This is a genomic window from Pseudomonas sp. W2I6 (assembly GCF_030815935.1).
GTDB lineage: Bacteria > Pseudomonadota > Gammaproteobacteria > Pseudomonadales > Pseudomonadaceae > Aquipseudomonas.
The window spans coordinates 5,438,535-5,494,640 of record NZ_JAUSXJ010000001.1 but is presented as its reverse complement, the minus strand read 5'-3'; the positions used below and the strand labels follow the sequence as shown (position 1 = coordinate 5,494,640).

At 61.9% G+C, this 56,106-nt stretch carries 56 protein-coding genes (2 of these 56 running past the window's edge); 27 read left to right on the top strand and 29 right to left on the bottom strand.

Annotation, left to right across the window (positions count from 1 at the left end; translation table 11 throughout):
• The 5 genes from QF039_RS25415 to QF039_RS25395 all read left to right on the top strand — a co-directional run.
• Positions 1-33, top strand: partial view of a D-alanyl-D-alanine carboxypeptidase family protein gene (locus QF039_RS25415; RefSeq protein ID WP_003215437.1) — the end only. 1,125 nt of this gene lie to the left of the window's left edge; 33 of the gene's 1,158 nt are visible here — the last part of the coding sequence; its start codon lies off the left edge, out of view; its stop codon occupies positions 31-33.
• An 84-nt stretch (positions 34-117) separates the two neighbouring features.
• A complete protein-coding gene (locus QF039_RS25410) occupies positions 118-393 on the top strand; it encodes a DUF493 domain-containing protein (protein ID WP_003215438.1) in 276 nt (91 codons plus the stop codon).
• Positions 393-1,040, top strand: a complete 648-nt coding sequence (gene lipB, locus QF039_RS25405; RefSeq protein WP_003215439.1) for a lipoyl(octanoyl) transferase LipB — start codon at positions 393-395, stop codon at positions 1,038-1,040. Before QF039_RS25410 ends, lipB begins: the two co-directional genes overlap by 1 nt.
• Before the next feature lie 2 nt (positions 1,041-1,042).
• Positions 1,043-2,062 (top strand): lipoyl synthase, encoded by a 1,020-nt coding sequence (lipA, locus tag QF039_RS25400; protein ID WP_003215441.1) that lies wholly within the window; start codon positions 1,043-1,045, stop codon positions 2,060-2,062.
• 233 nt (positions 2,063-2,295) lie between these two features.
• Positions 2,296-3,231: an LD-carboxypeptidase gene (locus tag QF039_RS25395; RefSeq protein ID WP_307521295.1), complete on the top strand. Its 936-nt coding sequence runs from the start codon at positions 2,296-2,298 to the stop codon at positions 3,229-3,231.
• Positions 3,232-3,364: 133 nt separating this feature from the next.
• Here the strand turns inward: QF039_RS25395 and QF039_RS25390 are convergent, their stop codons facing one another.
• From QF039_RS25390 to leuS, 5 genes are all read right to left on the bottom strand, one after another.
• Positions 3,365-4,690 (bottom strand): lytic murein transglycosylase, encoded by a 1,326-nt coding sequence (locus tag QF039_RS25390; RefSeq protein ID WP_003215443.1) that lies wholly within the window; start codon positions 4,688-4,690, stop codon positions 3,365-3,367.
• Between the two features lie 61 nt (positions 4,691-4,751).
• On the bottom strand, positions 4,752-4,916 hold the full coding sequence (gene arfA / locus QF039_RS25385; protein WP_003176285.1) for an alternative ribosome rescue factor ArfA: 165 nt from the start codon (positions 4,914-4,916) through the stop codon (positions 4,752-4,754).
• Between the two features lie 84 nt (positions 4,917-5,000).
• Positions 5,001-6,038 carry a DNA polymerase III subunit delta gene (holA, locus tag QF039_RS25380; RefSeq protein ID WP_008436560.1) on the bottom strand — a complete coding sequence of 346 codons (1,038 nt, stop codon included), beginning with the start codon at positions 6,036-6,038 and terminating at the stop codon, positions 5,001-5,003.
• Between the two features lie 39 nt (positions 6,039-6,077).
• Positions 6,078-6,683: an LPS assembly lipoprotein LptE gene (gene lptE / locus QF039_RS25375; RefSeq protein ID WP_008436571.1), complete on the bottom strand. Its 606-nt coding sequence runs from the start codon at positions 6,681-6,683 to the stop codon at positions 6,078-6,080.
• A 90-nt stretch (positions 6,684-6,773) separates the two neighbouring features.
• A complete protein-coding gene (gene leuS / locus QF039_RS25370) occupies positions 6,774-9,380 on the bottom strand; it encodes a leucine--tRNA ligase (RefSeq protein WP_307521292.1) in 2,607 nt (868 codons plus the stop codon).
• Between the two features lie 261 nt (positions 9,381-9,641).
• Between leuS and QF039_RS25365 the strand changes: the two genes are divergently transcribed.
• Entirely contained in the window at positions 9,642-9,959 is a 318-nt protein-coding gene (locus tag QF039_RS25365; protein ID WP_008436575.1) for a hypothetical protein, read from the top strand.
• Positions 9,960-10,062: 103 nt separating this feature from the next.
• Positions 10,063-10,824: a YdcF family protein gene (locus tag QF039_RS25360; RefSeq protein ID WP_008436576.1), complete on the top strand. Its 762-nt coding sequence runs from the start codon at positions 10,063-10,065 to the stop codon at positions 10,822-10,824.
• Positions 10,825-10,960: 136 nt separating this feature from the next.
• Here QF039_RS25360 and lnt read toward each other — a convergent pair whose 3' ends face one another.
• From lnt to miaB, 5 genes are all read right to left on the bottom strand, one after another.
• The gene (lnt, locus tag QF039_RS25355; protein ID WP_003215450.1) at positions 10,961-12,484 is read right to left on the bottom strand and encodes an apolipoprotein N-acyltransferase; all 1,524 of its coding nucleotides are present in this window, start codon (positions 12,482-12,484) and stop codon (positions 10,961-10,963) included.
• An 8-nt stretch (positions 12,485-12,492) separates the two neighbouring features.
• Positions 12,493-13,332 (bottom strand): HlyC/CorC family transporter, encoded by an 840-nt coding sequence (locus QF039_RS25350; RefSeq protein ID WP_003215451.1) that lies wholly within the window; start codon positions 13,330-13,332, stop codon positions 12,493-12,495.
• Between the two features lie 27 nt (positions 13,333-13,359).
• Positions 13,360-13,833 (bottom strand): rRNA maturation RNase YbeY, encoded by a 474-nt coding sequence (gene ybeY / locus QF039_RS25345; protein ID WP_307521287.1) that lies wholly within the window; start codon positions 13,831-13,833, stop codon positions 13,360-13,362.
• Entirely contained in the window at positions 13,826-14,827 is a 1,002-nt protein-coding gene (locus tag QF039_RS25340; protein WP_003215453.1) for a PhoH family protein, read from the bottom strand. The genes ybeY and QF039_RS25340 overlap by 8 nt, the downstream gene beginning before the upstream one ends.
• A gap of 218 nt (positions 14,828-15,045) precedes the next feature.
• Complete coding sequence (gene miaB, locus QF039_RS25335; protein ID WP_102369960.1) at positions 15,046-16,371, bottom strand: tRNA (N6-isopentenyl adenosine(37)-C2)-methylthiotransferase MiaB; 1,326 nt, start codon at positions 16,369-16,371, stop codon at positions 15,046-15,048.
• Positions 16,372-16,503: 132 nt separating this feature from the next.
• On the opposite strand from miaB, the gene QF039_RS25330 reads away from it, so the two are divergent.
• Entirely contained in the window at positions 16,504-16,830 is a 327-nt protein-coding gene (locus QF039_RS25330) for a DUF1820 family protein (protein WP_003215457.1), read from the top strand.
• Positions 16,831-16,959: 129 nt separating this feature from the next.
• Here QF039_RS25330 and QF039_RS25325 read toward each other — a convergent pair whose 3' ends face one another.
• The 4 genes from QF039_RS25325 to QF039_RS25310 form a co-directional block, all read right to left on the bottom strand.
• Entirely contained in the window at positions 16,960-17,514 is a 555-nt protein-coding gene (locus QF039_RS25325; RefSeq protein ID WP_307521283.1) for a tetratricopeptide repeat protein, read from the bottom strand.
• A gap of 225 nt (positions 17,515-17,739) precedes the next feature.
• Positions 17,740-19,023 carry a glutamate-1-semialdehyde 2,1-aminomutase gene (hemL, locus tag QF039_RS25320; protein WP_307521281.1) on the bottom strand — a complete coding sequence of 428 codons (1,284 nt, stop codon included), beginning with the start codon at positions 19,021-19,023 and terminating at the stop codon, positions 17,740-17,742.
• A 17-nt stretch (positions 19,024-19,040) separates the two neighbouring features.
• A complete protein-coding gene (thiE, locus tag QF039_RS25315) occupies positions 19,041-19,664 on the bottom strand; it encodes a thiamine phosphate synthase (RefSeq protein ID WP_177020941.1) in 624 nt (207 codons plus the stop codon).
• 18 nt (positions 19,665-19,682) lie between these two features.
• Positions 19,683-20,480, bottom strand: coding sequence for a hydroxymethylpyrimidine/phosphomethylpyrimidine kinase (locus QF039_RS25310; RefSeq protein WP_177008849.1), 798 nt, complete (start codon positions 20,478-20,480; stop codon positions 19,683-19,685).
• Positions 20,481-20,766: 286 nt separating this feature from the next.
• Between QF039_RS25310 and QF039_RS25305 the strand changes: the two genes are divergently transcribed.
• From QF039_RS25305 to QF039_RS25290, 4 genes are all read left to right on the top strand, one after another.
• Complete coding sequence (locus QF039_RS25305; protein WP_008436587.1) at positions 20,767-23,145, top strand: hybrid sensor histidine kinase/response regulator; 2,379 nt, start codon at positions 20,767-20,769, stop codon at positions 23,143-23,145.
• Positions 23,146-23,233: 88 nt separating this feature from the next.
• Positions 23,234-24,886 carry an acyl-CoA dehydrogenase family protein gene (locus QF039_RS25300; RefSeq protein ID WP_307521278.1) on the top strand — a complete coding sequence of 551 codons (1,653 nt, stop codon included), beginning with the start codon at positions 23,234-23,236 and terminating at the stop codon, positions 24,884-24,886.
• A gap of 174 nt (positions 24,887-25,060) precedes the next feature.
• Positions 25,061-26,560 (top strand): AMP nucleosidase, encoded by a 1,500-nt coding sequence (gene amn / locus QF039_RS25295; RefSeq protein ID WP_172834544.1) that lies wholly within the window; start codon positions 25,061-25,063, stop codon positions 26,558-26,560.
• 71 nt (positions 26,561-26,631) lie between these two features.
• A complete protein-coding gene (locus tag QF039_RS25290; protein ID WP_029616066.1) occupies positions 26,632-27,273 on the top strand; it encodes a pseudouridine synthase in 642 nt (213 codons plus the stop codon).
• On the opposite strand, the gene QF039_RS25285 is transcribed toward QF039_RS25290, so the two are convergent.
• Positions 27,268-27,477, bottom strand: a complete 210-nt coding sequence (locus QF039_RS25285; protein WP_026077819.1) for a DUF2788 domain-containing protein — start codon at positions 27,475-27,477, stop codon at positions 27,268-27,270. The two genes, QF039_RS25290 and QF039_RS25285, sit on opposite strands and share 6 nt — an antisense overlap.
• 228 nt (positions 27,478-27,705) lie before the next feature.
• The gene (locus QF039_RS25280; protein WP_003194418.1) at positions 27,706-28,185 is read right to left on the bottom strand and encodes an Lrp/AsnC family transcriptional regulator; all 480 of its coding nucleotides are present in this window, start codon (positions 28,183-28,185) and stop codon (positions 27,706-27,708) included.
• A gap of 414 nt (positions 28,186-28,599) precedes the next feature.
• On the opposite strand from QF039_RS25280, the gene QF039_RS25275 reads away from it, so the two are divergent.
• Entirely contained in the window at positions 28,600-29,727 is a 1,128-nt protein-coding gene (locus tag QF039_RS25275; RefSeq protein WP_177020943.1) for a DUF6515 family protein, read from the top strand.
• Here QF039_RS25275 and QF039_RS25270 read toward each other — a convergent pair.
• Positions 29,724-30,617 carry a cation diffusion facilitator family transporter gene (locus QF039_RS25270; protein ID WP_008436590.1) on the bottom strand — a complete coding sequence of 298 codons (894 nt, stop codon included), beginning with the start codon at positions 30,615-30,617 and terminating at the stop codon, positions 29,724-29,726. The genes QF039_RS25275 and QF039_RS25270 overlap by 4 nt on opposite strands.
• Before the next feature lie 15 nt (positions 30,618-30,632).
• Positions 30,633-31,052, bottom strand: coding sequence for a hypothetical protein (locus QF039_RS25265; protein ID WP_003215492.1), 420 nt, complete (start codon positions 31,050-31,052; stop codon positions 30,633-30,635).
• A 168-nt stretch (positions 31,053-31,220) separates the two neighbouring features.
• Here QF039_RS25265 and hrpB point away from each other — a divergent pair, with 168 nt between their 5' ends.
• Positions 31,221-33,728, top strand: a complete 2,508-nt coding sequence (gene hrpB, locus QF039_RS25260; protein ID WP_307521272.1) for an ATP-dependent helicase HrpB — start codon at positions 31,221-31,223, stop codon at positions 33,726-33,728.
• Between the two features lie 138 nt (positions 33,729-33,866).
• Here the strand turns inward: hrpB and QF039_RS25255 are convergent, their stop codons facing one another.
• Positions 33,867-34,955 (bottom strand): endonuclease/exonuclease/phosphatase family protein, encoded by a 1,089-nt coding sequence (locus QF039_RS25255; RefSeq protein ID WP_177020954.1) that lies wholly within the window; start codon positions 34,953-34,955, stop codon positions 33,867-33,869.
• 40 nt (positions 34,956-34,995) lie between these two features.
• Entirely contained in the window at positions 34,996-35,655 is a 660-nt protein-coding gene (locus tag QF039_RS25250) for a YciC family protein (protein WP_003215498.1), read from the bottom strand.
• Between the two features lie 179 nt (positions 35,656-35,834).
• On the opposite strand from QF039_RS25250, the gene QF039_RS25245 reads away from it, so the two are divergent.
• The 3 genes from QF039_RS25245 to QF039_RS25235 all read left to right on the top strand — a co-directional run bounded on the left by QF039_RS25245 (position 35,835) and on the right by QF039_RS25235 (position 37,847).
• Complete coding sequence (locus QF039_RS25245; protein ID WP_008436594.1) at positions 35,835-36,605, top strand: DUF2076 domain-containing protein; 771 nt, start codon at positions 35,835-35,837, stop codon at positions 36,603-36,605.
• Positions 36,606-36,734: 129 nt separating this feature from the next.
• The gene (locus tag QF039_RS25240) at positions 36,735-37,211 is read left to right on the top strand and encodes an NYN domain-containing protein (protein WP_003215502.1); all 477 of its coding nucleotides are present in this window, start codon (positions 36,735-36,737) and stop codon (positions 37,209-37,211) included.
• 24 nt (positions 37,212-37,235) lie between these two features.
• Positions 37,236-37,847: a PolC-type DNA polymerase III gene (locus QF039_RS25235; protein ID WP_003215504.1), complete on the top strand. Its 612-nt coding sequence runs from the start codon at positions 37,236-37,238 to the stop codon at positions 37,845-37,847.
• A gap of 409 nt (positions 37,848-38,256) precedes the next feature.
• Here the strand turns inward: QF039_RS25235 and QF039_RS25230 are convergent, their stop codons facing one another.
• A complete protein-coding gene (locus QF039_RS25230) occupies positions 38,257-38,718 on the bottom strand; it encodes an Lrp/AsnC family transcriptional regulator (RefSeq protein WP_003215506.1) in 462 nt (153 codons plus the stop codon).
• Positions 38,719-38,878: 160 nt separating this feature from the next.
• Here QF039_RS25230 and yedA point away from each other — a divergent pair, with 160 nt between their 5' ends.
• The 3 genes from yedA to QF039_RS25215 all read left to right on the top strand — a co-directional run bounded on the left by yedA (position 38,879) and on the right by QF039_RS25215 (position 41,884).
• Entirely contained in the window at positions 38,879-39,775 is an 897-nt protein-coding gene (gene yedA, locus QF039_RS25225) for a drug/metabolite exporter YedA (RefSeq protein WP_307521265.1), read from the top strand.
• A gap of 48 nt (positions 39,776-39,823) precedes the next feature.
• Positions 39,824-41,161 carry a DEAD/DEAH box helicase gene (locus QF039_RS25220; protein ID WP_003215511.1) on the top strand — a complete coding sequence of 446 codons (1,338 nt, stop codon included), beginning with the start codon at positions 39,824-39,826 and terminating at the stop codon, positions 41,159-41,161.
• A 195-nt stretch (positions 41,162-41,356) separates the two neighbouring features.
• Positions 41,357-41,884 (top strand): hypothetical protein, encoded by a 528-nt coding sequence (locus QF039_RS25215; protein ID WP_307521263.1) that lies wholly within the window; start codon positions 41,357-41,359, stop codon positions 41,882-41,884.
• A 43-nt stretch (positions 41,885-41,927) separates the two neighbouring features.
• Here the strand turns inward: QF039_RS25215 and QF039_RS25210 are convergent, their stop codons facing one another.
• Both QF039_RS25210 and QF039_RS25205 read right to left on the bottom strand, forming a co-directional pair.
• A complete protein-coding gene (locus QF039_RS25210; protein WP_307521261.1) occupies positions 41,928-43,172 on the bottom strand; it encodes a TIGR03862 family flavoprotein in 1,245 nt (414 codons plus the stop codon).
• A 172-nt stretch (positions 43,173-43,344) separates the two neighbouring features.
• Positions 43,345-44,265, bottom strand: a complete 921-nt coding sequence (locus QF039_RS25205; RefSeq protein WP_008436610.1) for a histone deacetylase — start codon at positions 44,263-44,265, stop codon at positions 43,345-43,347.
• A 76-nt stretch (positions 44,266-44,341) separates the two neighbouring features.
• On the opposite strand from QF039_RS25205, the gene QF039_RS25200 reads away from it, so the two are divergent.
• The 3 genes from QF039_RS25200 to QF039_RS25190 are packed head-to-tail and all read left to right on the top strand — an operon-like array spanning position 44,342 to position 46,406.
• The gene (locus tag QF039_RS25200) at positions 44,342-44,911 is read left to right on the top strand and encodes a GNAT family N-acetyltransferase (RefSeq protein ID WP_003215518.1); all 570 of its coding nucleotides are present in this window, start codon (positions 44,342-44,344) and stop codon (positions 44,909-44,911) included.
• Positions 44,912-44,952: 41 nt separating this feature from the next.
• Entirely contained in the window at positions 44,953-45,822 is an 870-nt protein-coding gene (tesB, locus tag QF039_RS25195) for an acyl-CoA thioesterase II (RefSeq protein ID WP_003215520.1), read from the top strand.
• On the top strand, positions 45,819-46,406 hold the full coding sequence (locus tag QF039_RS25190) for an HAD family hydrolase (protein ID WP_307521258.1): 588 nt from the start codon (positions 45,819-45,821) through the stop codon (positions 46,404-46,406). Before tesB ends, QF039_RS25190 begins: the two co-directional genes overlap by 4 nt.
• Before the next feature lie 132 nt (positions 46,407-46,538).
• Here QF039_RS25190 and QF039_RS25185 read toward each other — a convergent pair whose 3' ends face one another.
• From QF039_RS25185 to QF039_RS25175, 3 genes are all read right to left on the bottom strand, one after another.
• Positions 46,539-47,516 carry a hypothetical protein gene (locus tag QF039_RS25185; protein ID WP_003215523.1) on the bottom strand — a complete coding sequence of 326 codons (978 nt, stop codon included), beginning with the start codon at positions 47,514-47,516 and terminating at the stop codon, positions 46,539-46,541.
• Positions 47,517-48,407 (bottom strand): neutral zinc metallopeptidase, encoded by an 891-nt coding sequence (locus tag QF039_RS25180; RefSeq protein WP_003215526.1) that lies wholly within the window; start codon positions 48,405-48,407, stop codon positions 47,517-47,519. It abuts the gene before it with no gap.
• 115 nt (positions 48,408-48,522) lie between these two features.
• Positions 48,523-48,939: a hypothetical protein gene (locus tag QF039_RS25175; RefSeq protein WP_301050055.1), complete on the bottom strand. Its 417-nt coding sequence runs from the start codon at positions 48,937-48,939 to the stop codon at positions 48,523-48,525.
• A gap of 186 nt (positions 48,940-49,125) precedes the next feature.
• On the opposite strand from QF039_RS25175, the gene QF039_RS25170 reads away from it, so the two are divergent.
• The gene (locus tag QF039_RS25170) at positions 49,126-50,004 is read left to right on the top strand and encodes a DMT family transporter (protein WP_003215531.1); all 879 of its coding nucleotides are present in this window, start codon (positions 49,126-49,128) and stop codon (positions 50,002-50,004) included.
• 5 nt (positions 50,005-50,009) lie between these two features.
• Here QF039_RS25170 and QF039_RS25165 read toward each other — a convergent pair whose 3' ends face one another.
• Positions 50,010-51,344, bottom strand: coding sequence for an MFS transporter (locus tag QF039_RS25165; protein ID WP_003215533.1), 1,335 nt, complete (start codon positions 51,342-51,344; stop codon positions 50,010-50,012).
• Between the two features lie 254 nt (positions 51,345-51,598).
• Here QF039_RS25165 and quiC point away from each other — a divergent pair, with 254 nt between their 5' ends.
• Both quiC and QF039_RS25155 read left to right on the top strand, forming a co-directional pair.
• Positions 51,599-53,497, top strand: coding sequence for a 3-dehydroshikimate dehydratase QuiC (gene quiC / locus QF039_RS25160; RefSeq protein ID WP_214499388.1), 1,899 nt, complete (start codon positions 51,599-51,601; stop codon positions 53,495-53,497).
• Between the two features lie 71 nt (positions 53,498-53,568).
• Positions 53,569-54,234 carry a TetR/AcrR family transcriptional regulator gene (locus QF039_RS25155; protein WP_003215538.1) on the top strand — a complete coding sequence of 222 codons (666 nt, stop codon included), beginning with the start codon at positions 53,569-53,571 and terminating at the stop codon, positions 54,232-54,234.
• 122 nt (positions 54,235-54,356) lie between these two features.
• Here the strand turns inward: QF039_RS25155 and QF039_RS25150 are convergent, their stop codons facing one another.
• Both QF039_RS25150 and aroQ read right to left on the bottom strand, forming a co-directional pair.
• Positions 54,357-55,223 carry a shikimate dehydrogenase gene (locus tag QF039_RS25150; protein WP_307521251.1) on the bottom strand — a complete coding sequence of 289 codons (867 nt, stop codon included), beginning with the start codon at positions 55,221-55,223 and terminating at the stop codon, positions 54,357-54,359.
• Complete coding sequence (gene aroQ, locus QF039_RS25145) at positions 55,220-55,660, bottom strand: type II 3-dehydroquinate dehydratase (protein ID WP_087693554.1); 441 nt, start codon at positions 55,658-55,660, stop codon at positions 55,220-55,222. The genes QF039_RS25150 and aroQ overlap by 4 nt, the downstream gene beginning before the upstream one ends.
• Positions 55,661-55,865: 205 nt before the next feature.
• Between aroQ and QF039_RS25140 the strand changes: the two genes are divergently transcribed.
• Positions 55,866-56,106, top strand: partial view of an RNA polymerase sigma factor gene (locus tag QF039_RS25140; RefSeq protein WP_177029001.1) — the 5' end (the start) only. 281 nt of this gene lie beyond the right edge of the window; only the first 241 of its 522 coding nucleotides appear in the window; its start codon is at positions 55,866-55,868; its stop codon lies beyond the right edge, outside the window.

Genomic DNA, 56,106 nt, shown 5'->3' with positions numbered 1-56,106 from the left:
ATCCGTCTATTCTTCTACAGCTTGTTCAACTGATAGTGTGCACCTGCATGACCCCGCGCTGATCCGGCGCGGGGTTATGCCCGTCGCCACGGCTTACGCTTACGAGGCCGTTACGCCATGACCGATACCGAAGTAAAGGCGCCAAAGATCGAATTCCCAAACGTGGACTATCCCGTCAAGGTGATCAGCGATACGGGCGTGGGCAACAAGGACAAGATCATCGAGATCGTCAAGAAACACGCAACGATCAACCATGACCGTGTGGATGAGCGTCAAAGCACCAACGGCAAGTACACCACTATTCAGTTGCACATCGTGGCGACTGACCAGGACCAGCTCTACAACATCAACAGCGAACTGCGGGCTACCGGCTTCGTGCACATGGTGTTGTGATGTCACAGACCCTGGGCTTTCGCGAGCTCGGCCAAATGGCTTACGAACCGGTGTGGCACGCCATGCAGCGGTTCACCAACGAGCGCGGCACCGAAGCCCCGGATGAAATCTGGCTGGTGGAGCACCCGCCGGTTTTCACCCAGGGCCAGGCCGGCAAGGCCGAGCATTTGCTGCTGCCGGGAGAAATCCCGGTGGTGCAGGTCGACCGCGGCGGGCAGGTGACTTACCATGGCCCAGGTCAATTGGTGGCTTATCTGTTGCTGGACGTGCGCAGGCTGGGTTTTGGCGTACGTGAGCTGGTCAGTCGCATGGAGTCATGCCTGATCGAGCTGCTGGCCAGCTACGGTGTGACCGCGGCGGCCAAGCCGGATGCTCCGGGGGTTTATGTTGATGGCGCGAAAATCGCCTCCCTGGGCTTGCGGATTCGCCACGGTTGTTCCTTTCATGGCCTGGCCTTGAATGTGGACATGGACCTGGCGCCGTTTCGACGGATCAATCCCTGCGGCTACGCCGGTTTGGCGATGACCCAGTTGAGCGATCACGCAACACCACTAGAATTTGCCGAGGTAAGTGCCCGGCTGCGCGCGCAGCTCGTCAAACACCTCGACTATGCTGAGCAGACGACCCTAACGGGCGGAATCGACTGATTATGACTACTGATGCAGTGCAAACCATGATCCCGACGCTGGATGTTACCGAGCGTCCGGCCCCGCGTGCCAAGGTAGAAGCCGGCGTCAAGCTGCGCGGCGCCGAGAAGGTTGCACGCATCCCGGTGAAGATCATTCCGACCACCGAACTGCCGAAAAAGCCTGACTGGATTCGCGTGCGTATCCCGGTTTCGCCGGAAGTCGACCGCATCAAGGCCCTGCTGCGCAAACACAAGCTGCACAGCGTGTGCGAAGAAGCGTCCTGCCCGAACCTGGGCGAGTGCTTCTCCGGTGGCACCGCGACCTTCATGATCATGGGTGACATCTGCACCCGTCGTTGCCCGTTCTGCGACGTTGGTCACGGCCGGCCGAAGCCACTGGACGTCAACGAGCCGGAAAGCCTGGCCATCGCCATCGCCGACCTGAAACTCAAGTATGTCGTGATTACCTCGGTAGACCGCGACGACCTGCGTGACGGCGGTGCCCAGCACTTTGCCGACTGTATCCGCGAGATCCGCAAGCTGTCGCCGAACGTGATGCTCGAGACCCTGGTGCCGGACTACCGTGGCCGTATGGACGTGGCGCTGGAAATCACCGCCGCCGAGCCGCCTGACGTGTTCAACCACAACCTGGAAACCGTGCCGCGCCTGTACAAGGCTGCGCGTCCGGGTTCGGACTACCAGTGGTCGCTGACCCTGCTGCAGAAATTCAAGCAGATGATGCCGCACATTCCGACCAAATCCGGCCTGATGCTGGGCCTGGGCGAAACCGACGAAGAAGTCATCGAAGTCATGAAGCGCATGCGCGAACACGACATCGACATGCTGACCCTCGGCCAGTACCTGCAGCCGTCCCGCAGCCACTTGCCGGTACAGCGCTTCGTGCACCCGGATGTGTTCGCCTGGTTTGCCGAAGAAGGCTACAAGATGGGCTTCAAGAACGTCGCTTCCGGCCCGCTGGTACGTTCCTCGTACCACGCCGACGAGCAGGCGAAACTGGTCAAGGCCAGCCTGGTGTCCTGATACGCGGAACGCCGGACACTGCAGGACCCATGTGGGAGCCGGCTTGAGTGGGAGCGGGCTTGTTCGCGAATGCGTTGGATCAGTTGACCTGTCCGGTGACTGACTGACCGTCTTCGCGAGCAAGCCCGCTCCCACCCAGGCCCGCTCCCACATTTGCTACTGACTCTTCCTCTTCTGTTTGCAACCATTGCTGTTTAGAGTGCCTTGGGCAATCCACACGAGGAGAACCATGGATGACGACTCAATTGACCACTTGTGCGGTACCTGCGCTGCGCGCCGAAGGCGTGATCGGGCTGATTGCCCCTGCCGGGCCGGCCGAGCTGGATATCGACACGGCCACGCAATGGATGCGCGCCCGGGGCTACACACTGCGGATCTTTCCGGGCGTGAGCCAGCGTGATGGCTATCTGGCCGGCAGTGATGAGGTACGCCTTGATGACCTGCACGCGGCGTTCGCCGATTCGACCATCGACGCAATTTTCTGCCTGCGCGGCGGCTACGGCACGCCACGCCTGCTGGACCGCCTGGACTTTGACCTGCTCCGGGCCAACCCCAAGCCATTCGTAGGCTACAGCGATATCACCGCCCTGCACCTGGCGATCAACCGGTATGCCGGTTTCGTCACCTTCCATGGTCCGATGTTCAACGCTGACCTGTTAGGTGAAAAGCAACAGCCTACCGAGTCGTCGCTGTTCAGCATGCTGCGTGGGCAAGTGAAGGCCGGCAGCCAGCTGGTTCACCCTGTGGCCTACCCGCTGACCACCGTCGAGCCAGGCATCGCCTGTGGGCGGCTGCTGGGCGGCAATCTATCGATGATCGCAGCAGTGATGGGCACGGATTACGAGATTGATGCCGAGGGCATCATTCTGTTTATCGAAGATGTGAACGAGCCGTTGTACCGCATTGACCGGTTGCTCACCCATTTGCGCCTGGCGGGCAAGCTGGCCCAGGTGGCGGGCGTGGTGGTGGGGGATGTGGCTGGGGTTGATAGCCTTGCGCTTGAGCGCTTGCTGAAGCAGACCTTCGGGCCGTTGTGCATTCCTGTGCTATCCGGCTGGCGCAGCGGGCACTGCAACCCGAACCTGACCTTGCCGTTGGGCGCCAGGGTGCGGCTGGATGCGGGGGAGAAGCGGTTGGTGTTGGAACAGGATGTGGTGTTTAAGGCCTGAACTTTGTAGCGCCGATAAAGGCCTCTTCGCGAGCAAGCCCGCTCCCACATTTCGATCGCGTACCTTCAGGAAGTGCACGGTCAAAATGTGGGAGCGGGCTTGCTCGCGAATGCGGTAGCAGCCATACGCCGATCTATCGGCTTTGCAGCGACTCCAGCAACTTCACCGTCGGATACCCATCCGCCGGCCAGCCCAGGGACTGCTGCGCGGCACGAATCGCCTTGCGGGTATTCGCACCGATGATCCCGTCCGGGTTGCCTGCGTCGTAACCATTGGCACTGAGCACCGTCTGCAAGTCAATTCGCTGCGAGCGAGTCAACGGCAGCTCATCTTTCGGCCAGCTCCCACGAATCAAGCCACCGCCCCCGAAGCGTTCCGACAACAACCCAACTGCCAACGCGTAGGACGACGAGTTGTTGTACTTGAGGATCGCGCGGAAGTTATCCAGCACCAGGAACGCCGGGCCACGATAGCCGGCCGGCAGCAACAGGGCGGCGGAAAGCTGGTCGACGTTGGCCGGCACGCTGGCGCCCGGCGGCACCTGGATTCCCAGTTTCAGCCACTCGCCAACGGTCTTGCGTACGCTGCCATCGGCCAGGGCGTAATCAAAATTCAACGGCAGTTGCTGCACCTCGAAGCCCCAGGGCTGGCCTTTCTGCCAGCCGGAGCTTTGCAGGTAGTGCGCGGTGGAGGCGAGGGCGTCGGCCGGGCTGTTCCAGATATCGCGGCGGCCGTCACCGTCGAAGTCTACGGCGTGGGTGTTATAGGTGGTCGGGATGAACTGGGTCTGGCCCATGGCCCCGGCCCAGGAGCCTTTCATCTGGTCGGCGGCGATATCGCCATGCTGGATGATTTGCAGCGCCGCCAACAGTTGCGCCTGGGCGAAGGCCGGGCGACGGCCTTCATAGGCCAGGGTCGCCAGTGAGCGGATCACCGAGTTGTTGCCCTGGAACTGGCCGAAGTTACTCTCCATGCCCCACACCGAGACCAGCGCCTGGCGGTCGACGCCGTAACGGTCCTCAATGCGTTGCAGAATGTCGGCGTACTTCACCAGCAGCGACTGGCCATTGCGCACCCGCAGCGGCGACAGCGCGCCATCGAGGTATTCCCATACCGGCCGGGAGAACTCCGGCTGGCTGCGGTCGGCGCGGATCACCGCCATGTCGGGTACGACATTGGCAAAGGCCGTGTCGAAAACTTGCGGCGTGATACCGGCCTTCAAGGCTTCCACGCGAAACCCCGCCTGCCATTCGGCAAAGGTCTGGGTCGGCTGGATATCAAGATTGTCTGCCACCAGTGGCGCAACGACGGCAGGCGCAGCTACCGGTGCAGTCTGGAGCGGGGGCAGGGGTTGGGCATCGGCAGCGGTGGGTTTTTCCGCGCAGGCGACTAACAGAATGAGGCTGGAGGCAGCGATCAGTTGGCGAAGGTGCCAACGACGGGAAAGACTAGAGGGCATGCACAGGTCCAGGGAATACGAATCAGGTACAGACCTTATCATGCCGGAGGGGCGCTTGCCTTCAGGCAGCCAGAAAGTAAGAAGCCTCCCAGCTATTAGACTGGAAGGCTTCGCGGCGGTAGCTGCCTTTGCCTTTGCCGGCTCGTTCCTGGCGACTGCGGAACAACGGCTGGGCGATGATGGATTTGGCCTTGTTGGGGCCATGCTTTGATGGCTTTTTGCTCATGATGGGTACTCTCTGGCGGGTTGATGATGCAGTGCGAATCATCTGCCGAAGTTTGGATTCTGTCCAGCCCAGCGATACGTAGGACTATTCAGCAGGCAACGCCAAGCGCTGTCCTGACATCAAAAGTGACAAACGACTCAGGCTCATCCACGGCGATCCAGCCGCCTGCCCCTTGATCTGCGCGTCAATGCGCTGGGCCTCCAGCAGCAATTGCGCCCAGCGTTGCGCCGAGTGCCGTTGCAGGGCTTTGCTGATCAGTGGTTTGCGCTTGTCCCATACCGGTGGCCGCGCCTGGCTGAAGGCCTTGTCCAGTGGGATGCCCTGGCTGTACTGCAGGGCAATATTGGCCAGCAGCCGTAATTCTCGCGCCAGGGCCCAGAGAATCACCGGCGGCTCGACGCCTTCGCCGCGCAGCCCTTCGAGCATGCGCAGGGCGTGGGCGGGTTCGCCGTTGAGGATCGCATCCACCAGGCCAAATACGTCAAAGCGCGCGCTGTCCGCCACGGCGCCTTGTACGGTTTCGACGGTGATCTGGCCGCCTTCGGCCATCAGCTTGAGCTTTTCGATTTCCTGGGCGGCGGCCAGCAGGTTGCCTTCCACCCGCGCCGCGATCAGCTCCACCGCATCCTGGCTGGCACTCAGCCCGGATTGCGACAGGCGCTGACGAATCCACTGCGGCAGTTGGCTGCTGTCCACCGGCCAGATCTGTATGAACTGAGTCTGACCACCTTCCACCAGCGCCTTGCCCCACTTGGTTTTCTGCGCACTGCCATCGAGCTTGGGCAGGCTGATCAGCAGCAGCGTGTCTTCGGCAGGGCGTGCGCAGTATTCCATCAACGCCGCCGCGCCTTTGTCGCCGGGCTTGCCCGAAGGCAGGCGCAGTTCCAGCAGGCGTTTTTCGGCGAACAGCGACATGCTCGCCCCGGCTTGCAGCAGCGTACCCCAGTCGAAACTGGCGTCGGCGCTGAATACCTGGCGTTCATCGAAGCCCTGTTGGCGGGCGGCGGTGCGAATTGCGTCCGCAGCCTCCTGGCACAGCAGCGGGTCATCACCGCTGACGATGTAGACGGGCGCAAGGCTGCCTTGCAGGTGCTTGGCGAGTTGGGCGGGGGCGAGTTTCATAGGCAGGGCGAACGGGGCGCCTGGGGCGCCCCGTCTGGCTTACTCGACAGGAACTTCGACAGGCGACTGTTTAGGTTGGCTGTCTTCATACTCTTGCGCAGCTTTCAGCGCATCGGCATCTGCCTTGGCCTTGGCATCCGCGGTTTGCTGCAGCTTATCCAGTTGCTCCGGCGTGATCAGTTGCAGGCGCAGGACCATGCGCTGCACCAGTTCGCGACGCATTTCCTTGCGCACCTGGATGGTTTCGGAGTCCGAACCCACCAGGTTGTTGCCGTCGTGGCTCACGACTTTCTGTATCTGGATCTTGTCGCCCATCAGCGGCAGGTGGTCATGGCCCTGGATTTCGAAGAAGAGCGTGGTGCTCAGCTCAATGTCCGAAGCACGCCCGGCGCTGGCGTAGCTGAGGCTGCGCTGCTCTTCTTTTTCATCCACCAGGTTCAGTTTGTAAGCCGCGCCTGAATAGACTTTGACGCCACTGTTTTCCAGGACCTGGCGCAGCTGTTGCACGGTCTCGCCGTAGGAGTTGCGGGCGGTGACGTCCAGTTCCTTGATCGCCAGTTCGGTGGTGCCGGTGCCGCGCAGCTGGAAGCCGCAAGCGCTCAGCAGCACGGCAAGGCCCATAACCAGCAGATTGCGTTTGATCATTTTGATGCTCCCCTTGAAACCATGTGGGCCTTATCGAGGCCCTGGAGGTTTTGTTCGGCGCCAGGGTTATTCCCTCGGCGCCCGATCCGATTAGCTAGCGACGATATTGACCAGTTTGCCGGGCACCACGATCACTTTGCGGATCGTCAGGCCTTCGGTGAAGCGCAGCACGTTCTCATTGATACGGGCGGCGGCTTCGACGTCTCCACGGCTGGCGCTGGCCGGCATGTCGATCTGGCCACGCAGCTTGCCGTTGACCTGAATCACCAGTTGCAGCGTGTCCTGTACCAGGGCGCTGTCATCCTGTACCGGCCAGCCGGCATCGATGACGGCACCGCTTTGGCCCAACTGGTTCCACAGTTCGTGGCTGATGTGTGGCGTGATCGGCGCCAGCAGCAGGGTGACCGTTTCCAGGCCTTCCTGTACCAGTGCGCGGTCCTGTTCGGTGGCCTGCGGCGCTTTCTCCAGCACGTTCATCAGCGTCATCACCTGGGCGATGGCGGTGTTGAATTTGTGGTGCTGGCCCACGTCCTGGCTGGCGTGCTTGATGGCCAGGTGGGTGCTGCGGCGAATGACTTTTTGCTCATCGCTCAGGGCCGCCACGTCCAGCTTGCCCGGCAAGCCTTGGCTGACATGGGCGTGCGCCAGGCGCCAGACGCGCTTGAGGAAGCGATGCGAACCTTCGACGCCGGAGTCCGACCATTCCGCGCTCATGTCAGGCGGCGAGGCGAACATCATGAACAGGCGGCAGGTGTCCGCGCCGAACTGGTCGATCATCGACTGTGGGTCGACGCCGTTGTTTTTCGACTTGGCCATCTTCTCGGTGCCGCCGATTTCCACCGGCAGGCCGTCGGATTTCAGCTTGGCGCTGATCACCTTGGCCTTGCTGTCACGCTCCAGCTCGACATCTGCCGGGTTGAACCAGGTGTAGGCGCCATTGGCTTCGCGGCGGTAATAAGTCTCGGCAATCACCATGCCCTGGGTCAGCAGGTTCTTGAACGGCTCGTCGGAACTCACCAGGCCTTCGTCACGCATCAGCTTGTGGAAGAAGCGCGCGTACAGCAGGTGAAGGATGGCGTGTTCGATACCGCCGATGTACTGGTCTACCGGCAGCCAGTGGTCGGCCGCGGATTTTTCCACCAGGCCGCCTTCATAGTGCGGCGAGGCGTAGCGGGCGTAGTACCACGAAGACTCCACGAAGGTGTCCATGGTGTCGGTTTCGCGTTTGGCCGGGGCACCGCAGCTCGGGCAGGTGCACTCGTAGAATTCGGGCATGCGCGCCAATGGCGAGCCAGCACCGTCCGGCACCACGTCTTCGGGCAATACGACCGGCAGTTGGTCTTCCGGTACCGGCACGTCACCGCAGGTTTCGCAGTGGATGATCGGGATCGGGCAGCCCCAGTAGCGCTGGCGGCTGATGCCCCAGTCACGCAGGCGGAACTGGGTGCGCGAGGCACCGAGGTTTTTCTTGATCAGCGCGACTTCGATGGCGTCGAAGGCGCCTTCGAAATCCAGGCCGTCGAACTCGCCGGAATTGATCAGGGTGCCGTGTTCGTTGTACGCGTCCTGCCACGGAGCCGGGTTGGTGTCGCCCGAACTGGTGCGCACCACGGACTTGATCGGCAGGTTGTACTTGACGGCAAATTCGAAATCGCGCTCGTCGTGGGCCGGCACAGCCATTACTGCGCCATCACCGTAGTGCATCAGCACGTAGTTGGCGACCCACACCGGCAGCTTCTCGCCGGTCAATGGGTGCTCGACGAACAACGAGGTCGGCAGGCCTTTTTTCTCCTGGGTGGCGACGTCGGCTTCGGCGACGCTGCCGCCCTTGCATTCGGCGATGAACGCCTGCAGCTCAGGGTTGTTCTGTGCAGCCTGGGTGGCCAGCGGGTGTTCGGCGGCCACGGCGACGTAGGTCGCGCCCATCAGGGTGTCCGGACGGGTGGTGAAGACTTTCAATACACCTTCTGCGCCGATGGAGTCGACGTTGTAGGGGAACTGCACTTCCATGCCACGGGACTTGCCGATCCAGTTGCGTTGCATGGTCTTGACCTGCTCGGGCCAGCCCGGCAAATCGTCGAGGCTCGACAGGAGTTCATCCGCGTAGGCAGTGATCTTGAAGTAGTACATCGGGATTTCGCGCTTTTCGATCAGCGCGCCGGAACGCCAGCCGCGGCCGTCGATCACTTGTTCGTTGGCCAGTACGGTCTGGTCCACCGGGTCCCAGTTCACGGTGCCGCTCTTCTTGTAGATCACGCCTTTTTCGAACAGGCGAGTGAACAGCCATTGTTCCCAGCGGTAGTAATCAGGCTTGCAGGTGGTCACCTCGCGGGACCAGTCCACCGCCAGGCCCAGGCTGCGCAGCTGGGTCTTCATGTAGGCGATGTTTTCGTAGGTCCACTTGGCGGGCGCTACGTTGTTCTTCATCGCGGCGTTTTCCGCCGGCATGCCGAAGGCGTCCCAACCCATGGGTTGCAGGACGTTCTTGCCCAGCATGCGCTGGTAGCGGGAGATGACGTCGCCGATGGTGTAGTTGCGCACATGCCCCATGTGTAGCTTGCCGCTGGGGTAAGGGAACATCGATAGGCAATAGAAAGTCTCCTTGCCTGGCTGTTCACTGACTTCAAAGGACTTTTGCTCATCCCAGAACGACTGGGCGGCATTTTCTATTTCACGGGGCTGATATTGTTCGTGCATGGCTACTTTTGAACTGAATAGGGGTGGCCTAATCCTCTTCGGTGCAACGTTCAGGTTGATCGACACCAAAAAGCGGCGCGTCCGTGCCCAAACCCTGCGGGAAGTGGAGTTACAGGAAGCGCCGTAGCATACATGACCCCACTCTATCGAGGGAAACCCTGATTGCGCCGCCGAGGCCGTTGGTCGCGGCGCCAGGCAGGCAGGGCAAGCAGGACTACGCTGTTTAGTGGGGAGTGAGTCTTATCTTCAATGAGGTGAGGGATGGTTGATTCGCAGCGAACTTTAACGAAACCGCAGGTGTACGAAGGACTGATCGACCGTTTGGGTCGAGCACTGGATGCAGCAAAAACCGCAGGCCGATTGTGTGATGAACGGCCTCTGGAGTTGGAACTGCGTGGCTTGAGCCAGGCAGAGCTGGACGTGATCAGGGTGTATCTGGAATTGAATGAGCATCGCGCGTCCCATGGCATGGCCTCCCCGCCAGCCCAGGAGTTTTCGCGATCGGCCAAGGTGGTATGGCTCAAGGATTTTTCGGCCGGTCGCAGCCCGGAAAAACTCCGGTCCGTGCGTTTCAAGTGAAGTACCGCGTTAGTGATCTGTAGCCTTCTCAGCGTCTGTTCCTGTAAAGATTGTCGCTTAACCCCGTTACACCTTAGGCTTCGGGCATCTTTGGAGATGCCCGATGCCTATTCGCTATTTCATTAAACAATTGTTGTTGCCGCCCGGCATCCTGTTGCTGTTGCTGGCCCTTGCCTGGTGGTTTCGTCGCAGCCGACCGCGGCTGGCGGCCGTGTGCTTTGCCCTGGGGTTTGGCGGGATGTGGCTGATGAGCCTGCCGGTGGCGGTTCAATGGGGCGCAAAGGCCCTGGAGACCGAGCCGCCTCTGGCCCGTGATGAATGGGCGACCCTGGCGCAGCGGGCTGATGCCATCGTGGTGTTGGGCTCGGGGCGTGAGCGCGGGGATCCGGCGTGGGGCTCCGATCAGCCGACGGGTATCGGCCTTGAGCGCCAGCGCTATGCAGCCCGCCTGGCCAAGGCTTCGGGCTTGCCGGTGCTGACCACCGGCGGCTTGCACTACGGCACACCGCCCAGCGAGGCGGAGTTGATGGCGGTATCGATGCAGGATGACTTTGGCGTGAGCGTGCGCTGGAAGGAAGAGCGCAGCCGTACCACGTGGGAAAACGCGCAGATGAGTGCCGAGATTCTGCTGCCGCAGGGGATCAAGCGTGTGGTGGTCGTGACTCAGGCCTGGCATATGCCGCGCTCGCGCTGGAGCTTCGAAAAGGCCGGGTTCACGGTTGTTCCGGCGCCAGTGGGGTTTCTTGGTTTGGACAATGCCCGGCCATTGGGGGGCTGGATGCCGGAGTTCAAGTCGGTATGGCAGAGCGGGCAGTTGCTGAATGAGGCGGTGGGGCAGGTGGGTTACCGGATGTTTTACAGGTAATACCGCCGGGCAAATGTGGCAGCGGGCTTCTGTGGGAGCCGGGCTTGCCCGCGATGCAGGCACCTCGGTGTGTCAGTTGCACCGAGGTGATGCTATCGCAGGCAAGCCAGCTCCCACATTTATCCGAGTATTTCTTTTAAACCGTTTTGGACATCCGGCCCGCCAACAGCGCCCAGCCAAACAGGCCAAGGCACAGGATGATCAACGGCCACGAACGCCATTCCAAGTACGGGGTGAGGTTGTGCATCGGCACGACCTCGCCGTAGAGAATCCCACGTTCAAACTGCGGGATCTGCACGGTGATCTGCCCGTACGGGTTGATCAGGCCCGTGACGCCGTTGTTGGTGGCGCGGATCATCCAGCGCCCGGCTTCCAGGGCGCGCATCTGGGCCATCTGCAAATGTTGCAGCGGGCCGATGGAGCGGCCGAACCAGGTGTCGTTGCTGATGGTCAGCAACAAATCGCTGCGGGCCGACAGGCCGGCGGCGAACTCCGGGTACACCACTTCATAGCAAATGAACGGCGCAATCTGATAGCCCTTGGCTTGCAGCAAAGCCTGGTCGGACGGCCCGCGGGCGAAGTCCGACATCGGCAGGTCAAAGAACGCGATCAAGCCGCGCAACATGTCCTGCAGCGGCACGTACTCGCCAAACGGCACCAGCTTCTGCTTCAGGTAGGTGCCGTCGCCTTCGCCCACCACCGTGATGCCGTTGAAGAAGCGCTTGTGGTGATGCACTTCCTGGCGGATCGGTACACCGGTGATCAGCGCAGTGTGCCGGTCAGCGGCGAACTTGCCCATCATGCCCAGGTAACCCTCCACGGATTCCTTGAGCACCGGCACGGCGGTTTCCGGCCATACCAGCAGGTCGACAGGCTTGGAGCTGAAGCTCATGTCGCGGTACAGCGCGAGCTGCGCATTGAGCTGCTCCGGGTCCCACTTCATGCTTTGTTCGACGTTGCCCTGGACGGCTGCCACGGTCAGCGGCGCGCCGGCGGGGGTGGTCCATGCATGATGCTTGAGTGCCAGGCCGATGGCCCATGGCGCCACCAACAACAGCAAGCCGGCACCGATGAACAGGTTGCGCTTAGCCGCCAGCAGACGCGGCAGGTTGCAGATCAGTGCGGCGGTCAGCGCCAGGGCAAAGGATATCAGCCACATCCCGCCCAGCGGCGCGAGGCCGGTGAGAGGGCCGTCGAGCTGGCTGTAACCGGAATAGAGCCATGGAAAACCGGTGAGGAACCAGCCGCGAAACGCTTCCTGGCCAACCCACAAGGCCGCGAAGGCCAGGGCATCGGCCAGTGGCGCTTCGTTGCGGCGCAGCCAGCGCGCCCACAGCCAGGCGGGCAGGGCAAAGAACCAGGCAATGGCCGCCGTAAACGCCAGCATCAGCATGCCCGCCAGCAACACCGAAGCGCCGCCGAAGTGGTGAATGCTGTAGTAGATCCAGCTGGTACCGGCACCAAACAGGCCGAAACCGAAACACCAGCCACGCCACAGGGCCTGGCGCGGCGTCAGTTCACGCAATCCCGCATAAAAGAACCCGGCCGCCACCAGCGCAAACGGCCAGAGGTCGAACGGCGCCAGCGCCAGGGTGGTGATGGCGCCGGCCACCACGGCCAGCAGGTTACCGGGCCAGCCGGGTGCAATCATACGGCGCATGTCAGTCCTTAGCGGGCAATAGGTGTCAAACGGATCAAGTGAATACGGCGGCTGTCGGCATTCAGGATGCGGAAGCGATAGGCACCGATTTCCGTGGTCTCGTTACGCTTGGGCAGGTGCCCGAACGCACTCATCACCAGGCCGCCAACCGTGTCGAATTCATCGTCGGAGAATTCGCTGTCGAAGAACTCGTTGAAGTTCTCGATCGGCGTCAGGGCCTTGACCAGGAAATCACCGCTGGGCAGCGGCTTGATGTAGCTGTCTTCTTCGACGTCGTGCTCGTCTTCGATGTCGCCGACGATCTGTTCCAGCACGTCTTCGATGGTCACCAAACCCGCTACACCGCCGTATTCGTCAATCACGATGGCCATGTGATTGTGGTTCGCACGAAATTCGCGCAACAGCACATTCAGGCGCTTGGATTCAGGGACGAAGGTGGCAGGACGCAGCAGGTCCTTGATGTTGAAGCTGTCGCCGTTCTCCTTGAGGATCAGCGGCAGCAGGTCCTTGGCCAGCAGGACGCCCATGACGTCGTCATGGCTTTCGCCGATCACCGGGTAGCGCGAGTGCGCCGAGTCGATCACGGCCGGGAGGAATTCCCGAGGGGTCTGGGTCGCCTTGATGCTGACCATCTGCGAGCGCGGAACCATGATGTCCCGTACTTGCAGGTCAGCTACCTGGATGGCGCCTTCGACGATGGCCAGCGCTTCGCTGTCCAGCAACTTGTTCTGATGCGCCTCGCGCAGCAGCTCCAGCAGCTCCTGGCGGTTTTTCGGCTCGTGGGCAAAGGCCTGGGTGAGTTTCCCCAGCCATGACTTTTGCCCGTTGCTCGATCGGTCTTCGCTCATAGCGATTACTCTAAATCCTTTATTGTTTCAGTTAGGTGTAGTTGCAATTTCGTCGTCTGCATACGGGTCACGATGACCCAGTTCTGCAAGCAACGTTCGTTCCAGTGCTTCCATTTCTTCGGCTTCGTCATCGTCTATATGGTCGTAACCCAAGAGATGCAAGCAGCCGTGGATGACTAGATGGGCCCAATGGGCCTCAAGTTCCTTGCCCTGTTCCGTTGCTTCACGCTCGACCACTTCGACGCAGATCACCAGGTCGCCCAGCAACGGGATATCCAGTAGCTCATCGGGTACGTCGGCGGGAAACGACAGCACGTTGGTCGCGTAGTCTTTTTGTCGCCAGGTGTGATTCAGTTCACGGCCTTCGGGCTCGTCCACCAGGCGAATGGTCAGCTCCGAGTCGGCGGTGCGCTGGCGCAGGGCCAGGGTGCACCACTGGCGGAACTGTTCTTCGCTGGGGGCGGGCGCTTCGGTGGCCAGCTGCAGGTCAAGCTCAAGCATCGCGGCGAGTGTCCTTGGCCGGTTGGTCGTCGCGGTGTTCGAAGCGCTCGTAGGCTTCGACAATGCGCTGCACCAACGGGTGACGTACCACGTCTTTGGGCATGAAGTGCGTGAAGCTGATCCCCGGCACGTCCTTGAGTACGTCGATCACCTGGGCCAGGCCCGACTTGGTGCCTTTGGGCAGGTCGACCTGGGTGACGTCGCCGGTGATCACGGCGGTGGAGCCGAAACCGATCCGGGTCAGGAACATCTTCATCTGCTCAACGGTGGTGTTCTGGCTTTCGTCGAGAATGATGAAGCTGTTGTTCAGCGTACGGCCACGCATGTAGGCCAGCGGGGCGATCTCGATCACCTGGCGCTCGATCAGCTTGGCCACGTATTCGAAGCCGAGCATCTCGTAGAGCGCGTCGTAGAGCGGGCGCAGGTACGGGTCGATCTTCTGGGCCAGGTCGCCGGGCAAAAAGCCCAGCTTCTCGCCGGCTTCCACCGCCGGACGCACCAGCAGGATGCGTCGCACCTGCTCGCGCTCCAGGGCGTCGACCGCGCAGGCCACGGCCAGGTAGGTCTTGCCGGTACCGGCAGGGCCGATGCCGAAGTTGATGTCGTTGCCCAGGATCTCTTTGACGTAGCGCTGCTGGTTCAAGCCGCGAGGGCGAATCATGCCTTTCTTGGTGCGCAACGCGACGCTGGCTTCGGCTACCGGGTTATTGGCCAGGTCCTCCACGGCGGATTCCTGCAGGTACAGGTGCACCGTTTCCGGCGACAGCTCGCTACCTTTGGTTTCCCGGTAGAGGCGGCGCAGAAGGTTTTCTGCCGAGGTGGTGTGCTGGGGTTCACCAATCAGCTCGAATTGATTGCCGCGGTTGCGGATCTCGATGCTCAGGCGTTGTTCGATCAGGCGCAGGTGCTCGTCGAACTGTCCGCACAGATTGGCGAAACGGCGAGCCTCAAAGGGCTCGAGGAGGAAACGATGTGGTTCTATGGGTGCGTTCAAGGTCGTTTTTAGCCGCCCTGGGGCAATTAAGATGAAATCAAGGATAACGCCAGCAGGCTGCGTGCGAAAGCACTTATATAGCCCGAAGCTGGCACCGTTCTAATGTGGGAGCGGGCTTGCTCGCGAATGCGATGGGGCAGTCAGCCTGTTCGTTGCCTGATACACCGCCTTCGCGAGCAAGCCCGCTCCCACATTGGGTCCCGGTGGCCGAATTATTGTTACACCAGCGAACCGCGCAGCGAGTGCGGTTGTGCCGCGTCGATGTGCACGTCGGCGAACTGCCCGATCAGCGTCGGATTATCACAGCGGAAGTTGACGATCCGGTTGTTCTCGGTCCGGCCCTGCAATTCGCCAGGGTCTTTTTTCGAGTAGTCGGTCACCAGGATGCGCTGGGTCGAGCCCACCATCTGTCGGCTGATCTCGAAACCCTGTTGGTTGAGGCGATGTTGCAGGGCGTTCAAACGCTCCTTCTTCAACGCTTCCGGGGTTTCGTCGAGCAGGTCTGCCGCGGGGGTGCCCGGGCGCTGGCTGTAGACGAAGGAGTAGGAGAAGTCGAAGCCGACGTCTTCAATCAACTTCATGGTCTGCTGGAAGTCTTTCTCGGTCTCGCCCGGGAAGCCGACGATAAAGTCCGAGCTGATGCAGATCCCCGGCACCGCCGCACGCAATTTGCGCAATTTGGATTTGTATTCCAGGGCGGTGTGGTTGCGCTTCATCGCCGAGAGAATGCGGTCCGAGCCCGATTGCACCGGCAAGTGCAGGTGCTTGACCAGCTCCGGCACTTCGGCGTGGGCCTGGATCAGGCTGTCGGAGAACTCCAGCGGGTGCGAGGTGGTGTAGCGAATCCGCTCGATCCCGTCGACGGCAGCCACTACCCGGATCAACTCCGCGAGGTCCGCCAGGCGCCCGTCGTGGGTCTGGCCACGGTAGCCGTTGACGTTTTGTCCCAGCAGGGTCACTTCACGCACGCCGTTCTCGGCCAGGTGAATGATCTCTGCCAGCACGTCGTCGAACGGGCGGCTGACTTCTTCGCCGCGGGTGTATGGCACCACGCAGAAGGTGCAGTACTTGCTGCAGCCTTCCATTACCGACACATAAGCGCTTGGGCCGTCGATGCGCGGCTCGGGCAAATGGTCGAATTTTTCGATTTCCGGGAACGAGACGTCGACCTGCGGCAGCTTGGTGATGCGCGCGGCGTCGATCATTTCTGGCAGGCGGTGCAGGGTCTGCGGGCCGAAGACCACGTCGACGTACGGTGCGCGGTCGCGAATGGCGGCGCCTTCCTGGCTGGCCACGCAACCGCCGACGGCGATCACCATGTCCGGGTTGGCCAGTTTCAGTTCACGCCAGCGGCCCAGCTGCGAGTAGACCCGGTCCTGGGCCCGCTCGCGGATCGAGCAGGTATTGAGCAGGATCACGTCGGCGTCTTCAGCGCGAGCGGTGACTTCCAGGGCCTGATGTTCACCCAGCAGATCGACCATGCGCGAGCTGTCGTACTCGTTCATCTGGCAACCGTGGGTTTCGATGTAAAGCTTCTTGGCCATGGGGATCGTCAACTGGTGGTAAAGAACCGCGCATTATAGGGGGCATGCCGATAGGTTCCTAGCACTGTGCATCGGACGCCATGCTATAGTTCGCGCCCTCTTTTAAATCCCCCGATGTGTTACCCGCCCACCATGACCAAACGTGAAGCTCCAATCTACAAGGTGATTTTCCTTAACCAGGGCCAGGTGTTCGAAATGTACGCCAAGCAGATCTATCAAAGTGATCTGTGGGGCTTCCTGGAAGTGGAAGAGTTCGTCTTTGGCGAGCGCACGCAGCTGGTCGTCGACCCGGGCGAGGAAAAACTCAAGGCTCAGTTCGAAGGCGTGGTGCGCAGTTTTGTGCCGATGCATTCGATCGTGCGCATCGATGAAGTCGAGCGCCTGGGCACGCCGAAAATCAGCGAGGCCCGGGGCATGAGCAATGTCATGCCGTTTCCGATGCCGATGCCTGAGAAGTAAGGCTTAAGACCGCGCCGACCCCTTCGCGAGCAAGCCCGCTCCCACACTCGACCGAGTTCCACCTTTGGAATACAGTCGAATGTGAGAGCGGGCTTGCTCGCGAAGGCGGTAGTAAAGTCGCTACAAAACTCAGGGCAGCGGCGAAAACGGCGAGCTGCCATCTGCGCTCTGCAGTTCCTGCAGGTAGTTGCGGAAAATCTGTCCCAGCACTTGGGTAGCCACTTCCAGTTCGTCGCGCTGCATGTGTTCGGCCACTTCGTCGGCCGTGTCCAGTGCATCTTCGGCGCCGTTCACCGCCGCCATTTTCAGCACGATGTACGCCTGGATGTTATTGGCCGGTACGCCTTCGCCGTGGAAAAACATGGTGCCCAGCTGGAATTGCGCCTGCGCGTGGCCCTGCAACGAGGCTTTCTCGAAGTAGCTCAAGGCTTTGTTGAGGTCGCGTGCGGGGTTTTTACTGTCGTAGAAGTACTCGCCCAACTCGTATTGCGCCTGCGCATCCCCGCCATCGGCCTGTTTCTGGCACGCGCTCAGGGCTTCGGCCTGGCTTTCCGGCTGGGTATTGAGGGTGCAACGACCCATCGCTGGGATTAACAACGAGTTGCCGCCTGCCTGGGCATACGCCAGCAGCGGCTGAAGGAGCAACAGGCAGCCCAGAACCAGGGTGCGGCCGGTGCGTTTCATGGGAATCGACTTACCTCTGACGGGGCGCGGGACCCACGGGGGGATCCAATAAGCGCGCATTATGAAATAAGCAGGCACCTGCTTACAAAGTCTTTACTCGTTTTTCTGCTGCGTGGGCAAGTTATCTGCCGGATTGCAGGTGAATTCTCGAAAAAAGACGGAAATGTCTGTAAGCAAAGTAGCAAATCTGACGCCGCCAGGGGCGGCGCCTGATTTTTGATCCGCTTATTTCAAGGCGGCGAAGGCGTGTTCGGCAGCATCGAGGGTCAGTTTCAGCTCGGCGTCGCCATGGGCGATCGAGGTGAAGCCGGCCTCAAAGGCGCTCGGTGCCAGGTACACGCCCCCTTCCAGCATCAGGTGGAAGAAGCGCTTGAACAGGTCGGCATCGCTGCCCATCACATCGTCGAAGGTGACGATGTCGTCGGCGCCGCTGAAGTACAGGCCGAACATGCCGCCCGCCTGGGTGGTCACGAACGGAATGCCGGCGGCATCGGCGCGCTGTTGCAGGCCGTCCAGCAGGCGAGTGGTGTAGTCGGTCAGCTCGGCGTGGAAGCCCGGGCGGCTGATCAGGCGCAGGGTGGTCAGGCCGGCGGCCATGGCCAGCGGGTTACCCGACAGGGTGCCTGCCTGGTACACCGGGCCCAGCGGCGCGATGTGTTGCATGATTTCGCGCTTGCCGCCGAAGCAGCCCACCGGCATGCCGCCGCCGATGATCTTGCCGAAGGTGCTCAGGTCCGGCGTGACGCCGTAGTAAGCCTGAGCGCCGCCGAGGGCAACGCGGAAGCCGGTCATCACTTCATCAAAAATCAGCACTACGCCGTGCTTGTCGCACTGTTCCCGCAGGCCTTCCAGGAAGCCCGGCGCCGGCGGCACGCAGTTCATGTTGCCGGCCACCGGCTCGACGATGATGCACGCCACTTCCTGGCCGACTTCGCTGAGCATCTGCTCGACGGCAGCGATGTCGTTGAACGGCAGGGTCAGGGTGTGTTTGGCGAACGCGGCCGGCACCCCGGCGGAGCTCGGTACGCCCTGGGTCAGTGCACCGGAACCGGCCTTGACCAGCAGGCTGTCGGAGTGGCCGTGGTAGCAGCCTTCGAACTTGATGATGCTGTCGCGGCCGGTAAACCCACGGGCCAGGCGAATCGCGCTCATGGTGGCTTCGGTGCCGGAGCTGACCATCCGCACCATCTCCATGGAGGGCACGATGGAGCACACCAGGTCAGCCATCTCGGTTTCCATGGCGGTCGGTGCGCCATAGGAAAGGCCGTGTTGCAGCTGCTGGCGCACCGCGTCCAGTACTTCCGGATGGCTGTGGCCGAGGATCATCGGGCCCCACGAACCCACGTAGTCGACGTAGCGCTTGTCATCTTCGTCGGTGACGTAGGCGCCTTCGGCATGCTTGAAGAACAGTGGGGTGCCGCCAACGCTCTTGAACGCTCGCACGGGAGAGTTCACACCGCCGGGGATGTGTTTCTGGGCATTGGCAAACAGGGTTTCGGAACGGGACATGATCGTGTTCTCTGAATTCAAGATTTTAGAAGATCGTTGAAAGCGCGGGCGCGGCGCGTGACTTCCTGGGTGCTGTCGGCACCAAACAGGCCGTGGACCACTGCCAGCAAGTCGGCACCGTGGGCCACCAGCGGCTCGGCGTTTTCCAGGGTGATGCCGCCGATCACGCAGATCGGCAGGTGCAACCGCGCGCGGGCCTGGGCCAGCAGTTCAACGGTGGCTGCCGGCGCGCCGGGCTTGGTGTTGGAATTGAAGAAGCGGCCGAAGGCGACATAACTGGCACCTTCGCGGGCAGCCTGCTCGGCCAGTTCGATCTGGCTGTGGCAGGTGGAGCCGATGATCGCCTTGGAACCGAGCAGCGCACGGGCCGGGGTCAGCGGGCCGTCGGTCTGGCCCAGATGCACGCCGACGCCGAGGCGTGCGGCCAGTTCGGCGTCATCGTTGATGATCAGTTGGGTCTTGTAGCGCGAGCACAGCTCTCGCAGTTTTTCGGCTTCCCGCAGGCGGCGCGCTTCGTCGCTGCTTTTATCGCGGTATTGCAGCAGGGTCACGCCACCGTCCAACGCCGCTTCGACGTAGGCCAGGAACTTGCCGGCCAACAGTTGGCTGTCGGTAATGGCATAAAGGCCACGTAGTTTCATCGGGCAGGCCTCTTGGTGTTACGAGCAGAAATCCAACGGCAGACGACGAGGCACGAATTGCCCCTGGCCGAGTTGTTCAGCGTCACGCAGGGTGCGCCAAGTGTAGTTGAGGGCCGATTGCACCGCGCTGACCAACCCTTCGCCTTGTGCCAACCGACCGGCCAGCGCGCTGGCCAGGGTGCAGCCCGAACCGTGGTAACTGCCGGGCAGTCGCTGGCAGGTAAAGGTCTGGTGCGTGCCGTCGCGGCTGTAGAGGCGGTTGTGCACTTCGTGCTCGTCGCCATGGCCGCCGGTGATCAGCAGGTGCTTGATGAACGGCAGCAGTTTCGCTGCGCATTCGTCCGCCGTGCCCTCGGGCAATTCGGCGAGGATGCGTGCTTCAGGCAGGTTGGGGGTGGCGATCATCGACAGCGGCAACAGCCGCTCGCGCATGGCGTAGCCGACCTCGTCCTTGCCCAGGCTGCCGCCGCCGCCGGCACGCAGCACCGGGTCGCAGACCACCGGCAAATGCGGGTGCGCCTTGAGCAGTTCGACCACGGTGTCGACCATCTCCAGGGAACCGAGCATGCCCAGTTTCACCGCGGCCACTTCGGAGTCACCGAGCACGGCGTTGGCCTGGGCCAGCACCCACTCGCGATCCAGCACGCGGAAATCGCTGACGTTGACGGTGTTCTGCACAGTCAGCGCGGTGACGGCCGGGGCCGCATGACAGCCCTGGGCGAGCAGGGCTTCGATATCTGCCTGCAAGCCGGCGCCACCACTGGGATCATGGCCGGAGAGACAGAGGACAACGGGGCGAGAGCTGTAGATATTCATGGTGCGCGAGCTTACCACCAAACGCTTTTTGGGTGGCTGTCGGGCGATGGTTGAATTTTTAGCGGAGGGGAAGGTGGAAATGGCTGTTTGCTATCATCTTGAAATACAGGTCAAATGCCCTGTAATGCCCGCTCTAGAGCCTTTCAAAAAATTATTTCAATGGTGTCTTTTGGCCTGTAATGGCTATGCTAGAGTGGATTCAAACCAATAACTGTATCGCCGGTTTACGTCTGCTCAAAAGGAATGGAGGCTTTTGACATAACCGGACAGGTCACGCTGGGGCTCTATGCGCTATTTGCTGATGTTACTGTTGACCGGGCTGCCGATGCTGGCCGGCGCAGTCGAGTTCAACGAGACCACCACGCGGTTGCCCCTGGGCCAAGTGATGCAAGTCCTTGAGGACCCCAGTGGCGCCCTGACCATTGGCGATATCAGCTCGCCGGTCCTCGCCAGTCGTTTCAAGACCCACGACAAAGCCACATTGAATGCCGGCTATTCGCGCTCGGTGTTCTGGCTCAAGGTCGATTTGCATTACCGCGCACAGCGCCCGGATGCCCCGCGCCGCTGGCTGCTGGAACTGGCTTACCCGCCGCTGAACCAACTGGAGCTGTACGAGCCTGACAGTGTCGGCAACTATCGACTGGTGTCGCGCACCGGCAGCATCCTGCCGTTTTCCAGCCGCGAAATCCGCCAGAGCAACTACCTGTTCAAGCTCGACTTCGTCCCTGGCCAGCAGGAAACCCTGTACCTGCGCCTGCAAAGCCAGGGCTCGATCCAGGCACCGCTGACCCTCTGGTCCACCACCGCGTACCTCGAAGAACAGCCATTGCGCCTGTACGTGCTGGGTGTGATCTACGGCGTGTTGCTCGGCATGCTGATCTACAACCTGTTCATCTACCTGAGCGTGCGCGACACCAGCTACCTCTATTACATCCTCTATATCGCCTCGTTCGGCCTGTATCAGCTGTCGGTGAACGGCGTGGCCGTGCAGTATTTCTGGCCGAATAACCCGTGGTGGGCGAACGCGGCGGTGCCCTTCCTGATCGGTTCGGCGGCGCTGTTCGGCAGCCTCTTTGCCCGCAGTTTCCTGCACACCGCGCTTTACAGTCGCTGGATCAACCGGCTGTTGCTGGCCCTGGCGGTCAGCGGCGGGGTGGTGATGGTGCTGGCATTGTTCACCAGTTATGCGCTGGCGCTACGCCTGGCCACCGCCCTGGCGCTGGTCTTTACCGTGACCATCTTCGTCGCGGCCATCAAGGCCTGGTATTGCGGCCAGCGCATGGCGCGATACTTCATCATCGCCTGGACCGCGTTCCTGCTGGGCGGTGTAGTCAATACGATGATGGTGCTGGGCTACCTGCCCAATGTGTTCCTCACGATGTACGCCAGCCAGATCGGCTCGGCACTGGAAGTGGCCTTGCTGTCCCTGGCGCTGGCCGACCGGATCAATTCGATGCGCGAGCAACAGGCGCAAATCCTGTTCGACGCCAGCCAGAAACTCGAAGTGCTCAACACGCAACTGGCCCACAGCAACCAGCTCAAGGATGAATTCCTCGCCACCTTGACCCACGAGCTGCGCACGCCGATGAACGGTGTGATCGGCTCCCTGGAATTGATGCAGACCGAGCCGCTGCCAGGCGACCTCGCGCAGTACCATCAAACCGCCTCCGGTGCGGCCCGCGAGATGATGCGCATGGTCAACGGCATCCTCACCCTCACCGAATTGCAGGCCGGGCGCCTCAGCCCGCAACCCCAAGTGTTCAGCCTGCGTGGGCTGCTCGACACCTTGCGCCAGCAGTTCGCGGCCAGCGCCCAGAACAAGGGGTTGGCGTTCTCCATTGATCTGGCAGAAGACCTGCCGGACCGCATCAACGGTGATCCCGGCAAGCTGGCGCAATGCCTGGATTGCCTGTTGGACAATGCCTTCAAGTTCACCCACGAGGGTTCGGTGCGTGTGCGGGTGGTCGGTGTGCCCCAGGCGGACGGAACGCTGCGCCTGACCTTCATTGTCACTGACACCGGCATCGGCTTCGCCTACCTCGATGAGGCGACCCTGTATCAGCGCTTCTTCCAGCTCGATGGCTCGACCACTCGCCAATACGGCGGCATGGGCATCGGCCTGGCGATCTGCCGGCAATTGATCGAGTTGCTCGGTGGGCGCCTCACCCACAATTCCGAGCCGCGGCGCGGCAGTCGCTTCCAGCTGGAGCTTGCGGTCAGCCCCGTCCAGCCAGAACCGGCTGCCGTGCGGCGAGTACCGCAAGCGCAACGCACGCCGCAGGAGTGCACGGTGCTGCTGGTGGACGACAACAGCGTGGCGCAACTGGTGGTGCGCGGCATGTTGCTCAAGCTCGGTTATCGGGTGAAAACCGTCGACAATGGGCCGGCCGCCCTGGCGTTGCTGCAGAGTCAAACCTTCGACGCAGTGTTGCTGGATGTGCCCGAGGGCGGCTTTTCGCTGTGCTGCCAGATCCGTGCGTTGCCCGGCTGTGGTGAGCTGCCGGTGATCGCCTTGAGCACCTCGTTACAAGCCCCGGAACGCGAGCGCTGCCACGGCGTGGGTATCACCGACCGAGTGGCCAAGCCGGTACGTTTCGAGGCCCTGCAACGGGTGCTGCAACTGCGGTTGTTGCATATGGTTGAGGGTGAAAGCGCCGCCAATTAGGCGTTTATGCCACTTTTTTAACCCGGGTGACGGTGCTTAACTGAAATTCAGGCCTCAATGAACGTGGCCTTTTTTCAGGAGGCCCGTCATGCACCTGCACCAGTTCGCCGAAACCCACGACGTCACCAACCAGCCACCGTCCCTGGACGGCACCAATCTGTACCGTATCGACTTGCCTCTGCAAGACTGGTCCCGGCGCTTCGGCGCCGGCTGGGCCGAGCAGCGCATCGACACCTATGGTGCGCTGGCGGGCGGGCCGCTGATGGAAGCCGGGTTCCTGGCCAATCAGAACAAACCGGTGTTCAACAGCCATGACCGGTTTGGCCATCGCATTGACCTGGTGGAGTTTCATCCGGCCTACCACGAGCTGATGCGCACCGCCGTCGAACACGGCCTGCCGTCGTTGCCGTGGGCCCATCCGCAATCCGGCGCCCATGTGGCCCGCGCGGCGATGACCTACCTGCACAGCCAGGCCGAAGCCGGTACCGGCTGCCCGCTGACCATGACGTTCGCCTGCGTCCCGGCCCTGCGCCTGCAGCCAGACCTGGCTGAAACCTGGCTGCCGAAAATCCTCGCCACCGAATACGACCCGCGCAACGTCGGCATCGCCCACAAGGCCGGCGCCACCATCGGCATGGCCATGACCGAGAAACAGGGTGGCACCGACGTGCGCGCCAACACCACCCGCGCTTACCCGGTGGGCGCCGGCGGCCCGGGCCAGGCGTATGAGCTGGTGGGGCACAAGTGGTTCTGCTCCGCGCCGATGTGCGATGGCTTCCTCACCCTGGCCCAGACCGACAAGGGCCTGACCTGTTTCCTGCTGCCCCGGCACCGCCCGGATGACACCCGCAACGAGTTCTACATCCAGCGCCTGAAAAACAAGCTCGGCAACTGCTCCAACGCTTCCAGCGAAGTGGAGTTTCGTGGCGCGCTGGCCTGGATGATCGGCGAAGAAGGGCGCGGCGTACCGACCATCATCGAGATGGTGGCGATGACCCGCTTCGATTGCATGGTCGGCTCCAGCGCCCTGATGCGCCAGGCGCTGACCCAGGCCAGCCATCATTGCGCTCACCGCCTGGTAGGTGGCCGGGTGCTCAGCGAGCAACCGTTGATGCAGAACGTACTGGCCGACCTGGCCCTGGAAAGCGAGGCGTCCCTGGCCTTGAGCATGCGTATGGGGCGCGCGCTGGACCATCTGGATAACGAACAGGAAGCCAAATTCGCCCGGCTGGTGACGGCGGTGGGCAAGTACTGGATCTGCAAGCGCGCGCCCGCGATGATCAACGAAGCCGCCGAGTGCATGGGCGGTGCGGGGTATGTCGAGGACAGTATCCTGCCGCGCTTGTACCGTGAGGCGCCGGTCAACTCGACGTGGGAAGGTTCCGGCAATGTGCAGTGCCTGGATGTGCTGCGGGCCTTGTCGAAAGAACCGGGCGTGCTGGAAGCGCTGTTTGTCGAGCTGGGGGATGGCCACGGTCACAAGCACCTGGCGCGGCACATCGAGCAGTTGAAGTCGGCCTTTATGGACACCCAGGACATCCAGTACCGTGCCCGACAACTGACCGAGGACATCGCGGTGACGTTGCAGGCCAAGCTGCTGCTGGAGGCGGGCAATGCCAGTGTGAGTGATGGCTTTATCGCCAGCCGACTGGGTGAGTCGTCGGGCCGGGTCTATGGCACCTTGCCGCGGGGTGTGAATGTGGAAGCGATTGTCGCGCGCTCGACACCTCCTTTTTCCTGAACAAACACGGTCAAAATGTGGGAGCGGGCTTGCTCGCGAAGGCGGTGGATCAGCCAATACATGTGCTGACTGACCTACCGCTTTCGCGAGCAAGTCGAATCGTCGCACCGCCGCTCCCACATTATTGATCGCATTCCAATTCCGGTGTTCCAGTGCGCCAGGGATACAGGCAAGATGAAGGCCTGCAAGTCAGAACACAGGATGCTTACCGTGACCGAAGCTTTTGTTGTCGTTCAAACCGCCGAAGAAGCCGTGGATCGGCTGGCGGCTCTCCATGAGCGTGCCACTGGCGCGCTCAATCAAGCCCTCAAGCGCTACCTCAAAGACCGCGTCGAACCCGACGCCGAACAACGTGCGATGTTTCGCTACCCGGAACTGCGCCTGACCTACCTGGTGCAGGGCGAAGTCCCACAGACCACCCGGGCGTATGCCAAGGTTCAGTTGCCGGGGACCTACAGCGTCACCGTCACCCATCCGTCGGCCTTCCGCAAATACCTGCTGGAGCAACTGGTGCCGTTGATGCACGACTTCACCGTGACGGTGGAAGTGGGCGTCAGCCAGCAGAACATTCCCTACCCGTACGTGGTGGAGCAGGGTGACGAACTGGCCGGCTCCGGTGTAACTGCCGCCACGCTGGCGCGGGTGTTCCCGAGTACCGACCTGTCTGCCGCCACCGATGGCATCGCCGACGGCCTGTACGACTGGGAAAACACCGACCCGCTGCCATTGGCATTGTTCGATGCCGCCCGCGTCGACTTCTCCCTGCGCCGCCTGGTGCACTACACCGGCAGCGACTGGCGCCATGTGCAGCCGTGGATTTTGCTGACCAACTACCACCGCTACGTTGACCAGTTCATCGTGCATGGCCTGGAACAGTTGCGCAGCGACCCGCGCTTTATCCGCATGGTGCTGCCGGGCAATGTGATCATCGACAAGAGCATGGACCACGGCGAAGCGTCTGCCATTGCTGCCGGCGTGGTCTGGCACCGTTATCAGATGCCGGCCTACCACTTGCAGGCGAGCGACGGCCATGGTGTGACCCTGGTGAACATCGGCGTCGGCCCGTCCAATGCCAAGAACATCACCGACCACCTCGCCGTATTGCGTCCGCATTGCTGGCTGATGATTGGTCACTGCGGCGGGCTGCGCCAATCCCAGACCATCGGTGACTACGTGCTGGCTCACGCCTACATGCGTCGCGACGGGATTCTCGACCGGGTAGTGCCGCCGAACATTCCGATCCCGGCCCTGGCCGAAGTGCAGATGGCCCTGCAGCAAGCCGCGGCCAACGTCACCGGCGAGAAAGGCGAAGAGCTGAAAAAGCGCCTGCGCACCGGCACCGTGCTGACCTACGACGACCGCAACTGGGAGCTGCGCTGGGCCCAGGAACGGCCGCTGATCAACCTGTCCCGCGCCGTGGCCGTGGACATGGAAAGCGGCACCATCGCCGCCCAGGGCTACCGCCTGCGGGTGCCGTACGGCACGTTGTTATGTGTGTCGGATAAACCGCTGCACAGTGAGATCAAGCTGCCGGGATCGGCCAACGCGTTCTACGAGCGTGCGGTCAGCCAGCACTTGAAGATCGGCATCGAGGCGGTGGATCTGTTGCGCACCGAACTCAACTCGTTGCACTCGCGCAAACTGCGCAGCTTCGACGAGCCGCCGTTCCGCTAAACGGTTGGGATGGTTATTTAACGGTCAGGCCACTAGCATTGTCGGTCCTGACCGTTAGATGTTTCTTTGCCATGTCCCGTCCTGCCCGTCCTGTTTCCCGCCGCCCTGGTGTGAAAAGTCCGCAAACTTCGTCAGCCCCGCGTCGTGTCGCCAAGGCGCCACCGGCCGAGCCCAAGTTGATCCTGTTCAATAAACCCTTCGATGTGCTGACCCAGTTCAGCGATGAAGGCGGGCGGGCGACCCTCAAGGATTTCATCGACATCCCCGGCATTTACCCGGCCGGGCGCCTGGACCGTGACAGTGAAGGCCTGTTGCTGCTGACCAACGACGGCCAATTGCAGGCGCGCATCGCGGACCCCAAGCACAAATTAGCCAAAACCTATTGGGTGCAGGTGGAAGGCGAGCCGACCGAGGAACAGCTGCAACGCCTGCGCGACGGCGTGGAACTCAACGACGGCATGACCCTGCCCGCCGAAGCCCGGCAACTGGACGAGCCGCAGTTGTGGCCGCGCAATCCGCCGGTGCGGTTTCGCAAAAGCGTGCCGACCCATTGGCTGGAGTTGGTGATTCGTGAAGGGCGTAACCGCCAGGTGCGGCGCATGACGGCCGCCGTAGGCTTGCCGACGTTGCGTCTGGTGCGGGTGCGGATTGGTGACTGGTCGATCGACGGCCTGGACCAAGGCCAATGGAAAGAAGTGCCGGCGCGCTTATAAGGCGCCGGACTCGATCAGGCCGATCACCACGCTTTTGATGATGAACGCGGCAACGCCCAGGCCCAGCACGAAGAACAGGATCATCGAGCCAAAGCGCCCGGCCTTGGATTTCTTCGCCAGGTCCCAGACGATAAAGCCCATGAAAATGATCAGGATGCTGACCAGGCCGGTCATCATCCATTCTTCAAACACGGCGGGATCAATCGAGTTCATCGGGTCGTTTCCGGCTGGGGCAGGGCGCCGATTATACGCCAGGGCAATCGGCGCGACATTGACCTGCGTCGGTCTGCCGCAGACTTACCACCCTGCGGGAACACAGTCAAAATGTGGGAGCGGGCTTGCTCGCGAATGCGGTGGATCAGTCAGCATATTCGGTGCCTGACACACCGCCTTCGCGAGCAAGCCCGCTCCCACATTTGTTGCGCGCTGGTCTTAAGTGCGCAGGTGGGTCAGCGGCAGCTCGGTGCTGTTGAGCACCTGGTTCAGCACAAAGCTTGAACGCACGCTGGTGACGCCTTCGATGCGGGTCAGGTGGCCCAGCAGCAGCTTCTGGTAGTGATCCATGTCTGGCACCACCACTTTCAGCTGATAGTCGGCGTCCATCCCGGTCACCAGGCTGCACTCGAGTACTTGCGGCAAGGTGCGGATGGCCGCTTCGAAGTTCTCGAAACGTTCGGGGGTGTGTCGGTCCATGCCGATCAGCACGTAGGCCGTGAGACTCAGGCCGAGCATCTTGCGGTCGAGCAAGGCGACCTGGCGGGCGATGTAGCCGTCGTCTTCGAGTTGCTTGACCCGGCGTGAGCACGGCGAAGGCGACAGGCCGATGCGCTCGGCCAACTCCTGGTTGGAGATCCTCGCGTCGCGCTGCAATTCCGCCAAAATACTCAGGTCGTATCGGTCAAGTTTGCTCATGGGGCTGGCCTTTGTCGTAACTATTGCGGTGAATTATCTATCCAGGGTTAAAAATTGCGCAAGCACTGATTATTGACGCAATCTTCGCAATCATCTGCCCGAGGCCGAGGCGTAGAGTTATCAACAGAATCACTGCCCGGACATACAGTCCACTGCAGCCCGCCAATAAGGCCGGCTGCGGCCGCCAACCCCACAGGGTTGCCCCGGCCCCCGGGCTGCACACTGTCCACAAGACGGCGTGAGGTGAGCCAACGTCAAAAGCGTTGAGCCAGGACGAAGTTCTCAAGGGGCGACCGACGGGTCGCCCCTTTTTATTGCCTGCGAAAATACTTCTCGTGACTGATAACCTCTCGCAGAACCGGGCCCCGGTTTTCCAGTCTTACGTGTAGGCCCTAATCCGCAGTGAGGAATAGCATGAAGCGCATCTGGCGTTTGGCAGGTGTTGGTTTGCTGATGATGAGCGTTGGTGCGCAAGTGATGGCCGACGACCCGCCACGCCAGGAAGGCGGTGGTCAGCATGAAAGAGGCCCGGAAGGGCATCCAGGCAATAATCAGCCTCGGCCGCAGAACAACCAACCGCGACCACAAAATAGTCAACCGCGCCCTGTAGCCCCTCGGCCCGAGAACAATCAGCCGCGTCCGCAGAATCAGCATTTCGAAAACAATCAGCCACGGCCGCAGAACCAGAACATTGAGCGCCCGAACGGAGGTGGCCAGTGGCAAGGTCGCCCGCAAGGCAACCAGCAGCAACCTCCGCACCCGGCGCCGCAGCCGGCCAATAACCTGCCGATCCAGGGTCGCCCGGATACCGTGCGCCAGACCCAGGAACCGCGTCAGGGCAATTACCAGGACATCCCGCGTCGCAACGACGGCAACCAGCATTGGCAGGCCGGCAATGGCGGCCAGGGTGGCCCGGGCCGGCCCGGCTTCAACGGGGGTAACGGCGGTGGCAATAACCACCCCAACGATCACCGCTGGCCAGGCCGCCCCGACGGGCACGGCAATGGCTGGGGCCCAGGCCCGCAATACCGTCCGGGTTACATCGTCGACCGCTTCCCCGACCGCAATTACCGCGTGCCGTATCGCGGGCAGGACTACTTCTTCTCGGGTGGCTACTGGTATCGCCCACAAGGCCCGCGCTATGTCGTCGTGACGCCGCCTTACGGGATTCGCGTGCAATACCTGCCCGACTACGCGCGGGAAGTGTGGGTGGGCAGTGCGCTGTTCTTCCTCGCCGCCGGTGCCTATTACACCTACGAAGAAAGCAGCCAGCAGTACGTTGTGGTGCAGCCGCCACCCGCCGCGCCAGCGCCGCAACCCGTGCCCCAGGGCAATGGTTATGACGTGGTGGCTTACCCGGCCAACGGCCAGTCACCGGCGCAGGTCCAGCAGGATGGTTACGACTGCTATCGCTGGGCGGTGCAACAAAGTGGCTTTGACCCAAGGACCGTCACCTACGCCCCCGACCCGGCCGTGGTGCAAACCTACCGCCAGGCCCAGGGCAACTGCCTGAGCAGTCGCGGGTATCAGGTGCAGTACTAGGCCTTCGCGCCCTTGACCACTTCCTGCGGGTCGGCGTGCACCAGCACTTCGGCTCGCGGGTAGGCTTTGTGGATGGCATCGGCGGCCTGGTCGCTGATGCCGTGGGCCACGGACAAACTCAATTCCCCCGGTAACTCCAGGTGCAACTGCACGAACCAGTGGCTGCCGGAAATCCGCGTGCGCAGGTCATGGGCACCCAATACACCGGGCACGCTGCACGCCAGTTCCAGCATGTGCTGGCTGACATCCGGCGGCAGTTCCTCGTCCATCAGCACCGAAAAACTTTCCCGGGCGATCTGGATGGCGCTCCACAAAATGTAGGCCGCGATGCCCAGCCCGAACCAGGCGTCCACCTGATGAAAACCAAACGCCGCCAGCACCAGCGCCACCAGGATGCTGCCGTTGAGCATCATGTCTGAGCGATAGTGCAGCGAGTCGGCGCGGATGGCGTTGGAGCCGGTTTCGCGGATCACCCGGTATTGCAGGATCAGCAGCGCCGCCGTCAACGCCAGGGACAGAACGATCACGCCAATACTCAGCCATGGCGCGCCCACAGGTTCCGGATGCTGCAAACGCTGGAACGCCTGGAAGGCGATCAACACCGCACTGCCGGCGATGAACAACGCCTGGGCCATGCCCGACAGGGATTCCGCCTTGCCATGGCCATAACGATGATCGTCATCCGCCGGGCGCAACGCATAGTGCACGGCCAGCAAGTTGAGCAGCGAGGTGACGCCGTCGAGCAGCGAGTCGGTCAACCCGGCGAGCATGCTCACCGAGCCGCTGAGCCACCAGGCGATGGCCTTGGTCACAATCAGCACACAGGCCACGCCGACGGAAGCGCGGGTGGCCAGGCGCAACAGCCGGGCGTGTTCGGGACTGGTGGTCATGGGGCGGGTCAGTCCTTAAGCGGCGGGTTGCAGGCCCAGGGTGGCGAGTTGTTGCACGCTGCCCTTGAACTGGATCATGCGCGGGTCGTCCAGCGGCAGATTGCGCCCGGTTTCTTTCTGGATGATGGTTTGCAGCTTGGCGTTATCGACCTTGCCGTCGGCGCCGATGGCTTGCTGGAGTTTTTCCGGGGCTACCTGGGCGGTTTTGCCCGGCTCGAAGTAGATCGCGCCGGTGGCGAAGTCGACACCAAAGGCGATCAGGCCCGGGATCACGTAGAACAGCAGGCCGACCGCATCGAGCACGGCAATCGCCGGGTCGATCTTGCCGTCGATCTGGCCCCGGCGGTCGGGGTAGAAAATCGAGCCGCAGGCCGTCAACTGGCTCAGCAGGGTGACGGCCAGAACACCGCCGATGACACGGGAAGCAACACGCATGGGACTCTCCTTGAACATAATGAAAGTGACTATAAGCCAGTCTACAAGGCGACGATGATCAAGTGTGGGAGCTGGCCGCATTCCAGTCAGTACGGGGCCGTGTCGTTGAGACCACCACCGACACCCGGCAGTTCGCCGTTATACTCGCCGCTCTGCTTTGGAGCCAGTATGAATTCGTTGCCAATCGATGATGTTTTACCCGCCCTGCGTGACGCCCTGGCGACGCGCCATGAAGCCGTGCTCGAAGCACCGCCCGGCGCCGGTAAAACCACACGGGTGCCATTGGCGCTGTTGAATGAACCCTGGCTGGCCGGGCAAACCATCTTGATGCTCGAACCCCGGCGCCTCGCCGCCCGCGCCGCGGCAGAAAGGCTGGCCAGCGAACTGGGGGAAAAGGTCGGCGAAACCGTCGGCTACCGCATTCGCCTCGACAGTAAGGTCGGCCCCAACACCCGCATCGAAGTGGTCACCGAAGGCATCCTCACTCGGCGCCTGCAGGATGACCCGGCACTCGACGGCGTGGGTTTGTTGATCTTCGACGAGTTCCACGAACGCAGCCTGGACGCCGATCTGGCGCTGGCCCTTAGTCTTAATGGTCGAGACCTGTTTCGCGACGAGCAGCCACTGAAGATCCTGCTGATGTCCGCCACCCTGGAAGGCGAACGCCTGGCCGGCTTGCTGGACGACGCGCCGATCCTGCGCAGCGAAGGGCGCATGTACCCGGTGCAGATGCGCTGGGGCCGGCCATTCCAGCCCGGCGAATTTATCGAGCCACGGTTGGTGCAGACCATCCTTGAAGCCCTGCATGATGAAACCGGCAGCGTGCTGGTGTTCCTGCCGGGGCAGGCCGAGATTCGTCGGGTTAATCAGCAATTGGCTGACGCGCTGGGCGATAACCCCGAGGTGCTGCTATGCCCGCTGCACGGCGAACTGGACCTGGCCGCCCAGCGCGCCGCCATCGACCCGGCGCCCGCCGGCAAGCGCAAAGTGGTGCTGGCCACCAACATTGCCGAGACCAGCCTGACCATCAACGGCGTGCGCGTGGTGATCGACGCCGGGCTGGCGCGGGTCCCGCGTTTCGACCCGGGCAGCGGCATGACCCGTCTCGACACCCAGCGCATCTCCCGCGCCAGCGCCACCCAGCGTGCCGGCCGGGCAGGGCGCCTGGAGCCGGGGGTGTGTTATCGGTTGTGGTCCGAAGACCAACATGAAGGGCTGGCGGCGTATTCCAGTGCGGAAATTCTCTCGGCGGATCTTTCCGGTTTGGCCCTGCAATTGGGCCGCTGGGGCGTGGCGCCTACTCAGTTGGTATGGCTCGACGTTCCGCCCACCGCGGCTTATGCACAGGCCCAGGATTTGCTCGAGCGCCTCGGAGCGTTGAGCGATACCAAGCTGACCGCCCACGGCCAGACAATGGCCGGGTTGCCGGCGCACCCGCGAATCGCTCATTTGCTGCTGCGTGGTCAGGATCTGGGCCTGGCGAGCATGGCCTGTGACGTGGCGGCACTGTTGGGTGAGCGCGATATCCTGCGTGGTGCCGGTGCGGATTTGCACAGCCGCCTGGCCCTGTTATCCGGTGAAGAAAAGGCCCGTGGCACCCAGGGCGGTGTGCAGCGTGCCCGCCAACTGGCGCGGCAATACCGTGGCTATTTAAGAGGCAAGGCAGAGCAGCCGGTGGCTGATCCCGATCATCCGCGCTGGCTCGGCGCGTTGCTGGCGCTGGCCTACCCGGACCGCGTCGCCCAGCAACGGCGGGCGGGCGGTGCCGAATACCGCCTCGCCAACGGCCGTGCCGCGTTGTTCGCCGAAGCCGACAGCCTGATGAAGCAACCCTGGCTGGTGATCGCCGATCTGGGCAGCCGCCAGGGCCAGCGTGAAGAACGGATTTACCTCGCGGCGGATTTTGATCCGGCGCTGTTCGACTCGGTGTTGGCCGAGCAGGTGCGTAATGTCGACCAGCTTGACTGGGATGAGCGCGAGGGCGTGCTGCGGGCCGAACGCCAGCGCAAGGTCGGCGAACTGGTGCTCAGCCGCGAACCGCTGACCGGCCTCGACGAGTCCGCCCGCAGCCAGGCGCTGGTCAACCTGGTGCGGCGCAAAGGCCTCGAACTGTTGCCCTGGACCCCGGAGCTGCGCCAATGGCAGGCGCGGGTGATGCTGCTGCGTGGTCTGGATAGCGGCAAGGCCAGTGAATGGCCGGATGTCAGCGACAGCGCTTTGCTTGCCAGCCTGGAACACTGGTTGATGCCGTACCTGGGCAAGGTGTCGCGCCTGAGCCATTTCGCCAGTCTGGATATTTCCAGCTTCCTGCATAACCTGCTGCCGTGGCCGTTGCCTGCGCGGTTGGACGAGCTGGCGCCGCACCATCTGAAGGTGCCGTCGGGCTCGTCGGTGCGGCTGGACTACAGCGAGCAGCCGCCGATTCTGGCGGTGCGCTTGCAGGAATTGTTCGGGCTGGCGGATACGCCGCGGATCGCCGGCGGGCGGCAGGTGGTCAAGCTGCACCTGTTGTCGCCGGCCAGACGGCCCGTGCAGGTGACGCAGGACCTGGCGAACTTCTGGCGCAGTACTTACGCCGAGGTGAAGAAGGATTTGAAGGGGCGGTATCCGAAGCATTACTGGCCGGATGATCCGTTGATTGCTGAACCGACTGCCCGGATCAAGCCGAGAAAGTAAGTACATCGCAGATCTAATGTGGGAGCTGGCTTGCCTGCGATGGCATCACCTCGGTCTGTCGGATAGACCGAGGTGCCTGCATCGCGGGCAAGCCCGGCTCCCACACAAGCCAGCTCCCACACTGTTTCGCCGCGTGGCTTACTGCGCGGCGGGCAACAGGAACCGCGCAATCACCGGCAAATGATTGGAGATACGCACCGTATCGCTCTGGCGCACCTTGCTCTCAACCTTCTTGATGCGCGAGCTGTGGAACAGGTAATCCAGCGTACGATCCGGCCCCTCTACGGTTGGGTCATTCGGGAAATATGTCAGCCACTGGTCCCGGTCAATCCCGCTGGATTGGCTGTTGCTCGGGATCATCGGGTACTTTTCCCACAGCAGGTGCAGCTCACTGTCCGGCGAGTATTGCCCGCGCTTGCCGGGGTCCAGGCGCAGGAACTGTCCCAGCGGCATCAGGTTGAAATCCCCACCCATCAGCCATGGCGTGCCGCGGCTCTCGAATTTATCCACCAGCTTGACGGTCGCCTGCACCTGTTCCAGCACGGCGTTGTGCCCGGGGGCCGCGCCGTCCAGGCGAGTATTGAGCACGGCCAACTGGCCGCCATCGCTCAACGGCAGGTAGGTCAGCAATAACGCAGGTTTGGGCTGGAACTGACGGCTGATCAGGTTGGCGCGTGCTACCGGCAATTGCAGGCGCTCGGCGTGTTCGATCTGGTAGCGGCTCATGGTCACCAGCTTGCGACCGACGCTGCCGAAGATATGCAGGTCGGGCACGAAGTCGGCTTTCCAGTCGAAGGCCTGGGCGCTGCACGGGTAGAGGTCGGCCAGGCGCTCCTGGAGCAAGGCCAGTTGGTCCTGGTAGCTGGAAGGCTTGGCGCCTTCGTCGACTTCCTGCAACAGCAGGATGTCGGGCTGCTCGTCGCGGATCACCCGCGCCACTTCGTCGAGGCTTGAAGCCATGTCTTCAACGGTCGGGCGGTCGTCCGGGCCGCTGCCGTCCGGGGTGTCGTACCAGAACACGTAGTTCTTGCCCGCCAGGTACTGCACGTTCCAGGTCATGACCTTTAGCGCCTGCCCAGGCAGCAGGGTCGGCGCACGGGGCGCGACGCAGCGGATGGGCAGGGTTTCCTTGTCGGCAGGGCGCCAGGTCAGGCTGTAGATCAAGCCGGTCAGCAGGGCCGCGAGGATCAGCAGGCCCAGCAAGGTAATGCGCAGTAGTCGGGTCATCGGCTCGGCTTATGGCGTTGCAGGACAGGCCCGGAGCATATCACCGCGCGTCGGCGTCGCCACCAATCAACATGAACAGGCGGAACAACACCACGCTGGTGAACAGTTGCAGGAAGCTTTGTGCGCTGTCGATCAGCAGGCCCAGCAGCGGGTTCGGGTCCGGATAGACCGCCACGCTGGCGCCCTTGAGCAACCACAGCGGGGTCATCACGCACAGCAGGCACACCAGGATCCGCCAGAAATGCCCACGGGTCAGGCGCAGGCTTTCCTTCATGGCCGACAGCGCCGACATGCCCCGCAGCACCAGCAGGTATTCGGCGAAAGCCAGCACCACCATCAGCCACAGGCCGGGCAGGAAATACAGCGACAGGCCCAGCAGGATCAGCAGCGTGCTGATTGCCGTCAGCAGGGCAAAGCGCGGCCACAGGGTCAGGGCCATGGCCAGCACATCCAGGGTGCGCGGCGATTCACCCCGGGTGCGGGCGTCGAGGAACAGGATCAGTGCGCCGGTGTACAGCGGGTACACCAGCAGCCCGATCACCACGCTGTAACCGGGAAACGCGTCTGGGCCGAGCGTGTGGTCGAGCACCTGTTGCAGCAGGGCTTCGAGGATCACCAGTGGCAGGCACAACTGCACGATGGCGCCCAGGTTGCGCTTGAAAAAGAAGAAGGAGTCGCGCAATACGTCTAACGGATTCATCAGGGTCTTCACAGGCCGAAAAGCAAGGGCGTTACTTTAACCGATCAAGAGCAGATGCAAGCAAACGTAAACCTTGCGTAAAGACCATTGAAACAATCAGCAACAGCCCCATAACTGGGTTGTACCTTGCACATCGTGCGCAAGGCGAAGATTTCTACCGGCAATCTAACGAGGTCGCCATGAACAGCGAAGAACAAACCCTGATCGACGGACTGTTTTCACGGTTGCAGCAAGCCGAAACGGACTCAGCCCCCCGCGACGCCCAGGCTGAAGCGCGGATCAAGGAACACGTCACTCGCCAACCGGCCGCTGCGTACTACATGACCCAGTCGATTCTGGTGCAAGAGCACGCGATCAAGAGCCTCGATGCGCAGAACAAGCAGCAGGCCCAGCAGATCCAGGAGTTGCAGGACCAACTGCAACAGGCCAGGTCCCAGGCGGCGCAGCCTGCACCGAGCAGTGGCGGTTTCCTGTCGAGCATTTTCGGCGGCGGTTCCCGTGACCCGCAGCCGACCCAGAGCGCACCGGCGTCGTCGGGCGGTGGCTGGCGTGAACCGGCGCGTCCGTCGTTTGGCGGGCAACCTGCGCCGCAGCAGAACTACGGTGCTCCCCAGCAGAACTATCAGCAGCCACAACAGGCACCCGCAGCGCCGATTGGCAGCGGTTTCCTCGGCGGCGCCCTGAAAACCGCAGCTGGCGTGGCCGGTGGTGTGATGCTGGCAGAAGGCATCAGCAGCCTGTTCAGCCACAACTCGCAACAACCGCAAGTGGTTGAAGAGATCATCCGCGAAGAGCCGGCTCCGGCCAGCGACAACGGCAACTGGGGCAACGACGACCAGAAATATGCCGGCAACGACAGCTGGGGCAGCGACAACGCCTCCGACAGCTTCGCCGACAACGACTATTCCGACGACTCCTCCTCCTTTGGCGACGACGATTCCTTCGTCTGACCCACACTCAACCGGGGCGCTTCGTCGCCCCGGGCTGATTTTTCTCGGAAACTCCCGTGTGGCTGGCATACTGGCAACCTTTCCGGGCCTTTGAGTCCGGGGTCCATGCGCGTGTCATGAGGATTTGCGGTGAAAAAGATAGCCGTGTTCGCCGATGTACAAAACCTCTACTACACCGTGCGCCAGGCGTACGGCTGTCACTTCAACTACGCGGCCCTGTGGGCTGACATCAGCCAGCGCGGGCAGATTGTCGAGGCGTATGCCTATGCCATCGACCGTGGCGACAGCAAACAGCAGCAGTTCCAGCAGATCCTGCGTAACCTGGGTTTTACCGTGAAGCTCAAGCCCTACATCCAGCGCAGCGACGGCTCGGCCAAGGGCGACTGGGACGTGGGCATCACCATCGACATCATGGACGCCGCCGCCCATGTCGACGAAGTGGTGCTGGCCTCCGGCGACGGTGATTTCGACATGCTGCTGGACCGCATCATCAGCAAGCACGGCGTCGAAGCCGTGGCCTACGGCGTGCCGGGGCTGACGGCCAACTCATTGATACGCGCCGCCAGCCGCTACGTGCCGATTGAAGGCGCGTTGCTGCTTAAATAGATTTTTGACGGAGTTGGAACAGGTTTGGAACGTATAGCGGTCATCGACTTTGAAACCACCGGCATCCAGCCGAGCAGCAGCTGCCGGGCCACGGAAATCGCCGTGGTCATCCTGGAGCAGGGCCAGATCGTGGACCGCTACCAGAGCCTGATGAACGCTGGTGTGCGTGTGCCGGGGTTTATTGAGCAACTGACCGGCATCAGCAACGCCATGTTGCGCACCGCACCGTCGGCGGAGCGGGTGATGAACGAGGTGAACGAGTTTGTCGGCACCACGCCGCTGCTGGCCCACAACGCCGCGTTTGACCAGAAGTTCTGGGATTTCGAGCTGGGGTTGATCCGGCGTACGCGTTTGCAGAAGTTTGCCTGTTCGCTATTGCTGGCGCGACGCTTGATGCCGGCGGCGCCGAACCACAAGCTGGGTACCCTGACCTCATTTGCCCAACTGCCCCACACCGGCAAGGCTCACCGGGCGATGGCGGACGCGGAGATGGCGGCGAACCTTACCGCTCACCTGGCCGAGGAACTGCGGCGCACCCACGGGTTGCGGGAGTTGTCACACGAATTGCTGTGCAGCTTGCAGAAGGTTCCGGCGGCGAAGATCAATGATCATCTGAAGAAGCATCGCGGGTTCTAAGTCGCTTGAGCAGAACTCCATCTTCAACATGACGAAGATCCAAATGTGGGAGCGGGCTTGCTCGCGAATACGGAGTATCAGCAAACACATGCGCTGACTGACACACCGCATTCGCGAGCAAGCCCGCTCCCACATTAGTTTTGCGGTGTTATCGAGGCTGTAAGCAGTCCAGCGACCGATCCACCACCACCTTCGAATCAGTGAAGCTACTGACGTCATCGCAGGCAAGCCAGCTCCCACAGTTGAGCGAGGGTGTTTCAGGCAACTCGGTCAACTATGGCGAACGTTCCCACGCTCCGCGTGGGAATGCCGCCCTGGACGCTCTGCGTCCGCTCTTGAAGTCGTGACGCAGAGCGTCACCGGATGCGTTCCCACGCAGAGCGTGGGAACGAGCTGCAGAGCGGCGTGTTCAGTTGCCACTCTTCCCATTCCCCTCCAACTGCCCCAACGGCACCCGCCGCTCTATCGCGCTCGACAAGATGATCGAGGTCTTGCTGAACCCGAATTTCGCCACCCGATTGATCAGGTTCTCCAGCTCCGGCATCGAGCCCACCGCCGCCTGCATGATCACGCACGGATCGCCCGTCACCCGATGGCATTCAGTCAACTCGGGAATTTCCGACAGCGCGTCGTAAACCTTCTGGCTCCCATGATTGGTCAACCGCAACTCAATCACGCACTGGATCGGCAACCCCACCTTCGACAGGTCGACCTTGGCCTGATACCCGGTAATCACACCACTGGCTTCCAGTTTCGCCACTCGCTCAGCCACGGCGGGCGCGGACAGGTTCACGGTGCGCGCCAGTTGCGCGTAGGACGCGCGGCCGTCTTCCAGCAGGGCGCTGAGAAGCATACGGTCGTATTTGTCCATGATAAGGCTCCGGGAATGCATAGCTTTCGAAAGCACGGTTTATAGCCTTGATAACCATGTTTTGAAAAGTGTACTGGCGCTTTAAACAGGTTTTGTAACTTATGTTTACGGCCGGGGATTTCTAAAATAACGCTCCCTTGTCCTGCCACAGAGCTGCCCAATGCCTGGCCCACGTCGCTTTCCCTTACCGTTGATCGCCGCCTTTTTTGCGTTGTATGTGATCTGGGGGTCTACCTACCTGGTGATTCGCATTGGTGTGGAGTACTGGCCGCCGCTGTTGCTGGCGGGGATTCGCTTCATGACAGCGGGTGCGCTGATGTATGCCTTCCTGCGCTGGCGCGGGGCGCCGGCGCCGACCTGGGTGCAGTGGAAGGCCGCCGGCAAGATCGGCATTTTGCTGCTGACCTTCGGTAACGGTGCGGTCAGTGTGGCCGAACATACGGGCGTGGCTTCCGGCGTGGCCGCGTTGGCGGTGGCGACGGTGCCGTTGTTCACCTTGCTCTGTGGTTATTTCTGGGGCGCGCGTAATACCCGTCTGGAATGGGCCGGGGTGGTGCTGGGGATTATCGGCATCGCCATGCTCAATATGGGCTCCAACCTGCAATCGAGCCCCACCGGTGCGGCCTTGCTGATCTTTGCGGCGGCGGCCTGGGCCTTTGGTTCGGTGTGGAGCAAGCATTTGCCGCTGCCTCAAGGCGCGATGGCCAGTGCGGCGGAGATGCTGATCGCAGGTTTCGTGCTGCTGTTGCTCAGTGCCGTCAGCGGCGAACACCTCCAAGCCATGCCGCCGCTGGAAGGCTGGCTGGCCCTGGCGTACTTGACCGTGTTCGGCTCGATCATCGCCTTCAATGCCTATATGTACCTGCTCAAGCACGTACGCCCGGCGGCGGCCACCAGCTATGCCTACGTCAACCCGGCGGTGGCGGTGTTGCTCGGGATTGTGTTTGTCGGTGAGACCATCGGCACGGAAGAAGCCCTGGCGATGTTGGTGATTATCAGCGCGGTGCTGCTGATCAGCCTGCCACAGTGGCGAAAGCCAAAACCGGAAATAAGGTAAACTGCCGCGCATTGCGACCTTGCGCTGACTTTTTCCTACGGTATTTCCATGACTTTCGCCACACTTGGCCTGATCGAACCCTTGCTGCGCGCCCTTGAGACGCTTGGCTACCAGACCCCGACGCCGGTGCAGGCGCAAGCCATTCCGGCGGTGCTGGCAGGCCGTGACCTGATGGCTGCGGCCCAGACCGGCACCGGCAAGACCGCCGGTTTCGCCGTGCCGCTGCTGCAACTGCTGACCATGGAAGGGCCGAAAGTCAGCGCCAACTCGGTGCGCGCGCTGATCCTGTGCCCGACCCGCGAACTGGCCGAGCAGGTTCATGCGAGCGTCGCCGAGTACGCCCAAAACGTGCCGCTGACCACTTACGCCGTGTACGGCGGCGTGAGCATCAACCCGCAGATGATGAAGCTGCGCAAAGGCGTTGATGTGCTGGTCGCCACCCCTGGCCGCCTGATCGACCTGTTCCGCCAGAACGCGCTGAAGCTCAACCAGCTGCAAACCCTGGTGCTGGATGAAGCCGACCGCATGCTCGACCTGGGCTTCTCCGAAGAACTGGCGAACATCTACCGCATGCTGCCGAAAAAGCGCCAGACCTTGCTGTTCTCCGCAACCTTCTCCGACGAGATCCGCCAGTTGGCCGGGCAGATGCTCAACGACCCGCTGACTGTCGAAGTCAGCCCGCGCAACGTCGCTGCCAACACCGTCAAGCAATGGGTGGTGCCGGTGGACAAAAAGCGCAAGGCCGAGCTGTTTGTGCACCTGATGCGCAAGGGCCGCTGGAAGCAGGTGCTGGTGTTCGCCAAGACCCGTAACGGTGTGGACGCGCTGGTGGAAAAACTCCAGGGCCTGGGCATCAATGCCGACGGGATTCACGGCGACAAGCCACAAGCCACGCGCCAGCGTGCGCTGGATCGCTTCAAGAGCAGCGACGTGCAGATCCTGGTGGCCACCGACGTGGCGGCCCGTGGCCTGGATATCGAAGACTTGCCGCTGGTGGTCAACTTTGACCTGCCGATCGTGGCCGAGGACTACATCCACCGCATCGGCCGTACCGGTCGTGCGGGCAACACCGGTGAGGCGATTTCCCTGGTGTGCGCCGATGAAGTGAACATGCTGTCGGCCATCGAGATGCTGACCCGTCAGACGTTGACCCGGAAGATGGAGCAGGACTTCGAACCGGAGCACCGTGTGCCGGATACCGATGCCACTGGTCAGGTGGTGAAGAAGCCGAAAAAGCCGAAGAAACCCAAGGCTTCGGGCGGCGGTGGTGGCAAGCGCAACCTGGGCAAGTGGGTGGACAGCGGGGAGGCGACGCCGGTCGAGCCTTCGATCAAGCCAGTGCGTAAGGTGCCCGTGTTTAACACCGGGCCGCGGAAAAAGAAGTAGGGCTTGTTGGTTATCATGTAAACGCATAGTGACTACCGTGAGCGGAGCAATTCCGCTCGCGTTAAGTTGTGCCTCGTCATCCTTGATGAGTTATTGCTTGTGATTTGGATATTTTTTGTAATTGTCGCCGTGTTTAAGTGCTGGAACTTAAAATACTTCATTTCCACTGAGGTTGAGTCAGAAACTGATTTCTGAATGACGAACTTAGATGGAGATGTAGATATGGCTGTGTTTTTAGTACCTTTTGTTTTGCCGGTCCTGGCGGCGGCGGGCATTATCGGCGGCGTTGTTGTAGACGGCGAAATCAAGAAAGGCAAGGCTGCTGACGAGAAAGCTTTCAAGCAGGTAGAGTTGCGTGTGGCCGAATTAAGGTCCCGGGTTGAAGACCATGCGGCGCGCGGCGAGTATGGGCAGGCAATCCATTCGTTCAGAGAGTTGATGTCGTTGTATGAGGCTAATTATTCGATCAGTCCTGAGATAAGGGCGCCATTGGATAAGTATCTACAGGATATGCTTTGTACCAGTCAGGAAGAGGGCCAGAAACTCAGCTACGCCTTCAAGCAGGAATGGAGCGATTTGAAACACGGCGATCCTTCCAGACTCTTCAGTGCGTATTCAGGTTATATAGAAAATCTGAAAATTTTACTGCCTGAAGAGGATGCTTTCCTGCAGAAGCAAGTAACAGCTTTTAAACGTGCCTATCCCGATCTAACAGCCAGTTGAGTCAGAGGTAACTTTGCTGCCGGGCGGTGATGGGGTGAGTGGGTCATGCCGGGGTGGCCGGCCTCAACCACTCAAGAACACCGCGCCCTGCCGCCTGCCCGCTGGCAAAACACCCCGTCAGCAAATACCCGCCCGTCGGCGCTTCCCAGTCCAGCATCTCGCCTGCGCAAAAAACGCCCGGCAATTGCTTGATCATCAAGCGTTCATCCAGCGCCTCAAACGGCACGCCGCCTGCGGTACTGATGGCTTCGTCCATTGGCCGGGTTTTCACCAGCTTCAGCGGCAGCGCCTTGATATCCACCGCCAGCTGCGCCGGATCATTGAAGTGCTCCGCCGGTGACAGCTCGCGCAAAAGCGCCGCCTTCACCCCATCCAATCCCAACTGACTGTGCAAATGCTTGCTCATCGAGCGTGAGCCGCGCGGCTTGCTCAGCGCTGCGATCACCTTGTCCAGTGGCTTACTCGGCAACAGGTCAATGTGCACCGTGGCCGATCCATCCCGGTTGATCGCCTCACGAATCGGTGCCGACAACGCATAGATCAGGCTGCCTTCGATGCCCGTGGCGGTGACCACACATTCCCCCAGCCGTGGCTTGTCGTCTGCCAGGCCAATGGCGACGTTTTTCAGCGGTGCCCCGGCGAATTTGCTGACCATCAACTCGCTCCAGGCCGACACCTCGAAGCCACAGTTGCTCGGTTGCAACGCCGCGTAAGGCACGCCTTTGTCTTCCAGCAACTTCAGCCACGCCCCATCCGAGCCCAAGCGCGACCAACTGCCGCCGCCCAAGGCCAGCAACACTGCATCACCGCGTACGCTTTTTTCGCCCTCGGGGCTGTGGATAAGCAGGCTGCCATCGGCATTCCAACCCAGCCAGCGATGGCGGGTGTGGATAACTACGCCCTGGTCGCGCAGGCGCTTGAGCCAGGCCCGCAGCAGCGGGGCGGCTTTCATGTCAGTAGGAAACACCCGGCCGGAGCTGCCGATAAAGGTTTCAATCCCCAACCCGTGTATCCATTCGCACAACGCTTCGGCACCGAACTGACGCAGCAACGGCGCCATGCACGGCGCCCGTTCGGCATAGCGCGCCAGAAACGCCGGGTAAGGTTCGGAATGGGTGATGTTCATGCCGCCCACGCCCGCCAGCAGGAACTTGCGGCCTACCGAGGGCATACCGTCGTACAGGTCGACCCGGATCCCGGCCTGGCTCAACACTTCGGCGGCCATCAGCCCCGCCGGGCCGCCGCCGATGATGATGACGTGTTGAGATGGGGTTTGAGTCTGGGGCATGGGGATAACTGCGGTTCGGCAAAGTAGGCCGAGCATTCTACCCGAGGATGCTCATGCTGCCTGATCAAAAAACATACAGCCTTCTGCAGGCCAGGCGGCTTATGGCCTGCAGGGGCTTTCACTCAGGTTATCCACAGGCAGTTCCACAGCGATTGTGGGTAACGCGCATAACTCAATGACAGCCTGATGACGTCCAGACGCGCTGCGCGCTGTGGTGCAGGATCCCGTGGCGACGGGCCAGGGCAGGGCGGTCTTTGCTGTAGCCGCCGCCGATCACCCCGACCACCGGAATATCGCGGCCCAGGCAGTGGCGCATCACGCTTTCATCGCGGGCGGCGACGCCTTGGTCTGTCAGCTTGAGGTAGCCGAGGGCGTCGTCCTTGTGTACATCCACGCCGGCGTCATACAGCACCAGGTCGGGCTGATACAGCGGCAGCAGGTAGTTGAGGGCATCGTCGACCACCTTGAGGTAGTCCGCGTCGCCCATGCCCATCGGCAGCGGGATGTCCCAGTCGCTTTGCGCCTTGCGCGCGGGGAAGTTCTTTTCGCAGTGCAGGGACACGGTGATTGCATCCGGGGTGTCGTGGAGGATGCGTGCGGTGCCGTCGCCCTGGTGCACGTCGCAGTCGAAGATCAGCACCCGGTTGACCCGCCCGCTGGCCAGCAGGTAATGGCTGATCACGGCCAGGTCATTGAAGATGCAGAAACCCGCCGGGTAATCGTAGTGGGCGTGGTGGGTGCCGCCGGCCAGGTGGCAGGCCAGGCCGTGTTCCAGGGCCTGCTCGGCGGCCAGCAACGAACCGCCCACCGCGCGCACGGTGCGCCGGGCCAGGGCTTCGCTCCAAGGCAGGCCAAGGCGCCGTTGGTCTTCGCGCGACAACTCGCCGCTCATGTAGCGTTCGATATACCCAGGTTCATGGGCCAGGGCCAGAATCTCGGCGGGGCAGAGTTCCGGGCGCAGCAGTTGGCTGTCCCGTGTCAGGCCGCTCTCCACCAGATGGTCACGCAACAGGCGGAATTTATCCATGGGGAAGCGGTGGTCTGCCGGGAACTCGGGGCTGTAGTCGTCGTGGTAGATCAATGGCAAGGGCATGGCGATTTCTGACGGGAACCAGCGACGGATCTTAACAGCGCGTTACACTCACGCACATGGCAAGGGAGGGGGACCAATGGAGCCGATACTGCAATTGGAAAGCGCACGCCTGGTGCTGCGCCAATGGAGCGATGCCGACTTGCCGGAGTTTGCGCGCATGTGCGCCGACCCGCAGGTGATGCGGTATTTCCCGGCCACCTTGAGCCGCCTGGAAAGTGCCGCGCTGATCGGGCGTATTCGCGGCCATTTTGCCGAGTACGGTTTTGGCCTGTGGGCGTTGCAGCGCAAGGACAGCGGCGAATTCATCGGCCTCACCGGCTTGCTGAATGTGAGCTTCGAGGCACCGTTCACTCCGGCGGTGGAGATCGGCTGGCGCCTGGCCAGGGAACACTGGGGCCTGGGTTACGCCAGCGAAGCCGCCTGGACTGCCCTGCGCTGTGGTTTCGACCGGCTGAAGCTGGACGAAATCGTTTCGTTTACCACTGAAGCCAATCTGCCATCACAAAAAGTCATGCAGGCCATCGGTATGCATTACGATCCCCTGGCAGATTTTGAACACCCCAAGGTCGCAGCCGATGACCCCTTGCGGCATCATGTGTTGTATCGCATCACCCGCGCCCAATGGTTGGACACGCTGCACGGATAAGCAGCCCGGAATGCCCAATAGATTGTTGTAGGAGATGCTCTATGAGCCAAGTGTTGGAAGATCTGGTGGACCTGCTGACCCTGGAACCGATCGAGGAAAACCTCTTTCGCGGCCGCAGCCAGGACCTGGGCTTTCGCCAGCTGTTCGGCGGCCAGGTGCTCGGCCAGTCGCTGTCGGCAGCCAGCCAGACCGTTGAAGAGGCGCGGCATGTGCATTCGTTGCACGGTTACTTCCTGCGCCCCGGCGATGCGGCGTTGCCGGTGGTGTATTCGGTTGACCGGGTGCGCGATGGCGGCAGTTTCAGCACGCGCCGGGTGACGGCGATCCAGAAGGGCAACCCGATCTTCACCTGCAGCGCTTCGTTCCAGTACGACGAAGAAGGCTTCGAGCACCAGACCACCATGCCTGTGGTGGTCGGCCCGGAGAACCTGCCGTCGGAGCTGGAGCTGACCCAGCAGCGTGCGCACCTGATTCCCGAGCACATGCGCGAAAAGCTGCTGTGCCCCAAGCCAATCGAAGTAAGGCCGGTGACCGAGAAAGACCCGTACAACCCGCAGCCGTCCGACCCGGTCAAATACGTGTGGTTTCGTGCGGACGGCGCCCTGGCCGACTCGCCGGCGCTGCACAAATACCTGCTGGCCTACGCTTCGGACTTCGGCCTGCTGACCACCTCGCTGCTGCCCCACGGCAAGACCGTGTGGCAGAAAGACATGCAAGTCGCCAGCCTCGACCACGCGCTGTGGTTCCACGCCGACCTGCGTGCCGATGACTGGTTGCTCTACGCCATGGACAGCCCATGGGCCGGCAATTCCCGTGGGTTCTCCCGGGGCAGCGTGTACAACCGCGCCGGGCAACTGGTGGCATCGGTTACCCAGGAAGGCTTGATTCGTCATCGCAAGGATTGGGCATGAGCCTCAGTGATGTGAAGCACTGGGTGTTCGACATGGATGGCACCCTGACGGTGGCCGTGCATGATTTTGCGGCGATCCGCGTGGCCCTGGATATTCCGGCGACTGACGACATTCTTACGCACCTGGCGGCGTTGCCCGCCGATGAAGCAGCGGCCAAGCATGCGTGGTTGCTTGCGCATGAGCGTGAGTTGGCGCTGGGTTCGGTGGCGGCGGAGGGGGCGGTGGAGTTGGTGCGGGAATTGGCCGGGCGGGGTTATCGCCTGGGCATCCTGACGCGCAATGCGCGGGAGCTGGCCCATGTGACATTGCAGGCGATTGGCCTGGCGGACTGCTTTGCAGCCGAGGATGTGCTGGGGCGTGATGATGCGCCGCCCAAGCCTGACCCGGGTGGTTTGTTGAAGCTGGCGCGAGCGTGGGAAGTGGCGCCGCAAGAGATGGTGATGGTCGGTGATTACCGCTTTGATCTGGATTGTGGGCGGGCGGCGGGGACGAAGACTGTGCTGGTCAATCTGCCGGAAAACCCGTGGCCGGAGCTGGCGGATTGGCATGCCGAAGATTGCGCGGTATTGCGCCGGATGCTCTAACCCCAGGCAATGAAGATCAAATGTGGGAGCTGGCTTGCCTGCGATGCAGACACTGCGGTGTATCAGTAACACCCAGGTGATGCCATCGCAGGCAAGCCAGCTCCCACATTTTTGATCCGGTTTCTTCAGTGGTTATTGGAACAGTACTTTCTGCCCTTCAGGCGACGTAAACATCTTGTCCCCGTTATGCCCAACCCCCGGCACTTCCACCAGCTTGTGGCCCAACTGCGGGTGCCGCTGCTTGAGGTAGTCAAAATAATTGTGCCCGCGAATCAAGCGATACGCGCCCTGGGTTTCAGCACCGCAGCTCTTGTCCAGCGCCGGGTGATTCGGGTCGGTGTCCTGCTGGCCCAGCAAGTAAGTGACATTACGCGAAACGTAAGCCTGCTCCAGCTGCTCGGCACTTTGCCCCTTGGCGTAGGCCGGCAGGTTTTGCATGCCGTACTTCCAGTCGTTGAAGCCCGGGCAACTGGCAACATCGAATTTCACCGGACGCTGTGGGCTGAAGTACGCGTAGGACGACGGGTTGGCCACCACATAACGCAGGCTGATGCCCTCGGTTTGCAGCAGCGGGTGATCATGCCCGGTCAGCGCAAAACGCTGCACCACCTGGCCGCCACCGGAATGGCCGGCCACCACGATTTCCTTCAGGTTCGGGAACAGCTTGCGGTTGCCCAGGTGCTTGATGATCTGGTCCAGCGCGCCGTAGGAGCTGATCTGGCCCGGGCCTGTGGACGGCTCGCCGGCCATCCAGTCGTTACTGTTCCAGCGCAGGGTCTGGCTGTCGATCTGGTTGCGCTTGAGGTCGGTCTGGTTGAGGAACTGTGGCGCAATCACCAGGGTATTGGCGTTTTGTCCTGCGGCTTCGGCCGCTTTTTCGCCGCTGTCCAGGTAGGTCATCGCGTTGCGCAAACGGCCATGCACGATGATCAGCGCGCGGGTAACTTGAGGCAGCGGCTGGCGCCAGTCCTGGCTCAAGCCGACGCTCAGGTCGCCGGCATCCAGGTGAAAACGATCGGGACTGACCACCTTGACGCCATGTTCGGCAGCCCAGGTGGAGGAGGAACAGGTGATCAACAAACCTAACAGCAGACCCAGTCGTTTATTCATTTAAAGGCTCTTGGCGGTAAAGGTGTCGCATTGAGTGATCTGGCCCTGGGCGAAGCCGGTCTTGAACCAGCGAACCCGCTGTGCCGAGGTGCCGTGGGTAAACGAGTCAGGCACCACGCGGCCCTGGCCCTGTTGCTGCAAGCGGTCATCGCCAATCGCGTTGGCCGCATTCAGTGCTTCTTCAATGTCGCCGGGCTCCAGCCAGTTCAGGCGCTTTTGCGCGCGGTTGGCCCACACCCCGGCGAAGCAGTCGGCTTGCAGCTCCTGGCGCACCAGCAGGCCGCCGTCGCCTTGCATCTGCCGGCCTTGCTGGCGGGCTGCCTGAATCTTCGCCGAGATGCCCAGCAGCGTCTGCACGTGATGTCCGACTTCATGAGCGATCACGTAGGCCTGGGCGAAGTCGCCGGCGGCCTTGAAGCGCTGGGACATTTCCCGGAAGAAATCCAGGTCCAGGTATACCTGTTGGTCTGCCGGGCAATAGAACGGCCCGCTGGCGGACGTGGCGCCACCGCAGGCGGAGTTCACCCGGCCGCGGAACAGGATCAGTTTGGGGTTCTTGTAGGTCAGGCCGTTTTCCTGGAACACCTGGGCCCAGGTGTCTTCGGTGTCGCCGAGGACGGCGCGCACGAAGTCGGCTTGTTCATCATTGGCCGGCGGCGCCTGGCGGGTTTGCGGGCTGACGGAGGGCGCTTGCTCGGTGAGCTGGCCGCTGAGTTGCCCGAGGATCTGCATCGGGTCCTGGCCGGTCAGCCAGCCGATGCCGACGATCAGCACGATGGCCGTCAGGCTCAGGCCCTTGCCGCCCCCAAAACGCATGCCACCGCCACCGCCGCCGCTGTCATCGCGGGCGTCTACCACGTTGTCGCTGCGTCGGCCTTTTTTCCATAGCATGTGGCAATCCTCTTTGTGAACCTGCAGCTCAGTGTTGTTGGTGTGTAGGGTTGGCGCCAGTCCGGCTGTCTGACGATGCTAAACGCTGTGTCGTCCGACCTGTATGAAGCTTGTGTCAGTCGCGGCAATACCCTTCGCCGGTGTCGACGATCAGGCAGTCCTTCTTGTCGGCCAGCCATTTCAGGCCAGTGGCTTCGCCGTCGCCAGCGCTCAGGATCTGCGGGCCGTCCGGGCGTTCAAAGGTGATGCCGTCTTCGGATGCCTGGCCCTTGAAGGTGCCGGAATCGTCGTCATCCAGGCCGTATTTCATGGTCAGTACATAGTGGCCGCGGCCGATGCTCTCGTCCTTGGCGATGGTCAGGTTCAGGCCTTCGACGCCAATCCACTTGCCGACCCATTTGTCGGTGGGCAGCACTTGCGGTACCAACGTTGCCTGGACAGACGGCGGGGCGGGCGCCTTGGCGGTCTCGGCTTGCTTGTCGCAGGCGCTGAGCAGCGTCAGGGTCGAAAGAATCAACAGGGTTTTTTTCATGGTGAGAAGGCCTTGGTTAAAAAACGCGCAGTGGGCGGGGCGGCGTGAAGCGTTGGACTGGAAAACCGCAATTTAGTGCGCTGTTCGAACAGTGTTTGGTTATGCTCTTGAGCGAGGCGCTTTACCCGTTCTAGATTATGCCGCGGTATGCGGCGGTCATTTCAGCCTGTCACTCAAGAGAATGCAATGACCCTCAGTACCCCACTTTCCGGCGTCAACCACCCGCTCAAAGGCATTTTGCTGATTGTGGTGGCGACCTTTCTGTTTTCCAGCCACGACGCGCTGTCCAAATACCTGGCCGGGTTCTACCCGATCGTGATGGTGGTGTGGGCCCGCTACCTGGTGCACACGCTGTTGATGGCCGGGATCTTCCTGCCGCAATCGGGCCTGCGGGTACTGCGCAGCAAACGCCCTTTACTGCAAGTGGCGCGGGCGTTGTGCCTGCTGGGCACCAGCCTGTTCTTTACGGCGGCGCTGCACTTTATCCCGTTGGCCGAGGCCACGGCGGTCAACTTTCTTGCGCCGATCCTGGTCACCGCGTTGTCGGTGCCGCTGTTGGGTGAACACGTGACCCGCGGCCAATGGCTGGCGGTGATTTGCGGGTTTATCGGGGTGCTGATCATTGTGCACCCGGGGGGTGAGCTGTTCACCCCCGCGGTGTTGTTGCCGCTGACGTCGGCGTTGTTCTTCTGCTTCTACCAACTGCTCACCCGCATCCTCAGCAAGTACGACACGCCCACCACCAGCAACTTCTTCGCCGGGTTGTGCAATACCTTGGTGATGAGCGCGCTGGTGCCGTTCTTCTGGCAGGTGCCGAGCCTGTGGCACGGGGTGCTGATGCTGGCGCTGGGCACTTGCGGGATGACCGCACACTTGATGCTGACCCAGGCCTTCCGCTTCGCAGCGCCGGCCTTGCTGGCGCCGTTCGGCTATTGCCAGATCGTGTTTGCGGGGTTGTTGGGCTGGCTGGTGTTCAACCACACCCCGGACCTGACCACCGTGGTCGGGATCGGGGTGATTTGCCTGAGCGGGTTGGCCGCTGCCTGGCAGCAGCGGCGCAGGTAGGAAACTCAGACCTCGACGGTCGGAATCTTGCGCGGCGCCATGAAGTACATCCAGATCAGCGCGATGAAGTACATCGCCGGAATCAGGGTGAACAGCACGGTGTAGTTGTTGTTGGTCACGGTCAGGATATGGCCGACGATCTGGGTCATGAACATCCCGCCGATGGCCGCGCACATGCCGCCAAAACCAAACACCGTACTCATCATGTGCTTGGGCGTGTAGTCCATCACCAGGCTCCAGATGTTGGCGGTCCAGGCCTGGTGCGCGCCGATGGCCAGGGAAATCGCAAACACCGCGACCCACAGGTGGCTGGAGCCGGCGGCCATGATCACTCCGACGATGCAGCAGGCAAACAGCAACATCGACAGCAGCCGCGCCTTGATCGGGTTCATCCCGCGTCCGATCAGGAACGAAGACAGGATCCCGCCGCCGATGCTGCCGAAGTCCGCCGTCAGGTAAATGATGATCAGCGGGATGCCCATCTGGGTCACGTTGATGCCCAGGTTGTATTGCTGATTCAGGAACGGCGGCAGCCAGTACAGGTAGAACCAGAACACCGGCGCGGTCATCGAGTAGGCGAGGGCGAAGGCCCAGGTGCCGCGCATCCGCAGGATCCGGCTGAACGGTACGCGGGGTTGTTCCGGTTCGACTTCCTGTTGCACGTAGTCCAGTTCCGATTGCTTCACGCTTGGATGGTCTTCCGGGTTGTAGTACTTCAAGCCCCAGAGCACCAGCCAGATCCCGCCCAGTGCCGACATGCACAGGAACGCCGCCTGCCAGCCCCACACGTGGAGGATCAGCGGCAGCAGCATCGGCGTCATCATCGCGCCGACGTTGGTGCCGGCGTTGAAGATCCCGGTGGCCACGGCACGCTCGCCAGCGGGGAACCACAGGCGGGTGGTCTTGACGCAGGCCGGGTAGTTGGCGGCTTCGGTCAGCCCGAGAATGAACCGGCAGACCATAAAGCCCACCGCCGAGGTGGCCAGGCCGTGGGCGCCAGTGGCCAGGCTCCACAGCAACACCGCGCAGAAGAACACGCGCTTGACGCCGACCCGGTCGATCAACCGGCCTTGCAGCACAAAGCCGATGGCGTAACCCACCTGGAACCAGAAGTTGATGTTGGCGTAGTCCATCGCCGTCCAGCTCATTTCCTTGGCCAGGATCGGTTGCATCACGCCGAGGGCGGCGCGGTCGATGTAGTTCAGGGTGGTGGCGAAAAACACCAGGGCCAGCATGCCCCAGCGGGTTTTACCGACAGCCATGGCGCCACGGATTTTGTCACCGATGCCGCTATGGGGATTGCTGTGGCCCACGGCCACGGCGGGATTTTGCGAAGGCATGAGGAAGTACCCGTTTTTTTGAAATTTTTATGGTGTGTTCAGGGTCTTGGTTAACCGAGGCCACTCAATGGAAGCGGGGCTCAATGTGCTGTCGATGGTGCGCAGCGGCTAAAAAATCGTCAATTCGCCGATTGCCATTCTGTTCGATAATCGCCCATAAAACTAACCGGTTCGTACATTTCAATTGCTGTGATGAACCTGGCGGCCAATAATTTGCCGTAAACAAGACATGCCTCAATGCCGGGAGTCGCCCCATGCAACGCTCCATCGCCACCGTTTCCTTGAGCGGAACCTTGCCGGAAAAACTCGAAGCCATCGCGGCTGCCGGGTTTGATGGCGTGGAAATCTTCGAAAACGATCTGCTGTATTACGACGGCAGTCCGCGTGAAGTTAGGCAAATGTGCGCCGACCTCGGCATTGCCATCACCTTGTTCCAGCCGTTCCGGGACTTTGAGGGCTGCCGCCGCGACCGCCTGGCACGCAACCTGGAGCGGGCCGAGCGCAAGTTCGACTTGATGCAGGAGCTGGGCACCGACCTGGTGTTGGTGTGCAGTAACGCGTCAGCCGATTCCGTGGGCGATGAAAGCATTCTGCTGGATGACCTGAGCCTGCTGGCCGAACACGCTGGCCGCCGGGGCTTGCGCATCGGCTATGAAGCGCTGGCCTGGGGCCGGCACGTCAACACCTGGCAGCAGGTGTGGAACCTGGTGCGCAAGATCGATCATCCGAGCCTGGGCGTGTTGCTCGACAGCTTCCACACCCTGTCTCTCAAGGGCGACCCGAGTGCGATTGCCGAGATTCCCGGCGACAAGATTTTCTTTGTGCAGATGGCCGATGCGCCGATCCTCGCGATGGATGTACTGGAATGGAGCCGGCATTTCCGCTGCTTCCCAGGCCAGGGCGAGTTCGACCTGGCGGGCTTTCTCGCCCCGATCATCAAGAGTGGCTACACCGGGCCGTTGTCCCTGGAAATCTTCAACGACGGCTTCCGCGCCGCGCCGACCCGGGCGAATGCCGCCGACGGCCTGCGCTCGCTGCTGTACCTCGAAGAGAAAACCCGCCAGCGATTGGAGCAAGAAGCGACGCCGGTCCCCGAGATCCTGTTTGAAACCCCGGCCGCCAGCGAATACGACGGCATTGAATTCCTCGAATTCGCCGTGGATGAAAACCTCGGCGCCAAGCTCACTTCATGGCTGGAGCGCCTGGGCTTCGTCAAGGCCGGGCAGCATCGATCCAAGAGCGTCAGCCTGTTGCGCCAGGGCGATATCAACCTGATCCTCAATTGCGAACCCTATTCCTTCGCCCATAACTTCTTCGAGGCCCACGGCCCGTCGTTGTGCGCCACGGCGATCCGCGTCAAGGACAGCGCCAAGGCCCTGGAGCGGGCGGTGGCCTACAAGGGCCAGCCGTATCGTGGGCTGGTCGGCCCCAATGAGCTGGAGCTGGCAGCGGTGCGTGCACCGGATGGCAGCCTGATCTACCTCGTCGATCAGAGCGAAGGCGGCCTCTACGACACCGACTTCAACCTGCAACCCGCAAGCGCTGCCAGCGGCGGCCTGCTGCGCATCGACCACATGGCCATGGCCTTGCCCGCCGACAGCCTCGACAGTTGGGTGTTGTTCTACAAGAGCCTGCTGGATTTCGAAGCCGACGACGAAGTGGTGCTGCCGGACCCCTATGGCCTGGTGAAAAGCCGGGCACTGCGCAGCCGTTGCAGCTCGATTCGCCTGCCGCTGAATATTTCCGAGAACCGCAACACCGCGATTTCCCACGCGCTGTCGAGCTATCGCGGCTCGGGCGTGCACCACATTGCCTTCGACTGCGCGGACATTTTCGCCGAGGTCAGCCGGGCCAAGGATGCGGGCGTGCCGCTGCTGGATATCCCGCTGAACTACTACGATGACCTGGCGGCGCGGTTTGATTTCGATGACGAGTTCCTCAGCCAGCTCGCGTATTACAACGTCCTCTACGACCGCGATGCCCAGGGCGGTGAACTGTTTCACGTTTATACCGAACCGTTCGAGGGCCGGTTTTTCTTCGAGATCATCCAGCGCAAGAACGGTTACGCCGGTTACGGTGCGGCCAACGTGGCGGTGCGCCTGGCGGCCATGGCCAAGTCCCGCAGCGGTGCGGTGCGCCAGGCCAGGTTGTAAGGTGCCGGCGCTTCCTTCGGCGTGCGGCGCGGCCCATAATCAGCGCCTGCACCTAAGGCCGTGAGCGCACCATGACCCTGACCTCCGAGCTTCCCGCCGCGGCCACCGCACCGCGCAAGAGCCGCAAGAACAACCCGGAAAAGACCCGCGAGAACATTCTCCAGGAAGCCATCGTCGAGTTTGTCACCCAGGGCCTTTCCGGCGCCCGGGTGGACGCGATCGCGGAGCGTATCCAGACCTCCAAGCGCATGATCTATTACTACTTCGGCAGCAAGGAGCAGCTCTACGTCGAGGTGCTGGAGAAACTCTACGGCGACATTCGCAACACCGAGACACGGATGAACCTGACGGCCCTGGAGCCCCGGGAAGCGATCCGCCGGCTGGTGGAATTCACCTTTGATCACCACGATCAGAACGTGGATTTTGTGCGCATCGTGAGCATCGAGAACATCCACAACGCCGAGTATGTAAAGCAGTCGACGTCGATCAAGGCGATGAACAGCAACATCCTCGAAGCCCTTGGCACCACGTTGCGCCGGGGCGCCGAGTTGGGGTTGTTCCGGGAAGGGCTGGAGCCGCTGGACGTGCACCTGCTGATCAACTCGTTCAGTTTTTACCGGGTGTCGAACCGCCACACCTTCAGCGAGATCTTTCAGATCGAGTTGTCGGACGAGGCGGTCAAGCAGCGGCATCGGGCGATGATCTGCGAGTCGGTGTTGCGCTATTTGCAGGCCTGAGTTCAACACTGAGCAAAATGTGGGAGCGGGCTTGCTCGCGAAGGCGGAGTGTCAGTCGCCGGATGTTTGGCTGATCCACCGCATTCGCGATCAAGCCCGCTCCCACATTTCTGATCCGGTTTCTACAGTTGGGTGGTCATGCTCTGGAAGTGCGCGAGCATGCGTTCTGCATCCGCCACTTCGCCAGTGAACAACTCAAACGCCTTCACCGCCTGAAACACCGCCATGTTGCCGCCATCCAGGGTGCGGCAGCCCAAGGCGCGGGCGTTGCGCAGCAGTTCGGTTTCCAGTGGGAAGTAGACGATCTCCGCTACCCACAAGTCGGCGCGCAAGGTGCCCAGCGGTACGGGCATGCCCGGCAGCTTGGCCATGCCCATCGGCGTGGTGTTCACCAGGCCATCGGCCTCGGCCATGGCGCTTTCCAGGTCATTGCCGGCCTGCGCCCGGCCGGTACCAAAATGCTGGTTGAGGTTGTCCGCCAGGCTGCGGGCACGATCGGCGTCCATGTCGAAAATACTCAAGCGTTCCACGCCTTCACCCAGCAGCGCATGGGCCACTGCCGCCCCGGCGCCGCCCGCGCCCATCTGCACCACGAACTTGCGAGCCACATCACTCAAGCCCCGGCGAAAGCCTTCGGCAAAGCCCAGGCAGTCGGTGTTGTGGCCGATGCGTTTACCGTCGCAAAGCACCACGGTGTTCACCGCGCCGATGCCCCGCGCTTCGGGCGACAGTTCGTCCAGCAGCGGCAGGATCGCCTGCTTGCACGGGTAGGTGATGTTCAAGCCGGTGAAGTTCATCTGTTCGGCCGCCATCAACAGGTCGGGCAGGGCGCGGGTATCCACCTGTAGCCGGTCGAGGTCGATCAGGCGATAGAGGTAACGTAGGCCCTGGGCATCGCCTTCATGCTCATGCAGGGCCGGGGTGCGGGAAGCCTGGATGCCGGCGCCGATCAGGCCGGCCAGAATTCGACGTTTGGACACCGCGCTCATCCCTTCAAGGTCTTGCTGAAATGTTCGAGGGCGAGGTGATAACCGTGGCTGCCAAACCCGGCCAGCACCGCCTTGGCAATCGGCGACACGAACGAGTGATGACGGAACGCTTCCCGGGCATGCACGTTGGACAAGTGCACCTCGATCACCGGTACTTCACTGGCCACCAGCGCGTCGCGGATCGCCACCGAAGTGTGGGTCCAGGCTGCCGGGTTGATCACGATGCCGGCGCAACGGGCGCGGGCGCCGTGGATCCAGTCCAGCAATTCGCCTTCGTGGTTGGTCTGGCGGAATTCGACTTTCAGGCCCAGTTGCTCGGCGCTGCGGCCACACAGGGCAGCAAGGTCGGCCAGGGTTTCATGGCCATAAGTGGCGGGCTCGCGAGTGCCGAGCAGGTTGAGGTTGGGGCCGTTGAGCACCAGCACGATGGGCGGCATAGAGGGTTCTCCACTGTTGTTTTTATGTATGTCGATAAAATGTACTGAATGGTTAATTTGGTCAATCGCGTGGGTGGGAACCGTTCGATTACCGAACGCAGAATGAAAACCACCGTTGTGTGGATCAGAGTTGATATCAATTGAAAATCATTCTCGACAACGCTTAAGATGCCCGCCTGTTTCCTTAACATTCCAGGGAGTCGGTTTGTCGGACGTGGATCTCAAAGGCCTGTTTCTCAAGCACGCCGATACCCTGCGCGGGTATCTCGCACGCAAGGTACGGGACCCGCAGTTGGCCGCAGACCTGGTGCAGGAGAGTTTCCTGCGCCTGGCGCAAAAGCCGGCCGGCGAGCGCATCGACAACTCCCAGGGCTATCTCTATCGCACGGCCGGCAATCTGCTGATCGACCATATCCGCCAGGAGGCGCGGCGCAAGACCGACTCCG

Coding starts and splice junctions, on each gene's coding strand:
- lptE (WP_008436571.1), bottom strand. CDS start 6,683: ATGATCAAACGCAATCTGCTGGTTATGGGCCTTGCCGTGCTGCTGAGC.
- lnt (WP_003215450.1), bottom strand. CDS start 12,484: ATGCGCCGTATGATTGCACCCGGCTGGCCCGGTAACCTGCTGGCCGTG.
- QF039_RS25190 (WP_307521258.1), top strand. CDS start 45,819: ATGAGCCTCAGTGATGTGAAGCACTGGGTGTTCGACATGGATGGCACC.
- QF039_RS25185 (WP_003215523.1), bottom strand. CDS start 47,516: ATGAATAAACGACTGGGTCTGCTGTTAGGTTTGTTGATCACCTGTTCC.
- QF039_RS25310 (WP_177008849.1), bottom strand. CDS start 20,480: ATGAATATCTACAGCTCTCGCCCCGTTGTCCTCTGTCTCTCCGGCCAT.
- QF039_RS25275 (WP_177020943.1), top strand. CDS start 28,600: ATGAAGCGCATCTGGCGTTTGGCAGGTGTTGGTTTGCTGATGATGAGC.
- holA (WP_008436560.1), bottom strand. CDS start 6,038: ATGAAACTCGCCCCCGCCCAACTCGCCAAGCACCTGCAAGGCAGCCTT.
- QF039_RS25360 (WP_008436576.1), top strand. CDS start 10,063: ATGCCTATTCGCTATTTCATTAAACAATTGTTGTTGCCGCCCGGCATC.
- QF039_RS25215 (WP_307521263.1), top strand. CDS start 41,357: ATGACGAACTTAGATGGAGATGTAGATATGGCTGTGTTTTTAGTACCT.
- QF039_RS25150 (WP_307521251.1), bottom strand. CDS start 55,223: ATGAGCGCGGTGTCCAAACGTCGAATTCTGGCCGGCCTGATCGGCGCC.
- miaB (WP_102369960.1), bottom strand. CDS start 16,371: ATGGCCAAGAAGCTTTACATCGAAACCCACGGTTGCCAGATGAACGAG.
- QF039_RS25220 (WP_003215511.1), top strand. CDS start 39,824: ATGACTTTCGCCACACTTGGCCTGATCGAACCCTTGCTGCGCGCCCTT.
- QF039_RS25175 (WP_301050055.1), bottom strand. CDS start 48,939: ATGAAAAAAACCCTGTTGATTCTTTCGACCCTGACGCTGCTCAGCGCC.
- yedA (WP_307521265.1), top strand. CDS start 38,879: ATGCCTGGCCCACGTCGCTTTCCCTTACCGTTGATCGCCGCCTTTTTT.
- QF039_RS25305 (WP_008436587.1), top strand. CDS start 20,767: ATGCGCTATTTGCTGATGTTACTGTTGACCGGGCTGCCGATGCTGGCC.
- leuS (WP_307521292.1), bottom strand. CDS start 9,380: ATGCACGAACAATATCAGCCCCGTGAAATAGAAAATGCCGCCCAGTCG.
- QF039_RS25230 (WP_003215506.1), bottom strand. CDS start 38,718: ATGGACAAATACGACCGTATGCTTCTCAGCGCCCTGCTGGAAGACGGC.
- QF039_RS25270 (WP_008436590.1), bottom strand. CDS start 30,617: ATGACCACCAGTCCCGAACACGCCCGGCTGTTGCGCCTGGCCACCCGC.
- QF039_RS25165 (WP_003215533.1), bottom strand. CDS start 51,344: ATGCCTTCGCAAAATCCCGCCGTGGCCGTGGGCCACAGCAATCCCCAT.
- hemL (WP_307521281.1), bottom strand. CDS start 19,023: ATGTCCCGTTCCGAAACCCTGTTTGCCAATGCCCAGAAACACATCCCC.
- lipB (WP_003215439.1), top strand. CDS start 393: ATGTCACAGACCCTGGGCTTTCGCGAGCTCGGCCAAATGGCTTACGAA.
- QF039_RS25205 (WP_008436610.1), bottom strand. CDS start 44,265: ATGCCCTTGCCATTGATCTACCACGACGACTACAGCCCCGAGTTCCCG.
- QF039_RS25210 (WP_307521261.1), bottom strand. CDS start 43,172: ATGCCCCAGACTCAAACCCCATCTCAACACGTCATCATCATCGGCGGC.
- QF039_RS25200 (WP_003215518.1), top strand. CDS start 44,342: ATGGAGCCGATACTGCAATTGGAAAGCGCACGCCTGGTGCTGCGCCAA.
- QF039_RS25180 (WP_003215526.1), bottom strand. CDS start 48,407: ATGCTATGGAAAAAAGGCCGACGCAGCGACAACGTGGTAGACGCCCGC.
- tesB (WP_003215520.1), top strand. CDS start 44,953: ATGAGCCAAGTGTTGGAAGATCTGGTGGACCTGCTGACCCTGGAACCG.
- QF039_RS25330 (WP_003215457.1), top strand. CDS start 16,504: ATGACCAAACGTGAAGCTCCAATCTACAAGGTGATTTTCCTTAACCAG.
- QF039_RS25255 (WP_177020954.1), bottom strand. CDS start 34,955: ATGACCCGACTACTGCGCATTACCTTGCTGGGCCTGCTGATCCTCGCG.
- aroQ (WP_087693554.1), bottom strand. CDS start 55,660: ATGCCGCCCATCGTGCTGGTGCTCAACGGCCCCAACCTCAACCTGCTC.
- QF039_RS25350 (WP_003215451.1), bottom strand. CDS start 13,332: ATGAGCGAAGACCGATCGAGCAACGGGCAAAAGTCATGGCTGGGGAAA.
- QF039_RS25170 (WP_003215531.1), top strand. CDS start 49,126: ATGACCCTCAGTACCCCACTTTCCGGCGTCAACCACCCGCTCAAAGGC.
- QF039_RS25265 (WP_003215492.1), bottom strand. CDS start 31,052: ATGCGTGTTGCTTCCCGTGTCATCGGCGGTGTTCTGGCCGTCACCCTG.
- QF039_RS25280 (WP_003194418.1), bottom strand. CDS start 28,185: ATGAGCAAACTTGACCGATACGACCTGAGTATTTTGGCGGAATTGCAG.
- QF039_RS25250 (WP_003215498.1), bottom strand. CDS start 35,655: ATGAATCCGTTAGACGTATTGCGCGACTCCTTCTTCTTTTTCAAGCGC.
- quiC (WP_214499388.1), top strand. CDS start 51,599: ATGCAACGCTCCATCGCCACCGTTTCCTTGAGCGGAACCTTGCCGGAA.
- thiE (WP_177020941.1), bottom strand. CDS start 19,664: ATGAAACTACGTGGCCTTTATGCCATTACCGACAGCCAACTGTTGGCC.
- QF039_RS25325 (WP_307521283.1), bottom strand. CDS start 17,514: ATGAAACGCACCGGCCGCACCCTGGTTCTGGGCTGCCTGTTGCTCCTT.
- QF039_RS25410 (WP_003215438.1), top strand. CDS start 118: ATGACCGATACCGAAGTAAAGGCGCCAAAGATCGAATTCCCAAACGTG.
- QF039_RS25395 (WP_307521295.1), top strand. CDS start 2,296: ATGACGACTCAATTGACCACTTGTGCGGTACCTGCGCTGCGCGCCGAA.
- lipA (WP_003215441.1), top strand. CDS start 1,043: ATGACTACTGATGCAGTGCAAACCATGATCCCGACGCTGGATGTTACC.
- QF039_RS25300 (WP_307521278.1), top strand. CDS start 23,234: ATGCACCTGCACCAGTTCGCCGAAACCCACGACGTCACCAACCAGCCA.
- arfA (WP_003176285.1), bottom strand. CDS start 4,916: ATGAGCAAAAAGCCATCAAAGCATGGCCCCAACAAGGCCAAATCCATC.
- amn (WP_172834544.1), top strand. CDS start 25,061: ATGAAGGCCTGCAAGTCAGAACACAGGATGCTTACCGTGACCGAAGCT.
- QF039_RS25365 (WP_008436575.1), top strand. CDS start 9,642: ATGGTTGATTCGCAGCGAACTTTAACGAAACCGCAGGTGTACGAAGGA.
- ybeY (WP_307521287.1), bottom strand. CDS start 13,833: ATGCTTGAGCTTGACCTGCAGCTGGCCACCGAAGCGCCCGCCCCCAGC.
- QF039_RS25390 (WP_003215443.1), bottom strand. CDS start 4,690: ATGCCCTCTAGTCTTTCCCGTCGTTGGCACCTTCGCCAACTGATCGCT.
- hrpB (WP_307521272.1), top strand. CDS start 31,221: ATGAATTCGTTGCCAATCGATGATGTTTTACCCGCCCTGCGTGACGCC.
- QF039_RS25245 (WP_008436594.1), top strand. CDS start 35,835: ATGAACAGCGAAGAACAAACCCTGATCGACGGACTGTTTTCACGGTTG.
- QF039_RS25290 (WP_029616066.1), top strand. CDS start 26,632: ATGTCCCGTCCTGCCCGTCCTGTTTCCCGCCGCCCTGGTGTGAAAAGT.
- QF039_RS25155 (WP_003215538.1), top strand. CDS start 53,569: ATGACCCTGACCTCCGAGCTTCCCGCCGCGGCCACCGCACCGCGCAAG.